This window comes from Candidatus Polarisedimenticolaceae bacterium, assembly GCA_036376135.1.
GTDB lineage: Bacteria > Acidobacteriota > Polarisedimenticolia > Polarisedimenticolales > DASRJG01 > DASVAW01.
Genome location: DASVAW010000119.1, coordinates 1 through 56,425, shown reverse-complemented (window position 1 = coordinate 56,425; position 56,425 = coordinate 1). Strand labels below are relative to the sequence as shown.

Annotated in this window: 52 protein-coding genes (1 of these 52 cut by a window edge); 34 read left to right on the top strand and 18 right to left on the bottom strand. The window is 70.8% G+C overall.

Annotation, left to right across the window (positions count from 1 at the left end; translation table 11 throughout):
* The 4 genes from VF139_12180 to VF139_12165 all read left to right on the top strand — a co-directional run.
* A protein-coding gene (locus tag VF139_12180) for an ABC transporter permease (GenBank protein ID HEX6852149.1) crosses the window boundary here: on the top strand, positions 1 to 855 show its 3' portion. Its footprint begins 270 nt before the window's first position; only the last 855 of its 1,125 coding nucleotides appear in the window; its start codon lies off the left edge, out of view; its stop codon occupies positions 853 to 855.
* 2 nt (positions 856 to 857) lie between these two features.
* Positions 858 to 1,958, top strand: a complete 1,101-nt coding sequence (locus VF139_12175; protein ID HEX6852148.1) for an ABC transporter permease — start codon at positions 858 to 860, stop codon at positions 1,956 to 1,958.
* A complete protein-coding gene (locus VF139_12170; GenBank protein ID HEX6852147.1) occupies positions 1,958 to 2,383 on the top strand; it encodes a hypothetical protein in 426 nt (141 codons plus the stop codon). Before VF139_12175 ends, VF139_12170 begins: the two co-directional genes overlap by 1 nt.
* Positions 2,384 to 2,447: 64 nt before the next feature.
* The gene (locus VF139_12165) at positions 2,448 to 3,872 is read left to right on the top strand and encodes a hypothetical protein (GenBank protein ID HEX6852146.1); all 1,425 of its coding nucleotides are present in this window, start codon (positions 2,448 to 2,450) and stop codon (positions 3,870 to 3,872) included.
* Positions 3,873 to 3,886: 14 nt separating this feature from the next.
* On the opposite strand, the gene VF139_12160 is transcribed toward VF139_12165, so the two are convergent.
* The 6 genes from VF139_12160 to VF139_12135 are packed head-to-tail and all read right to left on the bottom strand — an operon-like array spanning position 3,887 to position 10,519.
* Positions 3,887 to 5,191 (bottom strand): DUF58 domain-containing protein, encoded by a 1,305-nt coding sequence (locus VF139_12160; GenBank protein ID HEX6852145.1) that lies wholly within the window; start codon positions 5,189 to 5,191, stop codon positions 3,887 to 3,889.
* Positions 5,188 to 6,162, bottom strand: a complete 975-nt coding sequence (locus VF139_12155; protein ID HEX6852144.1) for a MoxR family ATPase — start codon at positions 6,160 to 6,162, stop codon at positions 5,188 to 5,190. The genes VF139_12160 and VF139_12155 overlap by 4 nt, the downstream gene beginning before the upstream one ends.
* Positions 6,159 to 7,424 carry a DUF4350 domain-containing protein gene (locus VF139_12150; GenBank protein HEX6852143.1) on the bottom strand — a complete coding sequence of 422 codons (1,266 nt, stop codon included), beginning with the start codon at positions 7,422 to 7,424 and terminating at the stop codon, positions 6,159 to 6,161. The genes VF139_12155 and VF139_12150 overlap by 4 nt, the downstream gene beginning before the upstream one ends.
* On the bottom strand, positions 7,421 to 8,860 hold the full coding sequence (locus VF139_12145) for a DUF4129 domain-containing protein (GenBank protein HEX6852142.1): 1,440 nt from the start codon (positions 8,858 to 8,860) through the stop codon (positions 7,421 to 7,423). The genes VF139_12150 and VF139_12145 overlap by 4 nt, the downstream gene beginning before the upstream one ends.
* Positions 8,850 to 9,824 carry a stage II sporulation protein M gene (locus VF139_12140; GenBank protein ID HEX6852141.1) on the bottom strand — a complete coding sequence of 325 codons (975 nt, stop codon included), beginning with the start codon at positions 9,822 to 9,824 and terminating at the stop codon, positions 8,850 to 8,852. The genes VF139_12145 and VF139_12140 overlap by 11 nt, the downstream gene beginning before the upstream one ends.
* A complete protein-coding gene (locus tag VF139_12135; GenBank protein HEX6852140.1) occupies positions 9,821 to 10,519 on the bottom strand; it encodes an RDD family protein in 699 nt (232 codons plus the stop codon). The genes VF139_12140 and VF139_12135 overlap by 4 nt, the downstream gene beginning before the upstream one ends.
* Positions 10,520 to 10,574: 55 nt before the next feature.
* On the opposite strand from VF139_12135, the gene VF139_12130 reads away from it, so the two are divergent.
* Genes VF139_12130 through VF139_12100 form a run of 7 tightly spaced genes read left to right on the top strand, consistent with a single transcriptional unit; the run spans position 10,575 to position 19,060 of the window.
* Complete coding sequence (locus VF139_12130) at positions 10,575 to 13,214, top strand: hypothetical protein (protein ID HEX6852139.1); 2,640 nt, start codon at positions 10,575 to 10,577, stop codon at positions 13,212 to 13,214.
* A gap of 10 nt (positions 13,215 to 13,224) precedes the next feature.
* Entirely contained in the window at positions 13,225 to 13,566 is a 342-nt protein-coding gene (locus VF139_12125) for an S-adenosylmethionine decarboxylase (protein HEX6852138.1), read from the top strand.
* A complete protein-coding gene (locus VF139_12120) occupies positions 13,563 to 15,497 on the top strand; it encodes a DUF4178 domain-containing protein (GenBank protein HEX6852137.1) in 1,935 nt (644 codons plus the stop codon). Before VF139_12125 ends, VF139_12120 begins: the two co-directional genes overlap by 4 nt.
* Positions 15,494 to 15,679, top strand: coding sequence for a hypothetical protein (locus VF139_12115; GenBank protein HEX6852136.1), 186 nt, complete (start codon positions 15,494 to 15,496; stop codon positions 15,677 to 15,679). Before VF139_12120 ends, VF139_12115 begins: the two co-directional genes overlap by 4 nt.
* Positions 15,679 to 15,921, top strand: a complete 243-nt coding sequence (locus VF139_12110) for a DUF350 domain-containing protein (protein ID HEX6852135.1) — start codon at positions 15,679 to 15,681, stop codon at positions 15,919 to 15,921. The genes VF139_12115 and VF139_12110 overlap by 1 nt, the downstream gene beginning before the upstream one ends.
* A 5-nt stretch (positions 15,922 to 15,926) precedes the next feature.
* Positions 15,927 to 17,432, top strand: a complete 1,506-nt coding sequence (locus VF139_12105; GenBank protein ID HEX6852134.1) for a polyamine aminopropyltransferase — start codon at positions 15,927 to 15,929, stop codon at positions 17,430 to 17,432.
* Positions 17,420 to 19,060 (top strand): FAD-dependent oxidoreductase, encoded by a 1,641-nt coding sequence (locus tag VF139_12100; protein ID HEX6852133.1) that lies wholly within the window; start codon positions 17,420 to 17,422, stop codon positions 19,058 to 19,060. Before VF139_12105 ends, VF139_12100 begins: the two co-directional genes overlap by 13 nt.
* On the opposite strand, the gene VF139_12095 is transcribed toward VF139_12100, so the two are convergent.
* The gene (locus VF139_12095) at positions 19,038 to 19,769 is read right to left on the bottom strand and encodes a transporter (protein ID HEX6852132.1); all 732 of its coding nucleotides are present in this window, start codon (positions 19,767 to 19,769) and stop codon (positions 19,038 to 19,040) included. The genes VF139_12100 and VF139_12095 overlap by 23 nt on opposite strands.
* A 94-nt stretch (positions 19,770 to 19,863) precedes the next feature.
* Here VF139_12095 and VF139_12090 point away from each other — a divergent pair, with 94 nt between their 5' ends.
* The 3 genes from VF139_12090 (at position 19,864) to VF139_12080 (ending at position 25,582) form a co-directional block, all read left to right on the top strand.
* Positions 19,864 to 24,330, top strand: a complete 4,467-nt coding sequence (locus VF139_12090) for a M36 family metallopeptidase (protein HEX6852131.1) — start codon at positions 19,864 to 19,866, stop codon at positions 24,328 to 24,330.
* A 317-nt stretch (positions 24,331 to 24,647) separates the two neighbouring features.
* Positions 24,648 to 25,106: a hypothetical protein gene (locus VF139_12085; GenBank protein ID HEX6852130.1), complete on the top strand. Its 459-nt coding sequence runs from the start codon at positions 24,648 to 24,650 to the stop codon at positions 25,104 to 25,106.
* A 104-nt stretch (positions 25,107 to 25,210) separates the two neighbouring features.
* Entirely contained in the window at positions 25,211 to 25,582 is a 372-nt protein-coding gene (locus VF139_12080) for a hypothetical protein (GenBank protein ID HEX6852129.1), read from the top strand.
* Here the strand turns inward: VF139_12080 and VF139_12075 are convergent.
* Positions 25,579 to 26,259 carry a gamma-glutamyl-gamma-aminobutyrate hydrolase family protein gene (locus VF139_12075; GenBank protein HEX6852128.1) on the bottom strand — a complete coding sequence of 227 codons (681 nt, stop codon included), beginning with the start codon at positions 26,257 to 26,259 and terminating at the stop codon, positions 25,579 to 25,581. The genes VF139_12080 and VF139_12075 overlap by 4 nt on opposite strands.
* A 78-nt stretch (positions 26,260 to 26,337) precedes the next feature.
* Between VF139_12075 and VF139_12070 the strand changes: the two genes are divergently transcribed.
* Positions 26,338 to 27,258 carry a DUF4097 family beta strand repeat-containing protein gene (locus VF139_12070; GenBank protein HEX6852127.1) on the top strand — a complete coding sequence of 307 codons (921 nt, stop codon included), beginning with the start codon at positions 26,338 to 26,340 and terminating at the stop codon, positions 27,256 to 27,258.
* Between the two features lie 18 nt (positions 27,259 to 27,276).
* On the opposite strand, the gene VF139_12065 is transcribed toward VF139_12070, so the two are convergent.
* Positions 27,277 to 29,802: a trypsin-like peptidase domain-containing protein gene (locus VF139_12065; GenBank protein ID HEX6852126.1), complete on the bottom strand. Its 2,526-nt coding sequence runs from the start codon at positions 29,800 to 29,802 to the stop codon at positions 27,277 to 27,279.
* Positions 29,803 to 29,861: 59 nt separating this feature from the next.
* Here VF139_12065 and hemF point away from each other — a divergent pair, with 59 nt between their 5' ends.
* Entirely contained in the window at positions 29,862 to 30,761 is a 900-nt protein-coding gene (gene hemF, locus VF139_12060) for an oxygen-dependent coproporphyrinogen oxidase (protein ID HEX6852125.1), read from the top strand.
* Positions 30,762 to 30,864: 103 nt separating this feature from the next.
* Complete coding sequence (locus VF139_12055; protein ID HEX6852124.1) at positions 30,865 to 32,424, top strand: hypothetical protein; 1,560 nt, start codon at positions 30,865 to 30,867, stop codon at positions 32,422 to 32,424.
* Between the two features lie 113 nt (positions 32,425 to 32,537).
* Here the strand turns inward: VF139_12055 and VF139_12050 are convergent, their stop codons facing one another.
* Entirely contained in the window at positions 32,538 to 33,584 is a 1,047-nt protein-coding gene (locus VF139_12050) for an L-threonylcarbamoyladenylate synthase (GenBank protein ID HEX6852123.1), read from the bottom strand.
* Positions 33,585 to 33,622: 38 nt separating this feature from the next.
* On the opposite strand from VF139_12050, the gene VF139_12045 reads away from it, so the two are divergent.
* On the top strand, positions 33,623 to 34,570 hold the full coding sequence (locus VF139_12045) for a metallophosphoesterase (protein HEX6852122.1): 948 nt from the start codon (positions 33,623 to 33,625) through the stop codon (positions 34,568 to 34,570).
* Here VF139_12045 and VF139_12040 read toward each other — a convergent pair.
* On the bottom strand, positions 34,548 to 35,711 hold the full coding sequence (locus VF139_12040; GenBank protein HEX6852121.1) for a sigma-70 family RNA polymerase sigma factor: 1,164 nt from the start codon (positions 35,709 to 35,711) through the stop codon (positions 34,548 to 34,550). The genes VF139_12045 and VF139_12040 overlap by 23 nt on opposite strands.
* A gap of 192 nt (positions 35,712 to 35,903) precedes the next feature.
* On the opposite strand from VF139_12040, the gene VF139_12035 reads away from it, so the two are divergent.
* Genes VF139_12035 through VF139_12020 form a run of 4 tightly spaced genes read left to right on the top strand, consistent with a single transcriptional unit; the run spans position 35,904 to position 38,509 of the window.
* The gene (locus VF139_12035) at positions 35,904 to 36,443 is read left to right on the top strand and encodes a type 1 glutamine amidotransferase domain-containing protein (GenBank protein ID HEX6852120.1); all 540 of its coding nucleotides are present in this window, start codon (positions 35,904 to 35,906) and stop codon (positions 36,441 to 36,443) included.
* Positions 36,440 to 37,615, top strand: a complete 1,176-nt coding sequence (locus VF139_12030; GenBank protein HEX6852119.1) for a glycosyltransferase family 2 protein — start codon at positions 36,440 to 36,442, stop codon at positions 37,613 to 37,615. The genes VF139_12035 and VF139_12030 overlap by 4 nt, the downstream gene beginning before the upstream one ends.
* Before the next feature lie 37 nt (positions 37,616 to 37,652).
* Positions 37,653 to 37,928, top strand: coding sequence for a hypothetical protein (locus VF139_12025; GenBank protein HEX6852118.1), 276 nt, complete (start codon positions 37,653 to 37,655; stop codon positions 37,926 to 37,928).
* Complete coding sequence (locus tag VF139_12020; GenBank protein ID HEX6852117.1) at positions 37,928 to 38,509, top strand: hypothetical protein; 582 nt, start codon at positions 37,928 to 37,930, stop codon at positions 38,507 to 38,509. Before VF139_12025 ends, VF139_12020 begins: the two co-directional genes overlap by 1 nt.
* 30 nt (positions 38,510 to 38,539) lie before the next feature.
* On the opposite strand, the gene VF139_12015 is transcribed toward VF139_12020, so the two are convergent.
* Both VF139_12015 and VF139_12010 read right to left on the bottom strand, forming a co-directional pair.
* Complete coding sequence (locus tag VF139_12015) at positions 38,540 to 40,012, bottom strand: TIM44-like domain-containing protein (protein HEX6852116.1); 1,473 nt, start codon at positions 40,010 to 40,012, stop codon at positions 38,540 to 38,542.
* Positions 40,009 to 40,611: a hypothetical protein gene (locus VF139_12010; GenBank protein ID HEX6852115.1), complete on the bottom strand. Its 603-nt coding sequence runs from the start codon at positions 40,609 to 40,611 to the stop codon at positions 40,009 to 40,011. The genes VF139_12015 and VF139_12010 overlap by 4 nt, the downstream gene beginning before the upstream one ends.
* 332 nt (positions 40,612 to 40,943) lie before the next feature.
* Between VF139_12010 and VF139_12005 the strand changes: the two genes are divergently transcribed.
* The 9 genes from VF139_12005 to VF139_11965 all read left to right on the top strand — a co-directional run bounded on the left by VF139_12005 (position 40,944) and on the right by VF139_11965 (position 49,346).
* Positions 40,944 to 41,390 carry a hypothetical protein gene (locus VF139_12005; GenBank protein ID HEX6852114.1) on the top strand — a complete coding sequence of 149 codons (447 nt, stop codon included), beginning with the start codon at positions 40,944 to 40,946 and terminating at the stop codon, positions 41,388 to 41,390.
* Between the two features lie 77 nt (positions 41,391 to 41,467).
* Positions 41,468 to 41,974 (top strand): histidine phosphatase family protein, encoded by a 507-nt coding sequence (locus VF139_12000; GenBank protein HEX6852113.1) that lies wholly within the window; start codon positions 41,468 to 41,470, stop codon positions 41,972 to 41,974.
* 31 nt (positions 41,975 to 42,005) lie between these two features.
* Positions 42,006 to 42,530 (top strand): 3-hydroxyanthranilate 3,4-dioxygenase, encoded by a 525-nt coding sequence (locus tag VF139_11995; GenBank protein HEX6852112.1) that lies wholly within the window; start codon positions 42,006 to 42,008, stop codon positions 42,528 to 42,530.
* 8 nt (positions 42,531 to 42,538) lie between these two features.
* On the top strand, positions 42,539 to 43,525 hold the full coding sequence (locus tag VF139_11990; protein ID HEX6852111.1) for an amidohydrolase family protein: 987 nt from the start codon (positions 42,539 to 42,541) through the stop codon (positions 43,523 to 43,525).
* A complete protein-coding gene (kynU, locus tag VF139_11985; GenBank protein HEX6852110.1) occupies positions 43,522 to 44,760 on the top strand; it encodes a kynureninase in 1,239 nt (412 codons plus the stop codon). Before VF139_11990 ends, kynU begins: the two co-directional genes overlap by 4 nt.
* A complete protein-coding gene (locus tag VF139_11980; GenBank protein HEX6852109.1) occupies positions 44,757 to 46,082 on the top strand; it encodes an NAD(P)/FAD-dependent oxidoreductase in 1,326 nt (441 codons plus the stop codon). The genes kynU and VF139_11980 overlap by 4 nt, the downstream gene beginning before the upstream one ends.
* Positions 46,079 to 46,816, top strand: a complete 738-nt coding sequence (locus VF139_11975) for a tryptophan 2,3-dioxygenase family protein (protein ID HEX6852108.1) — start codon at positions 46,079 to 46,081, stop codon at positions 46,814 to 46,816. Before VF139_11980 ends, VF139_11975 begins: the two co-directional genes overlap by 4 nt.
* Positions 46,816 to 48,735: a PAS domain S-box protein gene (locus VF139_11970; GenBank protein ID HEX6852107.1), complete on the top strand. Its 1,920-nt coding sequence runs from the start codon at positions 46,816 to 46,818 to the stop codon at positions 48,733 to 48,735. Before VF139_11975 ends, VF139_11970 begins: the two co-directional genes overlap by 1 nt.
* Complete coding sequence (locus VF139_11965; protein ID HEX6852106.1) at positions 48,732 to 49,346, top strand: cyclase family protein; 615 nt, start codon at positions 48,732 to 48,734, stop codon at positions 49,344 to 49,346. The genes VF139_11970 and VF139_11965 overlap by 4 nt, the downstream gene beginning before the upstream one ends.
* Before the next feature lie 141 nt (positions 49,347 to 49,487).
* On the opposite strand, the gene VF139_11960 is transcribed toward VF139_11965, so the two are convergent.
* Genes VF139_11960 through VF139_11945 form a run of 4 tightly spaced genes read right to left on the bottom strand, consistent with a single transcriptional unit; the run spans position 49,488 to position 52,863 of the window.
* Positions 49,488 to 49,868, bottom strand: coding sequence for a RidA family protein (locus VF139_11960; GenBank protein HEX6852105.1), 381 nt, complete (start codon positions 49,866 to 49,868; stop codon positions 49,488 to 49,490).
* Positions 49,865 to 51,322, bottom strand: coding sequence for an aldehyde dehydrogenase (locus VF139_11955; protein ID HEX6852104.1), 1,458 nt, complete (start codon positions 51,320 to 51,322; stop codon positions 49,865 to 49,867). Before VF139_11955 ends, VF139_11960 begins: the two co-directional genes overlap by 4 nt.
* Positions 51,319 to 52,098, bottom strand: coding sequence for an SDR family oxidoreductase (locus tag VF139_11950; protein HEX6852103.1), 780 nt, complete (start codon positions 52,096 to 52,098; stop codon positions 51,319 to 51,321). Before VF139_11950 ends, VF139_11955 begins: the two co-directional genes overlap by 4 nt.
* A gap of 9 nt (positions 52,099 to 52,107) precedes the next feature.
* Complete coding sequence (locus tag VF139_11945; GenBank protein ID HEX6852102.1) at positions 52,108 to 52,863, bottom strand: class I SAM-dependent methyltransferase; 756 nt, start codon at positions 52,861 to 52,863, stop codon at positions 52,108 to 52,110.
* A 42-nt stretch (positions 52,864 to 52,905) separates the two neighbouring features.
* On the opposite strand from VF139_11945, the gene VF139_11940 reads away from it, so the two are divergent.
* Positions 52,906 to 54,138 carry a hypothetical protein gene (locus VF139_11940; GenBank protein ID HEX6852101.1) on the top strand — a complete coding sequence of 411 codons (1,233 nt, stop codon included), beginning with the start codon at positions 52,906 to 52,908 and terminating at the stop codon, positions 54,136 to 54,138.
* On the opposite strand, the gene VF139_11935 is transcribed toward VF139_11940, so the two are convergent.
* Complete coding sequence (locus tag VF139_11935) at positions 54,135 to 55,010, bottom strand: hypothetical protein (GenBank protein ID HEX6852100.1); 876 nt, start codon at positions 55,008 to 55,010, stop codon at positions 54,135 to 54,137. The genes VF139_11940 and VF139_11935 overlap by 4 nt on opposite strands.
* A gap of 43 nt (positions 55,011 to 55,053) precedes the next feature.
* On the opposite strand from VF139_11935, the gene VF139_11930 reads away from it, so the two are divergent.
* Positions 55,054 to 55,665 carry a superoxide dismutase gene (locus tag VF139_11930; protein ID HEX6852099.1) on the top strand — a complete coding sequence of 204 codons (612 nt, stop codon included), beginning with the start codon at positions 55,054 to 55,056 and terminating at the stop codon, positions 55,663 to 55,665.
* A gap of 71 nt (positions 55,666 to 55,736) precedes the next feature.
* The coding region (locus VF139_11925; GenBank protein ID HEX6852098.1) for a sialidase family protein at positions 55,737 to 56,425 on the top strand (689 nt) is incomplete at its 3' end.

Genomic DNA, 56,425 nt, shown 5'->3' with positions numbered 1-56,425 from the left:
CGTCGCCGCGCCAAGGCGATCCTGGTGATTCCCGAGGGGTTCGGCGACGACCTCGAGAGCGGGCGGAACGCCCCCGTGCAGATGCTCGTGGACGGGACCGACTCCCAGACCGCGACGACCCTCCTCGGGTACGCGCAGGGGGTCGTCGAGTCGCGCAACCGCGCGATCCGGGTCGAGCGGTACGGCGAGGGCGCCCCCGGGACGCAGGTCCCGATCGAGTATCGGCCGCGCGTCTGGTACAACCCCGACCTCGAGTCGACGCAGTTCCTCGTGCCCGGCCTCATCGGCTTCATCCTGATGCTCACCGCCGTCGTCTCGATGGCCCTCTCCGTCGTTCGCGAGAAGGAGCGAGGCACGATGGAGCAGCTGCGGGTGACGGCGCTGCGCCCCGGCCAGCTGATCCTCGGGAAGGTCCTGCCGTTCCTCGGGATCTCCCTGCTCGCGACGATCGTGATCCTCGTGACCGCGCGCCTTCTCTTCGGGGTGGAGATCAAGGGACCGTACCTGCACCTGTTCGCCGTAACCCTCCTCTACCTGCTGGGCGCGCTCGGCTGGGGTCTTTTCGTGTCGAGCCTCGCCGACACGCAGGCGATGGCGTTCCAGGTCGGCACGATCTCCTCGATGCTTCCCGCGATTTTCCTCTCGGGGTTCATCTTCCCGATCCGCTCGATGCCCGAGCCGCTGCAGTGGGTGACCTACGCCGTCCCCGCTCGTTATTACCTGATCGCGCTGCGCGGGATCATCCTCAAGGGGGAGGGGCTCGGACCCTACCTCGAGGACGTCCTCTTCCTCGCCGCCTACGCGACGATCATCCTGACCCTCGCGTGGGTGCGCCTCGTCAAGCGGGGGAACTGAAGATGCAGGTCCTCTGGCGCGTCATCGTGAAGGAGTTCCAGCAGCTCCGCCGCGACAAGAAGATGATCCCGGCGATGATCGTCGGCCCGCTCGTGCAGCTGCTCGCCCTCGGCTTCGCCGCGAACCTCGACGTCCGCGACATCCCGTTCGTGCTGGTCGACCGCGACCAGAGCTCCGCGAGCCGCGAGCTCGTCGACCGCTTCACCGGGTCGGGGTACTTCGAGCTCGTCGGCGTCGAGCCCGAGATCGGCGGGGTGGACCGGTGGCTGTCGGAAGGGCGCGCGCAGATCGGCCTGGTGATCGGCGCGAACTTCGGCTCCGACCTCGCGACGGGGCGCACGGCGGACGTCCAGGTCCTCGCCGACGGCACCGACTCGATCTCCGGGGTGATCGGGATGGGATACGCCGGCCGGATCGTCGGGGAAGCGGGCGTCGCCGCGCAGGCGAGGACGTTGAAAGGGATCACGCTCGTCCCGCGGGTCTGGTACAACCCCGACCTGCTGAGCCGGTGGTTCTACGTCCCCGCGATCCTCGCGATGGTGCTGATGCTCGTGACCCTGATCCTCCCGTCGATGGCCGTCGTTCGCGAGAAGGAGATCGGCACGCTCGAGCAGCTGATCGTGACCCCCGTGCGCCCGTGGCAGCTCATCGTCGGGAAGCTCGTCCCGTTCTTCGTGATCGGACTCGTGGTCACGGTGCTCGTCACGACCCTGGCGCGTGTGCTGTTCGGCGTGCCGATGCGCGGGTCGCTGGGGACGCTGCTGCTGTTCACGGTCCTGTTCCTGCCGACGACGCTGGGCCTCGGGGTGTTCGTCTCGACCCTCGTCCGCACGCAGCAGCAGGCGATGATGACGGCGACCTTCCTGCTGATGGTCCCGATGATCTACCTGTCGGGGCTGATCTTCCCGATCGAGAACATGCCGAGGCCCATGCAGCTGGCGACGTACGGGATCCCGCTGCGTTACTTCAACAACGTGATCCGCGGGGTCTTCCTCAAGGGGTCGGGGTTCGACGTGTTGTGGCCGGAAGCGTTGGCCCTCGCCGGCTTCGGCGTCCTCGTCGTGTCGCTCGCCGCGCTGCGGTTCAAGAAGAGTCTCGACTGATGCGAATCCCGGAAGATCTCGGCACTCCCGTGAGGATCTGGCGTTACCCGTGGTGGCTTCGCATCGGGCTGTCCGTGCTCGGGGCGATCACGATCTGGGGGGCGTTCGCGGCGACGTGGCCGGGGGTCCTCAAGATCTACGGCTACGGCGCGCCGCTCCTTTGCATCTGGGCGCTCTTCGAGGCGTGGCGGCGGCGGCTCGTGTTGACGGAGACGCACGTGGCGTCGTGCGACCTCCTCGGCCGGGTGATCGCCGTGCGCCTCGACGATCTCACGCAGATCGCGATCGCCCTGCGGCCGGGGTTGACGCTTTCCATCTCCGAGGGGGTCGTGATCGAGGTGCCGCGCCTGCTCGGCAACCCCAGGAAGATCGCCGCCGTCTTGTCCGAGGCGATGCAGCGCCGCGGCGTCCGCATCGAAAAATAGGGACAGGCACCAATTAACGACTCGGCGCTACACTCCCGGGCAATCGGACGGGAGGGCGGTGCCCATGGATCTCGTAGAGACCCTCTACCCCGCGGCGGTCGGTATCGGTGTCGGGTACGTCCTCATCTGGATTCGACGCCGGGGAGATCGGGGAAAGCGGCTCGCCGATGCGTTGGGCGTCACGATGATCGTTGCCGCCGCGCTCACGCTGGCGATCCGGGGGCCGCGCTTCACCGGCTGGGTTCTGCTCGCGACCGGCGTGGCGATGGTCGTGGCGGCGGTGCTGCATCGTCTCGGTCGGCGCGCTGCCCGCAACGGGAACGTTCAGAACACGTTGGGGGCTGCTCTCACAGGCCTGCTGATCGGATGCTTCGCCACGGTCGTCCACGCGTCGCCAGGTCGCACGTGGACGGCGTCGGACGGTTGTCCGCAAGTTCCCTGCCCGCTGCGCATCCGATCGCTGGCGCTGACCGGCTCCGAGGGCACCGAGGGGATCGCGGTCGTCTTCGACTCAGGGAAAGAAGGGGCGTGGGACGCCTCGAAGGTAGCGCCCGGCACCTATTCCGTGCGCCCCACTCTGGTCGACAAGCAAGGCAACGAGCGCAACGGCGCAGCCTTCCGCATCACCGTCGGCGAGTCGGAGTCGCTCCGTCGCTTCCTAGTGGCCGATCCCGGTCGCGAACCCGTCGTCGTGGAATCGTGCAATACCGAGGAGGGCATTCGCGCGCGAATCGACGCGACGAGACGGCTGGTCCTGGTCAACGGGTCGGGAACGAGTCTGCGACGTTCCGATGAAACCGAGGCGATCGACCTTCGTCGCGCCGGCGACCGCTCCGGGGAGGTGTTCCTGTCGCTTCCGTGGCCTGGAGCCGACGAGTGGGTCGCGGGCGAAGAGCGGTCGGTCGAGCTTCCGCGCGACTACTGCGATCGGATCTGCTCCACCCTCGGTTGCGACGTCGACATCGACGTGTACGGCTTCGCGCAGAGTGGCAGTCCTTCGGAATGCGTTGACCGTCGCCTCGCGGAGGTCGAAACGAACCCTGCGCTCTGCGCCGGCGCAGCGGTGGACGGCTGCGCCTCGTTCGATGATGCGGATGTCGAACGAACGTACGCGGCGATCCGCCGGGCGGTTGTCACGGCCTCCGAGAAACTGCGCCGAGGCGATCGTTATCCCGACAGCGGGGGACGATTGGTTCCGTTCGAGCGGATCGCCACGGCCGTCGATCCTGCATCGAAGGACGCTGTCGGTCCCATCCTCGATGGGTGGGGGCGCTCCGTTCTCTATTTCTCAGATGGTCTCGGCGTCGTTCTGGTGAGCCCGGGATGCGATGGCGAGCTGGAACGGGACTACACCCCGCTGCTCCCGACCAGCCGCGAGCGTTGGGGTTCCGCCACGAAGGAGATCTGTCTCGGCGAAGGAGACTTGGCTTCGGACGTCGTCTCCTATGACCGCGAGGTCTGCCGATGGCCGACCGGAGGTCGGAAATAGGTTCCTGTCCCTATTTACAGCGTCCCAGCCCGCTTGATGTCGAGGTAGCGATTGACCAGCGCCGGCGGCAGCTCCGACGGCGGGCAATCGAGCACGTGGATGCCGCGCGACTGGAAGCCGCGGTGCGCGCGCTCGCGGGCCTCGAGGAAACGGTGGGTCGAGGCGATCCGCAGCGCCGCGTCGAACCCCGCCACCGGCGCCGCGAGCGCGCGATCGAGCGCCGCCTCGCGCAGCGAGCCCAGCACGACGAGGTGCTTGCGTCGCAGGGTCTGCAGGGGCGCCGCGACCTCGAACCCCTCCCCGTCGCCGAGGTTGGAGATCACGACGACGAGCGCGCGCCGGCGCTGCCGTGCGAGCAGGTCGGCGACCGCCACGGCGTAGTCCGACGCCTGCGGCGCCGTCTCGAGGTCGTAGACCGCCTCCAGGAGCGTCTTCATCCCGCCGGGGCCGCGCACCGGCTCGAGCCAGCGCGGGGTCGAGCCGAACGCGAGAAGGCCCACGGCGTCCCCCTGCCTCAGGGCGACGTAACCGAGCAGGAGGACCGCGTTGAGCGCATGATCGAAGTGCGCCGCGCCGTCGTCGACGGCACGCATCGTCCGGCCGCAGTCGAGGAGGAACACCACCTGCTGGTCGCGCTCCGCCTGGTACTCCCGCGAGATGGGCCGGCGCAGCCGTGAGGTCGCCTTCCAGTCGATCTGCCGGATCGCGTCGCCTTCGCGGTATTCCCGGAGCTCACGCAGCTCGGTTCCCTCGCCGCGACGCGGGCGCAGGCGCACTCCCAGCCGGCTCGCGTGGTTGTCGACCGCGTAGAGCGACCAGCGCGCCGCCTTCCGGAAGTTCGGGAAGACCCGGATCGTGTGCTCCGCGCCCGCGCGACGGCGGCACTCCCACAGCCCCAGAGGCGACGGGAATCGAACCCATGCCCGGTCGAAGCGCATCGAGCCGCGCGCGGTCGGGGTGACGCGGTAGCGGACTTCGGCCGGCGTTTCGGGACGGACCGTCACGTGCAGGGGAAGCCCGTCCGTGCTCAACGCTTCGGGCGGGTGATCGAACACCTCGACGGCGAGCGGGCGACTCCCCTCGTGCGCGAGGTGGAGCACGACCTCCGACGGATCGCCGAGCGGCAACGCGTCCTGCACCTTCCGCGTGAGCGTCGGCGTCCGCCGTCGGGAGCCGAGGATCGCATCGATCCCCAGAAGGCCGAAGATCGCGAGGCCCGCGTACGCCCACACCGGGAGCACGAAGGGACCGACCGGAAGGAGGAACCCGGCCGCGGCCCACGCCGCGAGGACCCACGCGAGGCGGCGCGACGGGGTCACGCGCGCGGGGCCTCGACCGACTCGAGGACGGCGCGCAGGACGTCGTCGGGGTGGCGCCCCTCGATCTCGAGGTCGGGAGCGAGGGTGATCCGGTGGCGAAGCGCCGGGAGCGCGATCGCCTTCACGTCGTCGGGGGTGACGAAGTCGCGCCCATCGAGGAGGGCCACGGCGCGGGCGGCGCGCACGAGGGAGATCGAGCCCCGCGGGCCGGCGCCCATCGCGACCCCCGGCCAGGTGCGCGTGGCGCGGGCGAGGCGGGTCGCGTACCCGAGGACGCGCGCGTCCACGAGCAGTCGCGCGGCGACACGCTGCGCCTCGACGACCTGGGCGGCGTCGGCGACGGTCTCGACCGTGGAGACGTCGAGGCGGTCTCCCACGTGGCCGCGCGTCGCCGCCTCGACGATGGCGATCTCCTCGGCCTCGCCCGGGTGCTGGATGCGGACCTTGAGCAGGAACCGGTCGAGCTGCGCCTCGGGGAGCGGGTAGGTCCCCTCGAGCTCGATCGGGTTCTGCGTCGCGAGCGTCATGAAGGGCGGGGCGAGGGGGAACGACTGCCCCTCGATCGTGATCTGCCGCTCCTGCATCACCTCGAGGAGCGCCGACTGCGTCTTCGCGGGGGCGCGGTTGATCTCGTCGGCGAGGAGGAGGTTCGTGAACGCCGGGCCCTGGCGCGTGCGGAACTGCCCGGTCTGGGGCTCGTAGATCGCGTGGCCGACGACGTCCGCGGGCATCAGGTCGGGGGTGAACTGGATGCGCGAGAACTTCCCGCCGAACGCCTTCGCCAGGGCGAGCACCGTCAGGGTCTTGCCGAGACCGGGGACCCCTTCGAGCAGGACGTGCCCCGAGGCGAGGAACCCCGCGAGCACCTCGTCGAGGAGCGTCGCCTGGCCGACGACGGCGCGGGAGACGGACTCGCGAAGGCGGCGGGCGACCTCCACGGCGTGGGTGATGGAGTCGTTCGGCTCGGTCACAGATGCCTCCGGATCGCTTCGAGGGTGCGGACGACGCGGGTGAAGGCGTCGGAACCGCCGGGGGACCCCGGCGTGAGGGCGTGTTCGACTTCGGCCGGGGAGTGCCCCGACAGCTCCGCGAGCGCGGCGACGCGCCGCTCGAGCGGCTGGTCGGCGAGGTGCGGGCGGCGACGCTGGAGCCTCGCCGCGATCGCACGGCGCGCGCCGCCGAGGAGGAGCTCGGCGTCGCCGCGACGCCAGTGGAACCTCCCCGTCGCCTCGACGTGCTCCATCAGGCGGCGGCGGACGAGCGGGGCTTCCGGCTCGGCGGGGCCGAAGCGCCGCCCCTCGCGCCACGCGAGGGCGCCGAGGAGGATCGCCGAGGCGAGCAGGCCCGGCCACACCGCCCCCGCGACCCTGGAGAAGAACCGGGGCTCGGAGGCGCCGTGCACGAACACGATCCCGCTCGGAGGGCCGTCCAGGGTGAGGAGGCGCCACGCGGCACGGGCGTGATCGAGGGCTCCGATCTCGGCGTTCGCGAGGAAGTCGGCGTCGCTGAGGACGACGGCCGAGCCCTTCCCGACGGTGACGCGCGCGATCGTGGCGAACTCGCCGACGTCGTCGTCCGCCGCGGGGGAAGGGCCCGCCGGGTACTCGGCGGGGTCGTCGTCGTCCTCGCCCTCCCGCTCCCGGCGAAGGCGATCGAGCAGCTCCTCGACTTTCGCCGCCTGCGCGTCCGACGCCCCTTCCGCCCGCCGGGGCTGAAGGACCTCCGCCTCGAAGAGCTCCGCCTCGTCGACGGGGAGGAGGCGCACGCGGCCGAAGTAACGCAGGAACAACGGAGTCGCGTCGCCGGGAAGCACCAGGCGCAGGTAGCCGAACCGTGTATCGTCGGGCTCGACGACCTCGAACCCGAGCGCGTTCAGGAGCGGGTCGACCGCCTCCCCGTCCACCGCCGCGAACGGCGCGACGACGATCGCGCGGCCGCCGAGCCCGATCCACTCCACGACCCGTCGCGCTTCGGAGCGGGTGCGCAGCCGCCGGTCGTCCGCGAAGACGACGACCTCTCCGACGGGGGGGACCTCCTCGAGGCGCACGACCGATCGCGCGGGGACGCCCAGGCGCACGGCGAGGCGCTCCGCCGCGAGGAGCGGGTTGCGACGCGCCTGGGGGCCGTACGGGCGATCGACGTTCTCCTCGACGAACTCGAAGCAGAGGAAGAAGACGACCGTCAGCAGCGCGACGACGCCGAACCCGATCCACGCCGCGCGCGCGCGCGTCACGACGCCGCCCCGAAGTGCGTGCCCCACTCGCCCAGGAGCGCGTCCGCTTCCGCGTCGTCCGGCGGCCGGTGGGCGTAGGCGGTGGCCTGCCACGCGCGCGTCAGGCGGCGGAAGAACCCCGCGAGCGCGGGGGGGAAACGACGCTCGACCAGCCTCACGCAGTCCCCTTCCGTCGCGGCGGGACCGAGGACGAACCCCTCGTCGACCGCGAGGCGCGAGAGCGACGCGCGGTACAGCAGGCTCAGCGCGGCGGCACGCTCGCCGCGCGCCCAGAGCGCCCGCGCCTCGGCGGCGGGGTCGTCGGGAAGGGACTCCGCGCGGATGTCGAGGCCGAACAGCGTCTCGGGGGGCGGCGGCGGCCTCGCCGCGCGCCGGAAGCTCGGCAGCCCCGCCGCGCGGGCGACCGCGACGACGAGGACGGCGATCAGCGCGGCGGCCGTGGACCACACGAGGATCTCGAGGACCTCCGCGAGCCAGGGAGCGAACCGGAAGTCGCGGGGTTCCGCCTCGCTCGGCTTCGGCTTCCACCGCGGGCGCAGCACCGTGACCTTCTCCGTTCCCCCGAATTCGGGGTCGGCGAGGACTTCGCGGATCGCCGTCTCCGGCTCGGGGAGGGGGGAGTGTTCGGCGGCTCCCGCCGCGGGGGCGAGCGCGGCGACGGCGAGCAGGACCGCGACGCCGGCCCGACCGAGGCGCGCGCCCAGTCGGCGGAACGCGATCTCGACGTCCCAGGCCTCCAGCCACGTCCGGCGGTTGAGGTAGAGCGCGAACCCCGCGGCGGCGTAGAACGGCTCGATCGCGATCGTCGCGAGGGTGAAGGAGGCAGCCGCCACCCAGGCGTAGGTGTTCCGCGAGGCGATCGAGGTCGGCTCCTCGAAGAAGCGGCTCCAGAAGCTGCCGTCGGCGTCGGGGATCATCAGGGTGAGAAAGCCCATCGCGCCCATCGCGACGACGAGCTCGAAGAGGGCGCACATCCCCATCAGCAGCATCGCGGTGCCGCGGCCGTCCTGGGCGAGGGTCTGGAATCGTTTCCAGCGCTCGCCGCCGCGCAGCTCCTCGAGCAGGGCGACGGGCATCGCGAACGAACGCGACGGCGCGAAACGCCGCCACAGGAGGCCGGGCAGGACGGTGCCCCGGAGGATCGACGGGATCGCGCGTCGCAGCGCCTCACCCCCCGGCGTCTCGCCGAAGAGCAGGCGCGACAACACGAACTGGATCGCGGCGTCGTACAGCGGCTTCAACCACCAGACGACGAGCCACGCCGCCCACGGGCGCTCGCGGAAGGCCGCGGCGGCCAGGAACGCGATCGGAAGGCACAACGCGAGCATCGCTCCCCAGACCGGCTTCCACGACGTGCGCGCCATCGTGAAGCCGAGGTCGACCGCCTCGGAGGGGGAGCGCGGGCGGAGGACGGCGGTGACGCGGTCAAGCCGCACGGCGACGTCCTCCGAGGGCGAAGTAGGCCAGAACCGCGGCCCACAACGAGCCCCCGACGCCGAACTTGACCCCGTTCGGGATCGCGAGCGAGGCCGACCAGAAAGCCTCGAGGACGGCGGCGAGGGCGAGCATCCCGGCGACGCCGCAGACGATCCGGCCGGCGTCGATCGCCCCGTCCCGCAGCGCCCGGGCCCGGCTCTTCCTGCCGGGGGCGATCACCGGCAGCCCCAGCCGCAGCCCCGCGGCCCCGGCGAGGGCGATCGCGGGGAGCTCGAGCGCGCCGTGGGTGATCGCGAAGCTCCAGAAGGTCGTGCCGAACCCGATCGCGGTGAGGTGTCCCGACACCGCTCCGATCACGACGCCGTTGAAGACGAGCACGAGGATCGAGCCGACCCCGAGCAACACTCCCCCGGCGAAGGTCCGGAAGGCGATGGAGACGTTGTTCCAGACGTAGAAGCCGAACATCTGGACGTCGCTGTCGGCGCCGCGGGGCTTGGCGAAGTGCCCGGCCGAGGGGTCGTACATCGACTCCATCTGCGCGACGGCGTCGGCCCCGAGGATCTCGTAGATCCGCTCGGGGTCGCCGGCGGTCCAGGCGGCGGTGGCGAGCATCGAGCCGAAGAACAGCAGACACGACGAGGCGACGAGCCATCCCTGCGCGCGCACGAGCCGGGGAAACCCCCGGGCCGAGAACTCGAGGAGCGCGCGCCAGTTGCCGGGACGGGCGCCGTAGAGGAGGCGATGGCCGCGCAGCGCGAGCGCCTGCAGCCGGTTCTCGAGGTCCGCGCCGTAGAGACGCTTGCGGGCGAGGGCGAGGTGGCGGCAGACCTCGCGATACGTCGCGTCGAACTCGGCGGGGTCGGCGCCGCCGGCGTCGCCGGTCCGGACCTCGAGCGCGGCGAGCGTCGACTCGAAGGCCGACCACGTGGGGGCGTGGCGCGCGACGAACGACTCGCGCGTCATCGTCGTCCCTCGATCCAGGCGGCCATCCCCGCGAGGCGCTCCACCGCGCGATCGCCGTTCCCGGCGAGGGGCTCGAGCAGGTCGGCGAGCTCGCGCGCGCGGTCCGCCGAGAGGGTCGCGCGCCGCTCCCCGAACTCGACGATCGCACGCTGCTCCGCCGCCGTCAGAGGGACCGGCGGGGGCGCGGGAGCGGCGGGGCGCGCGGCGGCCCTTCGCATCCCGGCCGACTCGTGGACGACGACCGTCCCGGCGGCGATGTCCCCGATCCGCTTGAAGTCGTGCCGGAGGAGGACGCACCCGAGGCCGATCCCGTAGCCGAAGGGGAGGAAGTCCGCCGCGCGCACGAGGTTGCGGACCGCCGACGCGAGGAACCCCACGGGGGTGCCGTCGTCGTGCACGACGCGAAGGCCGAACAGCCGTTTCCCCGGCGTCGCGCCCGCGAACAGGACCTCGAAGGCGACGGGGTACGCCCAGGTCAGGAGGAACATCACGATCAGCAGGATCCCCCCGCCGGTGCGGCCGAGGAGGGCGAGGGGGATGGAGACGAACGTCGAGATCATCCCGCGCAGGAGGGCGTCCACGATCCAGGCCTGCGCGCGGACGAAGGGGCCGGCGACCGCGAGCTCGAGAGTGACGCCCTCGGGAGTCTCGACGATTCGCCGCGTGTCGAGCGCATTCGGCGGATGGTTCGTCATCGTTGCCGGGATTGTAGCGTCCCGCCTTCTATACTCCGCGCCCCAGGAGGTTCCGATGTTCCTCGCATGCACCGTGGCGTCGATCGTCCTCGCCGCGCCCGCGGCGCCCGCCGCCCCCCCGAAACGCACCCTCGAGGCGGCCGACGTCTCCGGGCTCGCGTTCCGAAGCGTCGGCCCCGCGAACATGGGCGGCCGCGTCTCGTCCATCGCCTGGGTCCCCGGGAGCCGGACGAGCTTCTACGCCGGATTCGGCACCGGTGGCGTCTTCCGCACCGAGAACCTGGGCGTTTCGTGGACGCCGGTCTTCGACGATCAGCCGCTCCTGTCGATCGGCTCGATCGCGGTCGCCGGGGAGAAGGGCAAGCTCGTGTGGGTCGGGACCGGCGAGGGGAACAACCGCAACAGCTCGTCGTGGGGGAACGGCGTCTACCGTTCGACCGACGGGGGAGCGACCTTCCGGAACGTCGGCCTCCAGGCGACCCGGGACATCCCGGCGATCGCCCTCGACCCGCGCGATCCCGACGTCGCCTACGTCGCGGCGCTCGGACGACTCTGGGGCCCCAACCCCGAGCGCGGGGTCTTCAGGACCGCCGACGGCGGCTCGACCTGGCAACACGTGCTGAAGGTGGACGCCGACACGGGGGCGTGCGCGGTCGTGGTCGATCCGGCGAGCCCCGACACGGTCTACGCCGCGCTGTACGCGAGGCGGCGCACGCCGTGGAGCTACACGGGGGTCTCCGCGAAGGGAGGGCTCTTCCGCTCCGACGACGCGGGGAAGAGCTGGAAGAAGCTGACGCAGGGGCTGCCGGGACGCACCGGCCGCATCGGCCTCGCCGTGTTCCCCGCGGACCCGAAGATCGTCTACGCCGTCGTCGAGAGCGACGAAGGCGGGACCGGGCGCGACCCGTTCGACGACCGGTCGGTAAGCGGCGGCGTCTTCCGCACCGACGACCGCGGCGAGAGCTGGACGCGGGTGAGCGACATCAACTTCCGCCCGTTCTACTTCTCGAAGATCGCCGTCGACCCGAAGGACGCGAATCGCGTCTACCTCCCCGGCTGGGACGTCGCGATCTCGGACGACGGGGGGAAGGCGTTCCGCCGCTCCGGAAGCGAGTTCGTGCATGTCGACCACCACGCGTTCGTCGTGCACCCGGAGGACCCGAGCCTGATCCTCGACGGCAACGACGGCGGCGTCTACGTCTCCGTCGACCGTGCGAAGACGTGGGAGCACCGGGACAACCTCGCGGTCGGCCAGTTCTACCGCGTGGCGGTCGACGGCGCCGATCCCTACCGCATCGCGGGCGGCCTCCAGGACAACGGATCCTGGGTCGGCCCCTCGGAGACGATCTTCCGGACCGACGACGAGCCGAAAGACGGGATCCTCAACCGCGATTGGCGCGAGATCTTCGGCTGGGACGGGTTCACGGTGCAGTTCGATCCCGACGACCCCGACCAGTTCTACGCGACCGGGCAGGGGGCCGTGCTGCTGCGCGTGAACCTCCGGACGGGGGCGGTGAAGTTCCTGCAGCCCGCGCCGCGCGAGGGACAGGAACGGTTCCGCTTCAACTGGAACAGCCCCTACTTCGTCTCTCCGCACGACCCGACGGTGCTGTACCTCGGCGGCAACCGGGTGTTCCGGCTCACGCGGAAAGGGGAGGCGTGGGAGGCGATCAGCCCCGACCTCTCGCGCCGGGACGTCGACCGCATCCAGACGGTCGGCTCGGAGGCGGAGACGCACGGGACGGTGACCGCGCTGCGCGAGTCGACCGCGAAGAAGGGGCTGCTCTGGGCGGGGACCGACGACGGCCGGGTGCACGTCACCGAGGACGCGGGGGCGACGTGGCGCGAGGTGACTCCGAAGGAGGTCGGCGGGATGTACGTCTCGTCGGTCGTCCCCTCCGCGCACGACGCCGCGCGCGCGTACGTGTCGGTCGACGGACACCGCACCGACGTGGAGCGCCCGATCGTTCTCGCCACCGACGACCTGGGGAAGACGTGGCGCGCGATCGAGGCGGACCTCCCGAAGGACGCTCCGGTCAAGATGCTCCACGAGGATCCGCGCAACGCGCAGGCGCTCTACGCCGGGACGGAGTTCGGGGCCTACGCGACGGTCGACCGCGGCAAGCACTGGGTGCGCCTCAACGGAAGGTCGCTCCCGCCCGCGCCGGTCGACGACCTGCTCGTGCATCCGCGTGAAGGCGACCTCGTCGTCGCCACGCACGGCCGCAGCGTCTGGGTCCTCGACGACGCGTGGTTCTTCGGCCAGTTGACCCCCGAGCTGATGGCGAAGCCGCTCGCCGCCTTCGAGGGCCCCCCCGCGCGGCCGCGATGGTTCCTCGGTCGAGCGTACGGCTCGGGGCACGCGATCTTCCGTGCGAAGAACCCGCCCCCCGGCGCGGCGATCCAGTTCTGGGTCAACGACCGCGCCTCCGAGCCGGTGTCCATCGCGATCGCCGACGCGAGCGGGTTCGTCGTGCGCACGCTCACGGCGACGAGCCGCCGGGGCGTCAACCGCGTGGTGTGGGACCTCACCGCCGACCCCAAACACGTCGTCGGGACGGTCGACGCCGACAAGTTCGGCCAGACGCAGTTCGTCCCTCCCGGGGCGTACAAGGCGACGATCACGATGGGCGCGGAGAAGGCGGAAACGAAGGTGACCGTGCTCGCCGGCCCCGACGCCGGGCCGACGCGGTAGGCTTCGCGGCATGGACCGGGGCAGGGAGTGGATCGTCGACGCCTGGGGGTGCGACCCCGGGGCGCTCACCGACGCGGCTCGCCTGCGCGGGATCTGCGACGGCGTCGTCCGTGACGTCGGGCTTCGCGTGGTCGGGGAGCCGGCCTGGCACGTCTTCCCGGGACCGGGAGGCGTGACCGGGCTCTACCTCCTCGCGGAGTCCCACCTCGCCTGCCACACCTACCCGGAGTCCGGCTGGGCGTCGTTCAACCTCTACTGCTGCCGGCCGGCCCCGCGATGGCCGTGGGAAGATCGGCTCGCGAAGGGCCTGGGCGCGGCCCGCGTCGCCGTGCGCGAGGTGGAGCGGGGATGAGCCCGGCCGCCGCCTCCTGTCCGGCGTGCGCGGCGCCGGTCGAGTTCCGCACGGGCGACGCCGCGGTCAAGCGTTGCTCGTTCTGCGGCTCGGCGATCGCCCGCGCGGACCGCGGCCTCGAGGATCTCGGCAAGTACGGCGCGGTCGTCGAGACCGACTCTCCGCTCGCGCTCGGGTTGAAGGGGGTCTGGCAGGGGATCCCCTTCGAGCTCGTCGGCCGTGCGCAGCTCGCCCACCCGTCCGGAGCCGTCTGGGAGGAGTGGTTCGCCTGGCTTTCGGACGGGCGGTGGGGCTGGCTCGCCGAGGCGCAGGGACGGTTCACGTGGACGTTCCCCGAGCGCCGGATCGCGTCGAACGACCTTCCCGCGCTCGATTCCCTCGAGGCGGGAGCGTCCGTCGCGATCCCCGGCTTTCCCCCTCACGCACGCTGGGTCGTGGCCGAGGTCTCGACGGCGACGCTGACGGCGGCGGACGGCGAGATCCCCTACCGCGCCGCTCCGGGGGAAACCTACGACTTCGCCGACCTGTCCGGGCCCGGCGGTGCCTTCGCGACCCTCGATTACTCCGAGGACCAGCCGCTCCTGTTCGCCGGGCGCGTCACGACCCTCGAGGCGCTCGGATTCGCCCCGGACGTCGTGGCACGTGGGCGCGAGGCTCGCGCGATCGGCGCCCTCAAGCTGTCCTGCCCGAAGTGCGCGGGGGCGCTCGAGCTGCGCGCCCCCGACGCGACCCAGCGCGTGACCTGCCCCTCGTGCGGCGCGCTGCTCGACGCCGACCGCGGGCAGCTGAAGCTGCTGCGCGTCCTCGAGCGGCCGCGGCGCAAGCCGTTCGTGCCGATCGGCGCCCGGGCCGCCTTCGACGGCACGACCTGGACGGTCATCGGGTACCTCGTGCGCTCCGCGAAGATCGGCGGGATCGACTACCCGTGGGAGGAATACCTCCTCTGGGAGCGCGTGGTGGGATTCCGCTGGCTCGTCCGCAGCGACGGTCACTTCAGCCTCGTGGAGCAGGTCCCCGTCGGAGAGGTCGTCGACTCCGGGGCGGCCGCCTACCACGACGCGCGCGCGTACCGGATGTTCCAGGACGCCCCGGCGCGGGTGGACGAGGTCGCCGGCGAGTTCCCGTGGAAGGTCGCCGTCGGCGAGCGCGTGCGCGCGGTCGACTTCGTCTCGCCCCCGTTCGTGCTCTCGCGCGAGTCGACGAAAGGGGGGAAGGAGCGCGACGCCGAGGTCACCTGGTCGCACGGGCGCTACGTGCCCGTCGGCGAGGTCGAGAGGGCGTTCGGCGTGGAAGGACTCGATCGACCGGTCGGGATCGCGCCGAACCAGCCCTACCCGCACGACGGATTCTTCCGGTTCGCCGCCTGGGCGGCGGCCGGCTGGCTCGTGCTCCTGCTCGCCGTCACGACGATCGTCCGCCCGACGTCCGTGCTCACCGACTCCGTCGACATCACCCCGGCGACCGGGTCGGGAGTCTCGACGGTCTGGTTCTCCCCGCCGATGCGGCTCTCCGGCGGGAAGAACCTCGTGGTCGACCTCTGGGCCGGGGTCGACAACGCGTGGGTTTGGGTCGAGGGGGATTTCTTCGAGACCGCGACGGGGCGCGTGATTCCCTTCTCGACGGGGGTCGACTACTGGTACGGGAGCGACGGCGGCGAGCGGTGGAGCGAAGGCACCCGGAAGCGGCGCATCTACCTCTCGGCTCCGGCGTCCGGTGAATACACGCTGCGCCTGGAGACCGAACGCGGCGGCGCGCAGCCGCCCGACCGCCTGGGGGTGAAAGTCGCCCAGGGGGTCGCGCGGTTCACGCACGCGCTCGCGGCGCTCGCCCTGCTGCTCGTCGTCCCGATCGGGGTGCTGTTTCACCGGAGTGCGTTCGAGCGGCGGCGCTGGGAGGAGAGCAACGTCGCCCCCGAGGAGGACGACGCATGAGCCGCCTGGCAAGGGGTTACCTGATCTTCGCCTCGATCGTCCTCGCCGGATGGGCGGCCGTGGCGTTCACCGGACGGGAGTTCTTCAACGCCCCGGAGCAGCGCCTCCCCGCGGAGGCCCGGGCACCGGGAGGGCCGCGCACCTTCCATTTCTGGCACTCCGGCTACCGAGGAGGCAAATGATGACGTCCGTTCTCGGAATCCTGCTCCCCTGGCGCGACCTCGCCACGCTGCTCGCGCAGACGGCGATGTGGTCGCTGCTCGGGATCGTCCTGTTCGCGTTCGCGATCTGGGTGATGGGGAAGCTCTCGCCCTTCTCCCTGCGCAAGGAGATCGAGCAGGACCACAACGTCGCGATGGGGATCGTGATGGGCGCCGCGCTGCTCGGGCTCGCGATCATCGTCGCCGCCGCGATCTCCGGCTGATCCCGGTGCCGCGCCCGTCGCTGCTCTTCGCGAACGTGTTCGTGGTGGCGGTGTGCGGGCTCGTCTACGAGCTGCTCGCGGGGACCCTCGCGTCGTACGTGCTCGGGGACTCCGTCACCCAGTTCTCCCTCGTGATCGGGATCTACCTCTCGGCGATGGGGGTCGGGGCCTGGCTCTCGCGTTTCGTCGACAAGGGGCTCGCCCGTCGCTTCGTCGAGGTCGAGTCGGCGGTCGCGCTGCTCGGCGGGCTCTCGGCGCCGATCCTCTACCTGGGGTTCGGCCGCCTCACCTGGTTCTCGCTGCTCCTCTACGGCGTCGTCTTCGCGATCGGCGTGCTCGTCGGACTCGAGATCCCGCTGCTGATGCGGATCCTGAAGGAGTCCCTCGAGTTCAAGGAAGTGGTCTCCAAGGTCCTCGCCTTCGATTACGTCGGCGCGCTCGTCGCGTCGCTGCTCTTCCCGCTGTTCCTCGTGCCCCGCCTGGGGCTGACGCGCACCTCGCTGCTCATGGGGATCCTCAACGGGCTCGTCGCGTTCTGGGGGACGTGGCTCCTGCGGTCGGAGCTCGGCCGCGGCGTGCGCCTCCTGCGGCTCCAGGCCGGGGGCGTCGTCCTCCTGCTGGGGGCGGGATTCGCCGGCGCCGACCGGCTCGCGACCTACGCCGAGGCCGACCTCTTCCCCGACGAGATCGTGCGGGCCGTCACCACGCCCTACCAGCGCATCGTCGTCACCCAGGGACGCAGCGGCTTCTCGCTGTACCTCAACGGCAACCTCCAGTTCCACTCCGTCGACGAGTACCGCTACCACGAGGCGCTCGCCCATCCCGCGATGGCCGCGGTGGAGCGGCCGCGACGGGTGCTGATCCTGGGCGGGGGGGACGGGCTGGCGCTGCGCGAGGTGCTGCGGTACCCGGAGGTCGCGTCGGTGACCCTCGTCGATCTCGACCCGGGGATGACCGACCTGTCGCGACGCTTCCCTCCGCTGGTCGAGCTCAACGCGCGCGCCTTCGAGGACCCGCGGGTGACCGTCGTGAACCGCGACGCCATGTTGTGGATCGAGGAGCACGACGCGCGCTTCGACGTCGTGATCGCGGACTTCCCGGACCCGAACAGCTTCGCCCTCGGCAAGCTGTACACCCGGCGCTTCTACCGGCTGCTCGCGGCCCGCCTGGCGCCGGGGGGCGCGATCGCGGTGCAGGCGGGCTCGCCGCTGTTCGCGCGGCGGTCGTTCTGGTGCATCGTGCGCACCCTCGAGTCCGCGGGGTGGCACGTCGCGCCGTACCAGGTCGCGGTCCCGTCGTTCGGCGTCTGGGGGTTCGTGCTCGCGCGGCCGATGCCGTTCGATCCTCCCGAGCGCGCGCCCGAGGGCCTGCGGTTCCTCGACGACGCGACGCTTCGCGCGATGTTCACCCTGCCCCCCGATCTCGGGCCGGTCGAGGTCGAGGTGAACCGCCTCGACAACCAGGCGCTCGTCCGTTACTACGAGGACGAGTGGCGCCGATGGGAGCGATGAGGCGGCGCGACTTCCTGCGCGCCGCCCTCGGGGCGAGCGCGGGGGCGGCGGCGTGCCGGCTCGCGCCGATCCAGGCGCCGCTCCCGGAAGGGGAGGTCGTCGGCGCCGCGGCCTCGCTGGGACACCGGGTCCGGGAGGCTCGCGTCGAGCGTCCCGGCCCCGATCGGTGGGAGCACGTCGAGGTCGCGATCGTCGGCGCGGGGATTGCCGGACTCGCCGCCGCGCGGCGGCTGCGCCGCGCGGGCGTGGAGGACTTCGTGCTCCTCGACGTCGAGCCGGCGGTCGGCGGCACCTCGCGATCGGGGCGGACCGGGGGACTCGCGCATCCGTGGGGGGCGCACTACCTCCCCGCTCCCGCGGCCTCCAATCCGGACCTCGTCGAGCTGCTCGACGAGATGGGCGTCGTCGAGGGGCGCGACGTCGAGGGCGAGCCGGTCTTCGCCGAGGAGGTGCTCGTCCGGGACCCGGAGGAACGGGTCTTCTACCGCGGGCGGTGGTACGAGGGGCTCTACCTGACCGCCGGCGCCGGGCCGGCCGACCTCGAGGAACTGCGTCGGTTCCAGTCGATCCTCGACGATTGGTCGGGGCGCGTGGACGGACGCGGTCGCCGCGCGTTCGCGGTCCCGTCGGACGCGGGTTCCGACGACGCCGACCTCGCCGCGCTCGACGCGATCACGATGGCGTCGTGGATGGACGAGAGGGGGTTCGGCTCGCCGCGCCTGCGGTGGCTCGTCGATTACGCCTGCCGCGACGACTACGGGCTGCGCGCGGAAGGGACCAGCGCCTGGGCGGGGCTGTACTACTTCGCGGCCCGGATTCCGAAGCCCGGTCGCGAATCCGAGCCGCTGCTCACGTGGCCCGAGGGGAACGGGCGCATCGTTTCGCACCTCGCCCGTTTCGCCCGCGGCGCGATCCGAACCGGGGTGGTCGCGATCGACGTCGAGCCGGTCGCCGAGGGGGTGGAGATCGTCGCCGCCGCGGCGTCGGGGGAGGTCCGCGGCTTGCGCGCCCGGCACGCGATCTTCGCGGCGCCCCAGTTCGTCGCGCGCCACGTCGTCGGCCCGTGGCGCCGCGAGCCCCCCGATCACCTCGACGCCTTCACCTACGCCCCCTGGCTCGTCGCGAACCTGCACCTTCGCGACCGCCCCGTGGATCGCGGATTCCCCGCCGCCTGGGACAACGTCCTCTACGAGAGCGACGCGCTCGGCTATGTCGTCGCCACCCACCAGGCGGGGATCGACCGAGGCGAGACGGTGTGGACCTGGTACGAGGCGCTCGCCGGTCGCGACCCGCGCGACGCCCGCGACCGGCTGGAGAAGGCCACGCAGCCCCAGCTCGCCGAGCGGGTCCTGTCCGACCTCGACCGCGCCCATCCCGACCTTCGGTCCCGCGTCGCGCGGCTGGACGTCATGAAATGGGGGCACGCGATGGTGCGGGCGGTGCCGGGGTTCCGCTTCGGACGGGATCGCGTGGCGGCGTCCCGTCCGCTCGGCCGCCTTCACTTCGCGAACGCCGACCTGGCGGGCCTGCCGCTGATCGAGGAGGCGTTCTTCCACGGGAACCGCGCGGCGGACGCGATCCTGGAGTCGCGACGCGCCCCGGACCTCAGTAGGGGTGCTCGAAGCTGACGTAGAGGAAGATCGAGCGGGCGCCGCTGCTCGCGCCGACCCCGATCGGCGCGGCGATTCCGGGGACGATCTGAAGCCCGCTCTTCAGGTCGTGCGACCACCGGACCCCGGGGCTGACGAGGAAGATCGCGTCCTCGTCCCCCTCCACGTAGGACGACTCGAGCATCACGTTGAATCGCGGGCGTGCGAGCCAGATCAGCGACGCCCCCGCGTTCCACGTGTCGAGGTCGGCGACGATCGTCGCCCCCGCATTGAGGTGCGAGACGAACCTCTTTCCCAGGGTGACGCTGAGCGGGAGGTTCACCTGCGCGCCGAGCTCGCCGGAGCCGCGCCCGCGGTCGTCGTCTCCGGTCGGCAGGAGGAGCGAGAGGCGCGGCGCGAACGCCACCGGCGTCTCGCCGCTTCCCACCGCCTGGTAGCGCCAGTTGACGAACAGATCGCCGACGCCGTTGCGATCCTCGAGGTGGACGTAGGGGAGCGTGAAGCCGAGCTGGTGCTTCTGGCTCCTCACCGGCCACTCCTGCGTGAAGGTGTAGGCCCAGTCGCCGCTGTCGTCGTCGCGCGTCCAGTTGCTGATGTGCTGCACGACCCTCGTTTCCTGGTTGTACGCCTCTTCCACGAGGAACGAGTTGTCCTGGATGGGGCCGTCGCCGGCCGCGGCGATCGGGGCGAAAAACGCGAGAATCAGAAGCGCTCGGGTCGGGAACACGGAGATCCTCCTGGGTCGGGGTGGCGGCGCGAGCGGTCTCCTCGTATCACATCTCCGGCCCGCCGGGGCCGTTTCCGAGCAGCTGGGGGTATGGATGCGCCGAGTCCTGGGAATCGTCTGCCTCGCGGTCGGGGCCTCCGCCGCGTACGCCGTCACCGATCCACACGATCACGGGGCGCAGGATCCGCGGATCCGGCCCCTTCGCCCGCCGGTGACGTCGACCGAGTCGTCGAGCGAGGGCGAACGGGAGTTCGTGCGCGACCGCCGGACCGGACGGATGGTGATGGTCCAGGGACGCGGGATCCCGATCGTGCCGGGGCGGGGGAACACCCTCGACGCTCGCGCGCTCGCGGGCCTGCCGCTGCGCGATGGGGAGGTGGGGATCGAGACCCTGGCTCCCCTCGTCGAGTCCTTCCTGCTCGAGAACGCCGCGCTCGTCGGCCCCGTTCGGGGTCGGCTCGAGCTCGACCCGAAGGCGAGCGTGTCCAGCGCCGACGGACGCCTGCACACTCTCCAGTACCGATGGTCGATCGACGGCGTCCCCGTCGAGGGGGCGTACGCGTTCGTCCGGATCAACTCGGGGAACATCACCCAGTTCGGCGCTCCGTTCGTCGGCGACAGCGCGGTGTCGACCCGCCCCGCGATCGAGGGGGAGGCGGCGCGACGCATCCTCGCCCGCTGGTCGGGGGACGAGGAGGTCGCGCGGTTCCGCGGACAGCCCGCGCTCGTGATCCAGCTCGAGGACGACGGCCGGGAAGGGATCGCCCATCGTCTCGTCTGGATCGTCGAATACAAGGTTCCTGGGCGCGTCGAGACGTGGCAGGGTCGCGTCGACGCCCGCACCGGCGAGGTCGTCGCCTTCCGCGACGTGAACCAGTACGGCCGGGTGACCGGCGGCGTCTACCCGCGCACGGTCGTGGACCAGGAGATCCGGGTCCCGTTCCCCTTCACGAGTGTCCAGGCGCCGGCGGCGGTCGTCGCCGACGCCGCCGGGTCGTTCACCTACGCCGGCGGGAGCGCCTCCTCGGCGCTCGGCGGGCGGTGGTTCGACGTGAACTGCGTCGACGGCTGCACGAACCCGGCGTCTCCCCTCGTCGCGTCGTCGGTCGGAACGGGGCGGCTGGACTTCGGTCTGGGGGGCGCGGACGCCGTCGGGAACGGATTCTCGACGCGGGCGGACCGCAACGCGTTTTTCCACCTGAACCAGGTCCGACGTCTCGGGAAGAAGTGGCTCCCGTCGCTCGGCTGGCTCGACACGACGATCGTCACCAACGTGAACATCCTCTCCACGTGCAACGCCTTCTGGGACGGGAGCGCGAACTTCTATCGCTCGGGAGGAGGGTGCAACAACACCGGCGAGATCTCCGACGTCATGCAGCACGAGTGGGGGCACGGCCTCGACGGAAACACCCTCGGCGGCGACGGCGCCACCGGCGAGGCGACCGCCGACGCGGTGGCCGTTCACATGACGCAGACCTCGGCGATCGGGCCGTGGTTCCGCACGAACGGCTCCCCCGTGCGCGAGCTCGACAAGACGAAGTCGTCCAAGGGGCTCATGACCCGCACGAACGTCGGCACCAAGTGCGGCGCGGGAACCGGCGCGCAGGGATTCCAGGTCCACTGCGAAGGGGAAATCTACGGGCAGACCACGTGGGACCTCTCCCAGGCGCTCGTCGCCAAGCACGGTTATCACACGGGATGGCGGACCTCGGAGCGGATCTTCTTCACGTCGCTCCCCAACGCGAGCTCGTATCTGCCCAGCGGGCCCTCCCCCGTCTACGACGCGTACCTCCAGGCGGACGACGACGACGGCAATCTCGTGAACGGGACGCCGAACGCGACCGAGATCTACCAGGCTTTCAACGCCCACGAGATCGCGGGGACGCAGCGTCCCGCCTCGACCCCGTGCGCGCGCCCGGCGCAGCCGGCGCTCACCGCGACGCCGTCGTGCAGCACCATCGCCCTGTCGTGGGCGCCGGTCGCCGGCGCCGTGCGCTACGAGGTCCTGCGCAACGAGATCCTCGAGAACGCACCGTTCTTCCCCGTCGCGACCGTGAACGCCCCCACGACCGCGTACACCGACGTCCATGTCGCCCCCGGGACCGACTACGGCTACGTCGTGATGGCCGTGACGTCGTCCGGGTGCGAGTCGCCGATCAACCTCAGGACGCCGGCGCGTCTCACCCCGCAGCCGATCCTGACCGCCGTTTCGGCGGTCGCGGACGACCTTCCTCGCGGCAATCGTTCCGGTTTCCCCGATCCGGGGGAGGAAGTCGACCTTCGGGTCGCGTTCGGGAACTTCGGCGAGATCCCCTCGGGGAACCCCTCGGCCACGCTCGTCCCCGTCACTCCGGGAGTGACGGTGCTCAACGCGACCGACTTCTGGCCGTCGCTGGAGCCGGGGGCCGCCGCCGACAACACCGGGATCCTCCGTTTCTCGACCGCGTCGGCCCAGGTCGCGTGCGGCGACGCCGTGCGGTTCCGGCTCGATCCGACCGACGGGAGCGGGTGCGTTCCCGAGACGTCCTACCTCGAGGTGGTGATGGGAACGCGCGAGACGATCCGCCGCGACGCCTTCGAGGTCGCCTCGGGGTGGACGCGCGACGCCGCGAGCTCCACGGCCACCGCCGGGGGATGGACGCTCGGCGATCCCGACCCGACCGCGTGGCAGCCCGGGGACGACGTCTCCGAGGACGGCACGTTCTGCTGGTTCACGGCGCCCAACGCCGGGGGCGAAGGGACCGACGACGTCGACGGCGGCGTGACGACCTTGCTCTCCCCCGTGATCGACCTCACCGGCCGGACCGGGGCCCGACTGAGCTTCTGGCGCTGGTTCGCGAACCGCGACCTCGGCGAGGACAGCGGCGACTTCTTCCGCGTCGAGGTTTCGTCCAACGGCGGTTCGAGCTGGGTCACGGTCGAGAACCTCGACACGAACCAGTCGGCGACGGCGTGGACGCGCCGCGAGTTCCGCATCGAGGACTTCGTCGCCCTCACCTCCCAGTTCCGGATCCGTTTCCAGGTCGCCGACGGCACGGCAACCGGGAACCTGATCGAAGCGGCCGTGGACGAGGTGCGGATCGAGCGGCCGACGTGCGACGCGACCCCCGCGTGCTACACGGCGCCGACGTTCGCGGGCCTCGCTTCCGCGACCCCCGGTGCGTCGTGCGCCGAGGTGGCGTTGTCCTGGAGCGCCGCCTCCACGAACTGCCAGAACGCCGCGATTCGCTACAACGTCTATCGGTCCACCGATCCCGCGTTCGTCCCGTCGGCCGCGAACCGCATCGCGACGGGACTCGCGGGCACCACCTTCCAGGACTCCCTTCTCGCTCCCGGAGCCTCGTACCACTACCTCGTCCGCGCGGACGACTCCCGCTCCGGGGAGGACGCCAACCTCGTCCGCCGCACGGTCGTCGCGCCCTCGGCCCCCGACCTCGTGCCCCCCGGGTTCGCGGGGTTGAGCGGCGTCTCGAGCGGCACCGCGTGCGGGGAGACGGTGCTGACCTGGTCGGCGGCGAGCGAGACCTGCTCGGTCCCGGTGTCGTACGAGGTCTACCGTTCGACCGACCCGGGGTTCGTTCCCTCGCCCGCGACGCGCGTGGCGTCCACGTTCGCCACGACGTTCACCGATGCGGCGCTGGCCCCCGGGGCCAGCTACACCTACGTCGTCCGCGCGCGCGACGGCCTCGGGAACGAAGACGCCAACCTCGTGCGATTCACGGGCGGCGCTCGCGTGCTCGACAAACCCCTGATCTCGGAGGCGTTCGAGGGCGGCCCCGCCGGCTGGACGGCGAGCGCCCCGAACGATGCCGTCACCGGGCGCTGGGAGTGGGGCGATCCCGCGCCGACGGGAGCGCAGCCGGGGGACGACACGACCGCCGATCCCGGTGTGAACGCCTGGGTCACGGGGCTTGCCGCCGGGGCGGGCGACGGCGACTTCGACGTCGACACGGGCACCACGACGCTGCTTTCGTCGCGCTACGACCTGACCGGGGCGGTCGATCCCGTCGTCCGTTACGCGCGCTGGTTCACCAACGATCGGGGCGGCAATCCCGGGGAGGATCCGTTCGACGTCGACGTCTCCAACAACGACGGCGCGTCGTGGGTCCGTCTGGAGCAGGTCGGCGCGGGGACGCCTCTCGCGTGGGTCGTCCCCGACCTTCCGCTCGCGGGCGTGTCGACGCCATCGGCGCTCATGCGCTTCCGATTCACCGCCCGCGACGGGGGTGTCGGCGGCTCGCTCGTGGAGGCGGCGATCGACGACTTCCGCATCGTCGACCGCAACCAGGGCTGCGGCGGATGCGCCTCCCCCTCGACCGTCGGCACGATTCTCGTCTCGCGCGTCGGCAGCGACGTCGTTCTCGATTGGACGGCGGATCCGGTCGCGGGGACCCGGTTCGTGGTCTACCGGCTCGGCGGTCCGGCGCTCGAGGAGGCGGTTCGCATCGGAACCACCCAGACGCGCACCTTCGTGCACCCCGGCGCCGCGTCGGCTCCCGAGTCGTTCTACTACCGCGTGAGCGCGGTGAACGCCTGCGGAGTCGAGGGCGCCCTCGAGTAGTCACCGCTCACCGGCGCGATCGTGCCGCCGGCCGCGTGCGGCGCACCGCTCCGACGTGAGCGGTCGCCGCGCGCGGGCCGGCGGCCGCGATGCGCGGCGAGTGGTCGCGCCGACCCCGCGAGCGGTTCCGTCGCCTCGAAAAAAGCGCGTATTCGCGATGTAAAGAATCGTAAAAGGTGATCCGACCCAGCCTTCCGGAAGGAACCCCCCGGAGCGTTCACGCGTAGTACAGGCGCGATCGAGAGAGTGACTCGAGATCGCAACCGGGGAATTCGAAACGACGGGGCGACGCCCCGAGGACATCCGAGGAGGCCACGATGAAGATCACGTTCCGCACGCTGTCGATCGCCGCTCTCGCTCTCGCCGCCCTTCCCGCCCTCGCCGGCGGCAAGATCGAGAAGGAAATGACCATCACCCCGGGCGGCAAGTTCCTGCTCGAGACCGACGCCGGCTCCGTCACCGTGGTCGCCACCGGTGACGCGGCCGCGTCCGTCACGATCAGCTCCGACCGGGACGACATCGCCCAGCTTCTCAACGTCCGCACCGACGTCAAGCCCGGGCTCACCAAGTTCACCGCCCGCAAGAACGACTCGCAGGCCTGGCGCGAGGGGATCCGCGTCCGCTACGAGATTCGCGTCCCCGCCGGCTCCGCGCTCGACCTCCGCACCCCCTCGGGCGACCTTCGGGTTCCCCGCCTCGACGCGAACGCCCAGGTCGTGACCACGGGCGGCCGGCTGACCCTCCAGAGCGCCGGCGACGTCCGCGCGTCGAACTGAATCAGGCCTCCTGGGCCCGGTGCCGTGCCCCCCGGGGCGCCGGGCCCTATATTCCCTCTCGGCGCCGGCCCCCCTTACCGCAGGCCGGCGCCGGCGAGGGGACGATGAGCCAGAGGCACGACGAACGCCGCCGCAACGACCGCTTCCGGTTCGACGCCGAGGAGGCGGCCCGCTTCCGGTTCCGGTTTCCCGACGAAGACGGCGCGTTGTTCGAGTCGAAGGTGCGCGACATCAGCGGCTCGGGCCTGTCGTTCCTGGTGGTGCCTGGCCTTCCCACCCTCGAGGCCGGCGACCTGCTCCGCGAGGTCGAGGTGCAGATCGGAGGTTCGCCCATCCGCGGGGAGATGGTGATCCTCCACATCACGCCGGAGTTCGAGCCCGGCGCGACCTGCGGCGGGCTGTTCTACCCCAGAAGCGACGACGACCTTCTGGCCGTGCGACATCTGCTCGCGGAGCTCGCGCAGGCCCGCGCCTAGGTTCGCTTCTCCGCGATCGCCGCGCGGCGGAAGGCGGCGAGGAATCGCGCCTGCTCCTCGAACGCGAGCTCGTCCTGCGGCCCCGGCGGCATACCGCGCCTGGCCAGGAATTCCGCGCGCGCCTCCGGATGGAACTGCACCGAGAAGACCGGGAGCGTGTCGTGCTCGAGCGCGTCGATCGCCACACGCTCGCGCGATGCGGTCACGCGGAACCCCCGCGGCCGCGACCGCACCACCTCGCCGTGACTCGCCACGATCCGCATCGGCCCGTCCGGGGCGAGCCGGCTTCCCGAAAATCGCGTGGTCTGGACCCCCCGCTCCTCGGCACCGTCCTCGTGCAGCCGCCCGACGGGGGCGCCCGCCCGAGCCGCGACGAGTTGATGACCGAAGCAGATGCCGAGCAACGGCCGGCGCAACGCCCCCGAGATCAGCGGGTCGAGCCAGGCTCCGAGGTCCGCCAGCCACGGGTGGGGGTCGTGGACGGAAGCCCGCGACCCCATGACGACCACCGCGTCGGCGTCGTAGGGATCGCCGGGCCGCAGCGCGGTCGCCGGCTCGAGCGCGGGGCGGATCACCCGGTGGGTTCCGGGCCAGTCCGCGACGATCTCGGCGACGCCCGCATCCTCGGGCCACACGATCGAAGGGTCGATCACGAGCAGTCGGAGCGTGTGCTGCATGCGCGAAGTGTAGCGGCAGGCGGAAGCGCGGGAACCCCGGCGCGCGGGCCTGCGTAGACCCGGGCGAGGAGGTTTCCCATGCGTTCCGTCTTCCGCACGTTCGTCCTCGTCGCCGCGGCCGTCACGGCCGCCACCGTCGTCCATGCCGACTCGCGGATCGAGAAGACCCTGAAGCTCGCCCCCGGCGGGAAGTTCTTTCTCGATTCGCAGGCCGGCAGCGTCGAGGTCCAAGGCGTCGCCCGCGACGGCGTCCGCGTGGTGATCACCGCCACCTCGGACGATCTGGCGGAGCAGTGGACCTTCGAGATTCAAGAGCTCCAGGGCGAAGCGCGCCTGATCGCTAGGCGCAAGGGAAGCGACGGCAAGTCGTCCTGGTTCGGAGGCTGGTTCAACTCGGAGCGCGCTCCGAAGTTCGTCGTCGAGGTTCCCTCCAAGGCCGACGTGGAGGTCGACACCGGCGGCGGCTCGGTCTCCGTCCGCGACCTCGAGGGCGCCGTGGCGGTCGATACCTCCGGCGGGGCGATCCTCGTCGAGAAGGTCCGCGGGAACGCGCGGCTCGACACCGCCGGCGGCTCCATCAAGGTCTCCGGCCTCGACGGTTCCGTCCTCGCCGACACCTCGGGGGGCTCCATCCGGATCGCGGGAGTGACCGGCGACATCAAGGCCGACACGTCCGGCGGCTCGATCTCGCTCGACGCCATCGCGGGGCTCGTCGACGCGGACACCTCGGGGGGCTCGATCTCGGCGACGTTCGCGAAGGGGAACAACCGCGGCGGGCGCCTGGAGACTTCCGGCGGCTCCATCCGCGTCGCACTCGACCCGACGATCGACCTGCGGATCGACGCCGAAGCGTCGGGCGGAGGCGTCTCGAGCGAGCTCGAGCTCACCTCGACGACGACCAAGTCGCGCTCCCACCTGAGCGGCACCTTCGGGAAGGGCGGCCAGGTCCTCCGCGTCGAGACCTCCGGCGGGTCGATCTCGATCGAGCCCATTCCCTGACGCGCCGCGACGAAGGGGTCAGGGACAGGGGGCCGATGCCGGTGACCGCTCGACGCCGGCGGAGTCGGACCCGTAGGAGCCTTCGCCGGCGGCGTTGCGCGCGACCACGAGGAAGCCGCGGTCGTCGGTGAGGGTCGCGAGCAGGGCGGTCGTCGCGTTCCCGAGGTCGGCTTCGCACTGCGCCGAGACGGGCGCGCCCAACGTCGTGCGGTAGAGCCCGTACGACGCCGGGGAGCCGCCGGAAGCCGGTGCGGCCCAGTCGAGGCGGAACGATCCCGCTTCCTTCGCCATCGTGAAGGCCTGCGCCTCCCCGGGACGCACGAGCGCGGGGGCGCAGCCGTAGGACGTCGAGGAGATCACGACGTCGTCCACATACCATCCTTCGTCCCCGATGCTCGCGTCGGCCGCGAACCGCCAGCGGAACTGCACGTTCTGACCCGCGAGGGAATCGAGGTCGGCGTGCACCTCGAGCCATCCCCCCGAGTCGCCGGCCCAGGCGGAACGTCCCGCGAGGGCGGATCCCGAGTTCAACGTCGCCACGTAGCCGTTGCTCGTGAGCAGCGGGGCCGCGTCGATCCAGTTCGTGCCGCCGTTGGTCGTGTACTCGAGCACGCCGCCGTCGTAGTTGGCCTCCGTGTTGTAGCGGTGCTTGAAGCGGAGGACCGAGTTCGCGGGAAGCGCCGCGAGCGAGGGCATGAGCAGGCGCGCCTCCTGGGCGGTCGTCGGGTCGGCCACGAACCAGGAGTGCGTGGGGCTCGTTGCGTCGGCGGTCGTCTGGGTCCAGGCGATCGTCCCGGAGACGGTCTGGTTCGTCCATCCGTTGACCCCGGACTCCATGGCGTCCTGGAAGGTCGTCGCGACGGAGGCGGTCCCGGTGGGGATCGAGAACGACGAGGTCCAGGCCCCCGGCGTCTCGGTCGCGGTGAAGTCGAGCTTCAGCGGAATCGAGTCGCCGCAGGAGAAGGACGGGTCGAGCCGGAGCGTGAAGTGCGGGGCGTTCGACGGGCGCGACTGGGAGGACGGGATGTCGGGCCACGAGGACGATCCGTCGTCGACCGCGACGAGGGCCTGCGTCGTCGTGAGGGTCCCCGCGACCGCGGAGGCCCCGAGGGTGCCCGAGTTCTCCGCGGTGACCTGGAGGACGACGGTTTCGCCGGGCTCGACGACGCCGTTCCCGTTCCCCTGGGCGTCGTCGACGACGTGTGACTGGTAGCCGAGCTTGGGCTGCGGGATGCGGCACGCGGCGGCGTCGATCCCGTCCTCGGCCACGACGCCGGTGCCGGCGGGGTCGAGCCAGTCGCGCAGTCGCGAGGCCGCCGTGCCGCCGCCGTTCCACGAGACGTCGAGCTTGCCGAACTCGTCGTAGGTGAGGCTGCTGCACGACGCGGTACCGCCGTGCAGCTGCCCGACGATCCGGGAGCTCTGGTCGAACAGAGGCGAGCCGGAGGAGCCGGGCTCGGTCGTGCCCTGCTCCCACTGGGAGATGCGCCAGTGGTCGGGTCCCCAGTTCTGGCCGTCGATCAGGGGATCGTCGTTGTAGGTGATCGCCTTCTCGTCGTTGTTCGGGTGGTGGATGCACCACGACTCGGTCGGCGCGGTCGTCGAGCGCGACCAGCCGTTGTAGTACGCGCCGTACGCCTCGGGAATCTCCTCGTCGATCTCGAGGAGGGTCATGTCGCTCGCGGAATAGGTCGCCCGCAGGAACGCGCCGGAGACCTGCTGGTTCGTCGGCGCGACCCCGGAGCCGCATTGCGGGCGCTCGTAGTTGAACTGGAAGATCGTCCCGGCGGCGGAGCTCTGGCTCGACAGACAGTGGTTCGCGGTGAGCACGTAGTTCCGACAGTCGCGGGCGGTGTTGGTGATGAGGGAGCCGCTGCAGTACCCGCCGCCGGAGTCGAGGAGGTTCACGACGCCGCGTTTCTCGTCCTGCCAGTTCGCGCCGAGGGGGCAGTTCGGGTCGACGTTGCAGGCCCCCGAGTCGGGCTCGATCGGGTCGGTCGGGTCGCCGATGCCGAACACGCTGCGATAGCCGTGGAGGACCGTGCCCAGGTGGAGGTTCGGCTGGATCGCGTCCTTGGGCGGGTGCGGCCACCGGACCTCGACCACGGCGGTGTCCCCCGGAACCGGAGGCACCCAAAGCTGTCCGTGAGACCGCTGGTCCGACGCGTCGTACGGGCCGTGGATCGTGCGGAGTCCCGGATCGTGGACGGTCAGTCGGGCCCCCGGCTGGAGCCGGAAGGTCCCGAACCCCAGGACGAGCCACATCGCGCCGTCCGAGCGGACCCGGAACCGCCAGAGGCGCTCGCCGTTCTCGAGAATCTCGAGCTTGGCGGCGCGGGTCGGCTCGAGGTCGGTCTTCATCGGGAATCCCGCGCGCGGCGGCACGTCCTTCCCCGACCGCGCGGCGTCCTCCGCCAGCAGCGTCGCGACGTCCACCGGAGGCAGGCGATGGATCGGCGTGGACTCGAGCGGGGAGGGGCCGCCCCAGGCCGAAAGCGAGACGACGGCGAGCCCCGTCCACACCAGCAAGCGGCGGAATCTCATCATGGCGCCCTTATACCGCGAGAGTTCCCCTCGGGGGGGCGTCTAGAATGCCCGGCGGCATGGATCGCACCGCCGTCCTCGACTGGCTCCGGGAGCTCCAGGAGCGACTTTGCGCCGCGTTCGAGGACGAGGACGGATCGGGCCGCTTTCGCGAGGACACCTGGCGGCGCGCCGAAGGGGGCGGGGGCCGGACCCGGGTCCTCCGGGGGGGATTCGTCTTCGAGCAGGCCGGCGTGGGGTTCTCCCACGTCCGCGGCGCGCGGCTCCCTTCGTCGGCGACCGAGCAGCGCGCCGAGCTCGCCGGCCGGTCGTTCGAGGCGATGGGCGTTTCGGTCGTCGTGCACCCCCGCAACCCCTACGTCCCGACCTCGCACTGCAACGTCCGTTTCCTCGTTGCGGAAAAGCCGGGGAGCGATCCGGTCTGGTGGTTCGGCGGCGGCTTCGACCTGACCCCGTATTACCCCTTCGAGGAGGACGTGAAGGCGTGGCACCGGGCCGCCAAGGAGGCGTGCGCGCCGTTCGGCGACGAGGTGCACCCGCGATTCAAGCGGTGGTGCGACGCATACTTCTTCCTGAGGCACCGCAATGAGGCGCGCGGGGTCGGCGGGTTGTTCTTCGACGACCTCAACGACTGGGGTTTCGACCGCTGCTTCGCCTTCGCGCGCGCCGTCGGCGACACCTACCTCGCCGCGTACCTCCCGATCGTGCGTCGCCGGCGCGAGACCCCGTGGGGGGATCGCGAGCGCGACTTCCAGCTGTATCGCCGCGGGCGGTACGTCGAGTTCAACCTCGTCTACGACCGCGGCACGTTGTTCGGGCTCCAGACCGGAGGGCGGACCGAGTCGATCCTGATGTCGCTGCCGCCGCTCGTGATGTGGCGTTACGACTGGGCTCCGGAGCCCGGTTCCCCCGAAGCGGAGCTCTCCGAGAAGTTCCTCCCCGCGCGGGAGTGGGTCTGAGGTGACGATGCGTACGATCGTGTCCTTGACGTTGATGCTGGTCCTCGCGGGATGCGCGGGGGCGCCGGAACCCGAGCCCGCGGCTCCCGCTGGAGGAGAGAAGGTGACGCCCCGACGTGCTTCCTACGCCGAGGTCACGCTGACGACCGACCTCGGCGCGTTGACCGACAACGAGCGGCGGATGCTCCCGCTGCTGATCGAAGCCTGCCGGGAGATGGACGCGATCTTCTGGCTGCAGGCGTACGGCGACCGGCAGCCGCTGCTCGCGTCGATCTCCGACCCGGAACTCCGTCGGTACGTCGAGATCAACTACGGCCCGTGGGACCGCCTCGACGCCAACAAGCCGTTCCTCGAGGGCGTGGGCGCGAAACCCGCGGGTGCGGGGTTCTATCCGACGGACATGACCGACGCCCAGTTCCAGGAGGCGGTGAAGGCGGCCCCCGACGGCGGAGCCGCGCTCAAGAGCCTGTACACCGTCGTGCGCCGGGATCCCGCCGGAAAGCTCGTCACCGTGCCTTACCGCGAGGCGTACGCGCCGCAGGTCGCCCGCGCCTCGTCGCTCCTGCTCGAGGCCGCCAAGCTCGCCGACGATCCCGGCCTGAAGCGGTACCTCGAGCTGCGGGCCAGGGCCCTGCTCACCGACGACTACCGTCCGTCCGACTTCGCGTGGATGGAGATGAAGAACAACGTCGTCGACGTCGTGATCGGGCCGATCGAGACGTACGAGGATCAGCTTTACGGGATCCGCGCGGCGCACGAGGGGTACGTCCTCGTCAAGGACCGGGCGTGGAGTCGCAAGCTCGAGCGTTATGCGCAGCTGCTCCCCGCCCTGCAGCGCGGCCTTCCCGTCCCCGACGACTACAAGAAGGAGACGCCCGGCACCGAGTCCGACCTGAACGCCTACGATGCGGTCTTCTACGCGGGGGACTGCAACGCCGGGTCGAAGACGATCGCCATCAACCTCCCGAACGACGAGGAAGTCCAGCTCAAGAAGGGGACGCGCCGGCTGCAGCTCAAGAACGCCATGCAGGCGAAGTTCGAGAAGATCCTCGTCCCGATCTCCGAGCGGGTGATCGTCGCCGACCAGCGCAAGCACGTCACCTTCGACGCGTTCTTCTCGAACGTGATGTTCCACGAGGTCGCGCACGGCCTCGGAATCAAACAGACGGTGGGGGGCTCGGGGTTCGTCCGCGAGGTGCTCAAGGAACAGTACGGCGCCCTCGAGGAGGGGAAAGCGGACGTCCTCGGCCTCTACATGGTCAAGAAGTTGCGCGAGATGGGCGAGCTGCAGGGCGGGGAGCTCGCGGACAACTACGTCACCTTCGTCGCGGGGTTGTTCCGCTCCGTCCGTTTCGGCGCGTCGAGCGCGCACGGGCGCGCGAACCTCGCGCAATTCGAGTTCCTCGAGAAGGAAGGGGCGTTCACGCGCGGCGCCGACGGGGCCTACCGCGTCGACTTCGAGAAGATGGGCGCGGCGGTCGACCGCCTCGCCGAGAAGATCCTCAGGCTGCAGGGGGACGGCGACTACGAAGGATCGCTCGCGTTCCTCCCGAAGGGCGCGCAGCCGACCGGCTCGCTCAAGGCCACGCTCGACGCCGTGAACGCCTCGGACGTCCCCACCGACGTCGTCTTCCGCCAGGGCATGGACGTCCTCAACAAATAGGGACAGCAACCTATTCGCTAAATAGGGACAGTCCCTCTTTTCCAGCTCCGAAGACACACGTCGCGGAGCTGGAAAAGAGGGACTGTCCCTATTTAGCGAATAGGTTGCTGTCCCTATTTGACGGCGGTGGCGCGGCGCAGGCGGTCGGCGATCGCGTAGCCGAGCCCCTCCTCGCCGGGCCACGGCTCGGTGACGAGGGTCGTCGCCTCGGAAGCGTCGAGGGCGCGCAACGCCGCAAAGAGGTTCCGTGCCGCCTCCTCCGCGTCGCCGGAGGGACTGAGCACGCGGAGAATCGTGGGCGGCCCGGCGCAGGCGGCGGCGATCGCCTCGGCATCCCCCGACGCGGCGAGGATTCCGGCGCCGGCGGGGAGCAGCTCGCGACGTTCCACGTCGTTCAACGCGAGGATCGCGCGCGGGAGCAGGTGCAGGGGTTTCACGGGCGCATAGTGGCTTTCGAGCATCCCCGGGGAGCGCGCGGGGGCGCCCGGGCCCACCACGCGCGGCACGACGGCGACGGGTGCGCCGGTGACCGCGATGAGCGACTCCCGAGAGATCCCGCCCGGCCGCAGCAGCCGAAGCCCTCCCTCCGGATCGATCGCGACGACGGTGGACTCGACGCCGACGGCGCAGGGCCCCCCGTCGATCACCATCGAGACCCGTCCCCACAACTCCTGGACGACGTCGGAGGCGGTCGTCGGGCTGATCCGGCCGAATCGGTTCGCGCTCGGCGCGGCGAGCGGAACGCCGGCCGCGGCGATCAGGGCGCGCGCCACCGGATGCGAAGGCGCCCGAAGGGCGATCGTCGCCAGGCCGCTCGTGGCGAGGTCGGGGACCATCGGGGTCTTCGGCAGGACCAGGGTCAGCGGCCCCGGCCAGAACGCGTCGACGAGCGCGCGAAGGCGGTCGCGGGCGCACGCGCCGAACGCCGAGAGGTCCACGAGCCCCGTCGCGTCGATCGCGCCGCCGATGTGGACGATGAGCGGGTCGAACGAAGGGCGCTCCTTCGCGGCGAAGATCGACGCGAGGGCGTGCGCGTCGAGGGCGTTCCCCGCGAGGCCGTAGACGGTCTCGGTCGGGATCCCGACGAGATCCCCATGCCGCAGTGCGGCTGCGGCTTGCGCGATCGTCTCGGGCGTCGGCGGCAGAACCCGTGTTTCCACGCTGGCGATTATGGCGCGTGGCGTCCACATTGGGGCGAATGCGTCGCCGATCGATGTCCCCGCCGCGTCACGTCGCCTTCCCGCCCGCGCTTCCGGCTCGCCCGCGGCCGCGTCGCTTCCTGGATCCGGTCGGCGGCTGGTTCCGCTCGCTCGAACGGCGCGCGAGCTACGCGTTGAGCCGCTGGGTCTTCCCCCGCGTGCCCGGGATGACGCGCCCCTACGGGGCGATCCTCTCCCGCGCGCTCTCGGTGGAGGAGGCCGACCTCCCGTTGCGCGCCCTGCACCCGGACCTCGACGGCGCGCGGGTGCTCTTCGTCTCCGACGTCCACGCGGGGCCGTTCCTCGCGCCCGACGATCTCGCCGAGGCGTTCGATCGGCTGCTCACCCTCGCGCCGGACGTCGTCGTCCACGGGGGCGATCTCGCCACCACCCGAATCGACGAGATCGAGCCCCACGCGTCCGCGCTGCGACGCCTGAAGGGTCCGCTCGGCGCGTTCGCCGTCCTCGGAAACCACGACCACTACACCGGACGGCCCGAGCGCGTGCTGGCCTTCCTGAGAACCTGCGGAGTGCACACGCTCCACAACGAGGCGGCGGTCGTGCGCCGCGGCGACGGAACGCTGCTGCTCGCCGGGATCGACGACTGGAACATCGGAAAACCCAGGCTCGCCCACACGCTGGCCGCAGCCCGTGCGCTCGATGCGCGGGCGCCGATCGTCGTCGTGTCGCACAACCCGGACGCCTTCTTCGAGGCCTCGACCGCGGGCGCTTCCGCCGTTCTCAGCGGGCACACCCACGGCGGGCAGGTGCGTTTCCCCGGCTTGCCGGTGCTCGTCAGGATGAGCCGCTACCGGCTCGACGAAGGGCTCTACCTCCACGGCGGCGCCACGCTCGTGGTCAGCCGTGGACTGGGCGTCTCAGGGATTCCGCTCCGCCTCGGGGTCGCCCCCGAGGCGGCGCTGCTCACGCTTCGTAGAGTTCCTTGAGGTCCTTGCAGACGGTCGAGCTCTGGATCTTGCCGAGCGCGACCGCCTCGATCTGGCGCACCCGCTCGCGGGACAGCTTGAGCACGCGGCCGATCTCCTCGAGGGTGAGCGCCTGCTCGCGGCCGATGCCGAAGCGCAGGCGGAGGATCTCCTCCTCGCGCGGGGCGAGCGCGCGGAGCGACGCCTCCACCTTCGCACGGAGCTCGCGCTCGCCCGTGAGCTCCATCGGCGAGCGCAGGCTCGTGTCCGGGACCGTCTTCGAGAGGTCGTAGCCGCGGTCGTCGGGGCCGCGATCCTCGAGGGGCTGCGGGTCCTGAACGACCGCGAGGACCTCGTCGATCACCGAGACCGGAAGGTCGAGGACCTTCGCGATCTCCTCCGGCGTCGGCTTCCTCCCGAGGGTCTCCGCCATCTCGCGCGAGGTCCGGCGCACCTTCTTCATCTTCTCGTTCACGTGGACGGGGATCCGGATCACCTTCGCCTTGTCGGCGATCGCCCGCTCGACCCCCTGCTTGATCCACCAGAACGCGTACGTCGAGAACTTGTTTCCGCGCTCGTGCTCGAACTTCTCCACGGCGCGCATGAGCCCGATGTTCCCTTCCTGGATCAGATCCATGAACGGGAGGCCGTGGTTCAGGTACTTCTTCGCGATGTGCACCACCAGGCGCAGGTTCGCGAGGATCATCGCGCGGCGCGCCTCGTCGAGGCGGGCCTTGTGGGTCTTCGCGTCCTTGGCGATCTTCACGACCCGCGGCTCGGGGAACTCCGCCGCGTACCGCTGCAGCCGCGTGCAGAAGACCTCGACGCGGTCGATCGGCCACGTCGCGCCGGCGCGGGGGCCCTTCGCGTCCCCTTCGAGGATGTAGTCGCGGCACGACGCGGGGAGCCGGATCGCGAGTTTCGCGAGGGCGAGGCGAGCCTCCTTCAACTGGCTCGCGAGGCGCACCTCCATCTTGTCGTCGATGAGCGGGGTCGCCCCCATCTCGCGGAGGTAGAGCGGCAGCAACGTCTGCGGGCTCGGGTCGTCCGCCGACCGCGGCTCGCGCTTGCGCTCCTCGGGCTCCGGCAGGAAACCGCCGTAGTCCTCGTCGTCCTCGATCCGGGGGTAGATCGATTCGGAACGCATTTCCCAACTCGCCATGGCGAACTCCTTCCGAGGCGTGAGGCCAATCCTACCCGGAGGTGATCGTCTGTCAACATTTTGTCCAGTTTTACTTGGCACTCGTCCTGGACAATTAATACGAGCGCTGCCGAAACTTGGATTCGTGTTCGTTTCAGACTTCTAAGTTGTCTGTCTTCAATCGTTTAGAATCTGACGGCTTACGGAGGCGTCATGGCGGACCTGCGCGGGCGACGGGTTCTGGTCCTGGTCGGGGACGAATACGAGGATCTGGAGCTCTGGTATCCAAAGCTCCGCGTCCAGGAGGCCGGGGGGGCGGTCGTCGTCGCCGGTCCCGAGGCCGGCCGACGATACTCGGGGAAACACGGATATCCCTGCGTCGCCGATGCCGCCGTCGGCTCCCTCGATGCGGCGGATTTCGACGCGGTGATCTGTCCGGGCGGTTGGATGCCGGACAAGCTCCGACGCGACCCGGCCGTGCTGGCGATCGTGCGCGCCCTCGCCGGCTCGAACCGCTGCGTCGCCGCGATCTGCCATGGAGGTTGGATACCGATCAGCGCCGGGGTGTATCGCGACGTTCGCGTGACGGGCTCACCGGGGATCAAGGACGACCTCGTGAACGCCGGGGCCCTCTGGATCGACGCCCCGGTCGTCGTCGACCGCTGGTCGGTGTCGAGCCGCAAGCCCGACGACCTCCCGGCGTTCTGCAGGGGGCTGATCGAGGTCGTCGCGGCGCAGCCCGAGCTCGCGTGACGGCGTTCGCGATCTGGGGCGGCGTCACGGGCCTGTTGTGGCTCGGCGTGTCGATCTTCGGCCTCTACACCGCGCTGCGCTTCGTGCGGTTCAAGGACCTCGCGCCGCCCGAGCCCGCGCGGTACCCGCGCCTGTCCGTCGTGATCGCGGCGTGCAACGAGGAGGAGCACCTCGAGTCGGCCCTCTCGAGCCTGCTCGCGCAGGACTACCCCGACCTCGAGATCGTCCTCGTGAACGATCGATCGACCGACGGCACCGGCCGCGTCGTGGACGCCCTCGCCGCACGCGACGCGCGGATCCTGCCGATCCACGTGGCCGAGCTCCCGGCGCACTGGCTCGGGAAGGTCCACGCGGTCCATCGCGGGACGCTGAAGGCGACGGGGGAGTTTCTCCTCTTCACCGACGCCGACGTCCACTTCAAGCAGGGCGCGTTGAGAAAGGCCGTCGCCCACGTCGTCGAGCGCAACCTCGACCACTTCGTCGTCGCTCCGGAGCTCGTCGCGCGGAACTTCTGGCAGGAGGTCGCCTACAACGCCTTCGCGACCGGGTTCATGGTCGGCACGCGCGCGGTGGACGTGGGGCGCGAGGGCTCCGACGCGTACGTGGGCGTCGGGGCGTTCAACCTCGTGCGGCGCTCGGCGTTCGACCGCACTCCCGGATTCGAGTGGTTGAAGATGGAGGTCCTCGACGACGTCGGCCTCGGGCTGATGCTGCAGCGCGCGGGAGCGAAGGGGGGATTCACCATCGGCCTCGGGGAGGTCGAGGTCGAGTGGTACGCCTCGCTCCGGCAGATGGTCCGCGGCCTGGAGAAGAACGCCTTCGGGGCGTACGCGATGTACCAGTACCCGCGATTGTTCGCGTTTCTCGCGTTCATCGCGGTGGTGCTGCCGGGGCCTGTCGTCGCGCTCGCGCAACCGTACTGGCCCGTCCGCGCGATCGGCATCGCCGTCGTGCTCGTGATGCTCGCGGCGGGGCTCGTCCTCAAGCAGCGGACCGGGCGCAAGATCGTGCCGCTGCTCCTCGGCCCGCTGGGCTTCCTCGTGATCGCGTGGACCCTGATCCGGTCGGCCTATTTCTGCTGGAAACGCGGCGGCATCGTCTGGCGCGGGACGCTCTATCCGATCGCGGCGCTTCGGGCTGGGTTGAGGGTGAGGCTGGGCGGGAGGGGATGAGCCGAACCCCACGGACCCGTGCGAAACTGACGGCACCATGAAGGACATCCGGCACGGGCTCGATCTCGACACTTCGCCGGAGGCGGCGCGGATCCAGATCGAGTTGATCCGCCGGAAGTCGACGGAGGAACGGGCCGAGTTGTTGACCGGGATCTGCCAAATGGTCGACACGTTCGCCGCCGCCGGAATTCGCCATCGATTCCCGAACGCTTCGGACCGCGAGGTGTTCCTGCGGCTGGCCGTGCTGCGGCTCGGAGGTGACCTCGCCCGCCGCGCTTACCCCGAGGTCGGATCGCACCTCGACGCGCCGTGATGAGCCCCGATCCGATCGAGGTCGCCTTGCGCATCAGCGCGATCCTGGAAGGAGCGGGGGTCGAGTACCTCGTCGGCGGATCGGTCGCTGCCTCGCTGAGCGGGGTCCCGCGATCGACGATGGACGTCGACATGGTCGTCCGGCTCGACGAGGGGAAGATCGAAGCGCTGGTGTGGCTGCTAGGGGAAGGCTTCTATGTCGACCGCGAAGCTCTGGTTCGCGCGGTCCGCGAACGATCGAGCGCGAACCTGATCCACCTCGAGTCCGGGATGAAGGTCGACCTGTTCGTGCTCCGCGATCACGCCGTGGACCAAGAGCAGATGCGGCGGCGACGGAAGGTTCGCGTCGCGGTCGATCCCGATCGCTTTCTGTTCGTCTATCAGCCTGAGGACATCGTCCTCCAGAAACTGCGTTGGTATCGGCTCGGGAACGAATCGTCGGACCGCCAATGGGGGGACGTGTTGTCGGTCCTGAGGGTCACCGGTGAGCACATCGATCGGCCGTACCTCGTCGCCGCAGCGGAACGCATGGACCTGTCGGAGCTGCTGGAACGGGCGCTCGCGCAGGCCGACGGACGCTGAGCCGGCGAAGGAGTTGGTGCCTGTCCCTAATTAACCCCCGTACGCGTCGTCCTGCTCGATCCGCGACACGACCCAGTCGAACTCCCCGGTCGTGAGCTTCGAGCCGCAGTACTCGCAGACGCCGGCCATGTTGATCCTGTCGAGCGGCGCGCCGCACGAGGGGCAGCTCTCGGCACCGCCCGGCACCTTGCGGGTCGCGCCGACCGCGCGCAGGAACGTCCAGTACTCGGAAAACGTGCGCGGCAGCGTCTTGCTCCCGCCGACGACCTTCCCCGACGCGTCCTCGGTCCAGTCGCGCATCGTCGCGAAGATCCGCACCGTGATCGACTCGTAGAAGGCGTCGAAGCCGACCTTTGCGACGTCCACGCGCGAGATCGTCGTCCCCTCGAGGTGATTCACGAGGCCGAACCGCTTGTACCGCTCGACCCAGAATCGGTGCGACTGGAACAACGCGTCGGTTTCGTACGGCCGGGCGAGCTCCCAGCTTCCCTTCGACCACGCGTCCTGCAGCCGAAGGAACGTCTCGCGGGCGCGCGCGTCGAAGACCTCCCACGAGAACTCGGGATGGCGCGACTCGAAGTCGCGACGCATCGCGCCCAGGCGTGGGTCGAAGCGCGTCGGGAGGTTCGTCCCCGGCTCGACGCCGCCCCCGAGCATGAGCGACGGGGGCTCGACCGTCCGTCGATCCAGGGGGAGGATCTTGGCGACCTCCCACTGCAGGAGGCCTCGCGTGCGCGGTGCGCCGCAGCTAGGGCACGAGCCGTCGGGCTTGGGCTCGAGGGTCGAGCCGCACCCGGCGCAGCCGAGAGCGCGCATCCGTTCGGGGACGGGGGAGAGCGCGCCCGCTTTCCGGCGGAACGTCCAGCGGTCCTTGAGCAGGAGCTGGCGTTCGTGTCCCTGGCGGACCTCGGTGAGATTCGTCTCGAAGTCCACGTCGAGGAGGTCGAACCCCTCCTCTCTCCGATAGCCGGACGGCGCCGTCTTCCCGAAGATGACGTCCCGGACCTGCTCGAGCCCCTCGGGGCGCGCGAAGAGGATCGGCAGCGCCTCCTCGGCGATCCACGGCTGGGCGATCTCGGCACGGCTCCCCGGTCGCGCTCCCTGCGCACGGACATACACGAGCTGCGCGAAGTCGAGGAAGACCGGCTCGGAGAAGTTCCTGTCGGCCTGACGGAGCGTGTCCAGCTGCGCCGGGGCGGGGCGCGACGGCGGGGCCGTGCGCAGGACGACCGGCTCGTAGGCGACCTGGAAGTTCCCCGCCGCCTTCATCTTCACGAAGACGACGATCGCGAGGATCACGAGGGGGATCCCGATCAGCGGGTGCCGGAAGACGAGCCAGAGCAGCAGACGCACGATCGCGTAGACCGCGAAGCCGTCGTCGCCACCGCCCCCTCCTCCGCCCGAGGATCCGCCGCCCGAGTACCCCTCGCCGCCGCCCAGACGAGCGAGCGCTTCGCTCGCCGCGAGAATCGCGAGGAGCAGGAGCGGCCAGCGCCGTCTCATCCGCGGATCCGTGGGGCGTCGGGGAGCTCGTCGGGGTTGGCACCGGTCGGCGGGACCTTCTGCGCGAGGACCTCGCCGATCCGCTTCAGCTCGCGCAGGACGTCGTCGCCCGTGCGGACGTCGACGGGGCTCCACGTTCCGGGTGCGACGCGTCCGTCGATCCCCGCGTCGGGGAGGATCTCGATGCGCCGTTCGAGTAGGGAGACGTAGACGAGGATTCCCGTGCGCTCGCGGGTGCGATCGACGCGTTCCTCGACGAACGCCGCCTGGGCCGCCTGGGCGACCTGGGCCTCGCGGCGCTTCGTCGACGTCAGCAGGCGCGCGAGCGCGGGGGTTCGATGGACGAGCCACGCCGCGGCGGCGAAGAGCGCTGCCATCTCGACGGGGACCCAGAGCGGCGAGTACGTGGCCGGACTGAAGATGAAGAAGAGCAGCGTCGCCCACGCGACGGCGGCACCGGTGGCATACGCGACGTCGCGGTACGACCCCGAGCGCACGGCGAGGACGACGACGACCTCGGCGGCGGTTGTCTTTTCGAGCTCGCGGACGGCCTGCGTGACCGAGTTCCGGAAGGGAGCGTCCGCGTGGAGGACGTGCATGGCGCGAGGAGTATAGACTTGCCGAACCGAACGCCGCGCGGTTGGAGAGAACCATGAGGGACGACTCGGGTCGCAGGGCTGCCGTCATCCTCGCCTGTCTTGCACCGGTCTCGTCTGCATGCTCACCCGAGCGGAGGCCCTCGAGTCGACGCCCTCACAAGTCACTCCGGAGTGACGCTCGCGAAAGGAATGATCCGATGGACAAGCCAAACGCCCTCGGAATGCACCGGGTGTTCATGTGCGGACTCGTGGTGGTTTGTATTCTCGCCCGCCTATCGAGCCCGTCGTGGGGCGCGCCAGTATCAAAGGACGAAGGACCGAGTCGGCCCGAGTTGCGCGTCATCCTGAGCGCCAGCGAGGTAGAGGTGTCTTACGACGGTGACGTGGCGCTCCTCGTGCTGCTTCGTAACGACTCAATCTACCCGCTCAGAGTGTTTGGGCAGGTCGGCTTTGGTCTTTCGGCTGGCCTGGTGTTGCACATCGTCGACGAGAGTGGGGCGCCAGTTCAGTCGCCGTTTCTTCTAGACGCCCAGGTGCGGCCCCCGAAACGTGATGACCCGCATTCGCTGGTCCACTTGGAGGGGGGTTTGTCACTCGGCGTGAACCTGACAGGCCCGGCGAAGGATCTCTTCCCGTCCCGAGGACGATACAGGCTGCATGTGACCTATCTCTGCCCGGTGCGCCAGGGGTACCTGCGAGCGGTTGACTCCGAAGTGACAACGGTCTGGCGTGAGTCCGGCGTGTGGGAGTCTGAGGAGATCGCGATCACCGTCAAGTAGTCGGAACGTGTCGAAGATGGTGAGCCGCCTCGATGACCGGCCGCTCCGACCGTCGCGACAGCGTGTACGATTCCCCCGTGAAGACCCTCCTCCTCATGCGCCACGCGAAGTCCGACTGGGGCGAGGCCGGCCTCGAGGACTTCGAGCGCCCCCTGACCTCGCGCGGGCTCGAGGACGCCCCACGAATCGGGCGCGCCCTCGCCGCGGCCGGCGTCGTTCCCGATCGGATCCTCGCGTCGCCCGCGCGGCGCGCGAAGGAGACCGCGGAGCGCGTCGCGAAGGGGTGCGGCTTCGCGGGTTCGATCCACTGGGAGGACTCGCTCTACGACGCTCCCGGGTCCGCCTGGCTCGAGGCGGCGCGGGGGATCGCCGCCAAGGCCGAGGTCGCGCTGATCGTCGCGCACAGCCCCGGGATCGCCGAGGCGGCCGCGACGATCCTCGGCGGGAAGGCGCGGCTGCGGTTCCCGACCGGAAGCGTCGCCTGCCTCGACCTCGACCTCGAGAAGTGGAGCGATCTGCTGGGGGGCGCCGGGGAGCTCCGATGGCTCCTGATCCCGCGTCTGGTGAAGGCCCTCGGGGTGTAGAATCCCGGCGTTTTCCCGGGAGGAAATCGCCATGGCCCTCAGCGTCTTCAACCTCAGGAAGTGGGTCGACGAGAACCGCCACCTGCTCAAGCCGCCGGTCGGCAACAAGATGATGTGGGGCGACGGGGAGTTCCTCGTCATGGTCGTCGGCGGGCCGAACGCGCGGAAGGACTACCACGTCGAGGACGGTGAGGAGCTCTTCTACCAGATCGAAGGGGACATCACCGTCAAGGTGATCGAGAACGGCACCCCGCGGGACATCGTGATCCGCGAGGGGGACCTCTTCCTCCTTCCCGCCGGGATCCCGCACTCGCCGCAGCGCCCCGCCGGGACGATCGGCCTCGTCGTCGAGCGGATGCGCGCGACGAGCGAGATCGACCACCTCAAGTGGTACTGCGAGAAGTGCGGCGAGTTGTTGTACGACGCCTCGTTCCACTGCAAGGACCTCGGCACGCAGCTCAAGCCGGTCATCGAAGGGTTCTTCGCCGACGAGGCGAAGCGCACCTGCCGCAAGTGCGGGACCGTGATGCAGCCGCCGGCGGCAGCCAGGGCGTGACGGGGGCGATGCCCCGCAAGGTCGACCTCCACACGCACGTCCTGCCCAAGGAGTGGCCGGACCTCGAGGCGCGTTACGGGTACCCCGGGTTCGTGAGGCTCGAGCATCATCGCGCCGGGTGCGCGCGGATGATCGTCGGCGGAAGCGTCTTCCGCGAGATCGGCGACAACTGCTGGGATCCGGTCAAGCGCCTCGCGGAATGCGACGCGGCGGGCATCGATCTCCAGGTGCTCTCCACGGTCCCCGTCATGTTCAGCTACTGGGCGAAGGCCGCCGACGGCCTCGACCTGTCCCGCCTGCTCAACGACCACCTCGCGGAGATCGTCGGGCGGTGGCCGACGCGGTTCGCCGGGCTCGGCACGATCCCGCTGCAGGATCCCGGGCTCGCGATCGGCGAGCTCGAGCGGTGCGTGGGCGAGCTCGGCCTCGACGGCGTGCAGATCGGCTCGAACGTGAACGGGAGAAACCTCGACGACCCCGAGCTGTTCCCCGTCTTCGAGCGCGCGGCCGACCTCGACGCGGCGGTGTTCGTGCACCCCTGGGAGATGCTCGGCCGCGACCGGATGTCGAAGTACTGGCTCCCGTGGCTCGTCGGCATGCCTGCGGAAACCGCCGTCGCGGTCTGCTCGGTGATCTTCGGCGGCGTGCTCGAGAGGTTGCCGTCGCTCCGGATCGGGTTCGCGCACGGAGGAGGGTCGTTCCCCGGGACCTTCGGCCGGATCCAGCACGGAGCCGAGGCGCGACCGGACCTCGTCCCCTGCGCGCCGAGCGGCTACCTCGGCCGGTTCTTCGTCGATTCGCTGGTGCACGACGCCGACGCGCTGCGGTTCCTCATCCGGCTGGTGGGCGCGGAGCGGATCGCGCTCGGGTCGGACTATCCGTTCCCGCTCGGCGAAGAGGTCCCCGGGGCGATGATCGAGTCGATGAGCGACCTCGACGCCGAGACGCGCACGCGCCTCCTGTCGGGGACGGCGATGGAGTTTCTCGGGCGATGAGGCTCGGAGAGCAGGAGGCGATCGCGCTCGACGCCGCCGACCCGCTCGCGCGGTTCCGCGACCGGTTCGAGCTCCCGACGGGGCCGGACGGCCGCTCGCTCGTCTACCTCGCCGGGAACTCGCTCGGGCTGATGCCGCGCGCCGCGCGGGCCTACGTCGCCCAGGAGCTCGACGACTGGGCCCGCCTGGGTGTGGAAGGGCACTTCCACGCGAAGACGCCGTGGTACGGCTACCACGAAACGCTCCGCGATCCGCTGGCGCGACTGGTCGGGGCGCTCCCCGGCGAAGTCGTCGCGATGAACTCCCTCACCGTGAACCTCCACCTGATGCTGGCGACGTTCTACCGCCCGACGCCCTCGCGCCACGCGATCCTGATCGAGGAGAAGGCGTTCCCCTCCGACATCTACGCCGCGCAGTCGCAGGCGACGCTTCGCGGCCTCGATCCGGCGTCCTCGGTGCTGGTCGTTCCCGAGACGGAGGTCCTCGAGACGCTGGAGCGCAGGGGAGGAGAGATCGCGGTCGTGCTGCTGTCGGGAGTCCAGTACTACGGCGGCCGGCTCTTCGACATCCCCGCGATCACGCGCGCCGCGCGGTCGAAGGGGTGCGTCGTGGGGTGGGACCTCGCGCACGCCGCGGGGAACGTGCCCCTCGAGCTCCACGACTGGAACGTCGATTTCGCGGCGTGGTGCTCCTACAAGTACCTGAACGCCGGCCCCGGGGCGATCGCCGGGTGCTTCGTGCACGAGCGGCACGCGTCGAACGTCGCGCTTCCGCGGATGGGGGGCTGGTGGGGGAACGACCCCGAGACCCGGTTCCGGATGCACCTCAACGAGACCTTCGTGCCGCGCGCCACGGCGGACGGGTGGCAGCTGTCCAACCCCCCGATCCTCGCGATGGCGCCGCTGCGTGCGTCGCTCGAGATCTTCGACGAAGCCGGGATCGGCCCGCTGCGCTCGAAGTCGCTGAGGCTGACCGCGTTCCTCGAGGCGCTGCTCGAGGCGGTGCCGGGTTCCCCGTTCGAGATCCTGACGCCGCGCGATCCGGAGGCGCGGGGGTGCCAACTCTCGCTCCGGGTCAAGGACCGGCCGCGCGAGCGTTTCGCCGCGCTCGAGGCGGCGGGGGTCGTCGCCGACTTCCGGCCGCCCGAGGTGATCCGCGTGGCCCCGGTTCCGCTGTACAACTCGTTCCATGACGTCTGGCGGGCGGCCGAGGCGATCGCGGAGGTGGGAGCGTGAGGCGCAAGGTCACCGTCGTCGGCGCCGGGCTCGGGGGCTCCCTCGCCGCCCTGTTCCTGGCGCGGCAGGGGCACGAGGTCGCGATCCACGAGCGGCGCCCCGATCCGAGGAAGGGGCCGGCGACGCGCGGGCGGTCGATCAACCTCGCGATCTCGACGCGGGGCCTGGCCGCCCTCGAGGCGGTCGGCCTGGACGCCGCGGTGCGCGAGATGTCGGTCCCGATGCGCGGGCGGATGATCCATCCCGTCGAGGGCGCGCTCGCCTATCAGCCGTACGGTTCGGAGGCGCACCACGTGTTGCACTCCGTGTCGCGCGCGGGGCTGAACCGGCTGCTGGTGGAGGCGGTCGAGCGGCTCCCGAACGCCCGCGTCGTCTTCGGGAGACGCTGCACCGGCGTCGACCTCGACCGTGCCGCCTGCACCTTCGAGGACGTGGCCACGGGCGCGCACGACGAGGTCGTCGCGGACGTCGTCGTGAGCGCCGACGGCGCCTACTCGGAGATCCGCGGCGCGCTGCAGCGCACGGACCGTTTCGAGTACTCGCAGTCCTATCTCGGGCACGGTTACCGCGAGCTCGCCATCCCGCCCGCGCCGGGAGGAAAACACCGCCTGGAGCCGAACGCGCTGCACATCTGGCCGCGCGGCGGCTTCATGATGATCGCGCTCCCGAACGCCGACGGCTCGTTCACCTGCACCTGCTTCTGGCCGTTCGACGGTCCCAACGGCCTCTCCACACCGAAGACCGAGCGCGACGTCCTCGACTACTTCGGGCGCGTCTTCCCCGACGCCGTGCCGCTGATCCCGACCCTGGGCTCCGACTTCCTCCTCAACCCGATCGGCTCGCTCGTCACCGTGCGCTGCGCGCCCTGGTTCTGGAAGGACAAGGCGGTCCTCCTCGGCGACGCGGCGCACGCGATCGTCCCGTTCTACGGACAGGGCGCGAACGCCGCCTTCGAGGACTGCCTGGTCCTCGACCGGTGCTGGCGCGAGAGCGCGGAGGATCTCTCCGCCGCGTTCGAACGCTACTTCCGCGAGCGGAAGGTCCACGCCGACACCGTCGCCGACCTGGCGATCGCGAACTTCGTCGAGATGCGGGACAAGACGGCGTCCCCCTGGTTCCGACTCGGCAAGCGCTTCGAAAAGCTCCTGCACCGCCTGTTCCCGGGGTCGTTCGTGCCCCTCTATTACCTCGTGTCGTTCAGCCGGACTCCCTACGCGGACGCGGTCCGGAGGGCGGCCGACCAGTGGCGCGTCGTGCGCTGGGTGGGCGCGGGGATCGTTTTCGCGGCGGCGGCCGCCGCTGCTATCCTCGCGCAGCGATGAGCGAGCTGACCTACGCGAGTTACCTGAAGCTCACGGAGCTCCTCCGGCTCCAGACGCCGCGCTCGGACCCCCCTGAACACGACGAGATGCTCTTCATCGTCATTCACCAGGTCTACGAGCTGTGGTTCCTGGAGATCCTCCACGAGATCGAGAAGGTGAAGCGCGACTTCACCGCGGGCGACCTCTGGGGGGCGGTGCACACCCTCAAACGCGTCCGGATGATCCTGAAGACCGCTGTGGCGCAGCTCGACATCCTCGAGACGATGACCCCGATGTCGTTCGCCTCGTTCCGAAGCCGCCTCGAGACCGCCTCGGGGTTCCAGTCGTACCAGTTCCGCGAGCTGGAGTACGTACTCGGCTACCGGCGTCCGGAGCTGCTGAAGTACCACCCCGAGGGCTCCGAGGCGCGCCGCCGCCTCGAGGCCCGTCTCGCCGAGCGCTCGCTGCTCGATCATTTCGACGACTTCCTCGCCCACCACGGCGTCGAGCCGGCCGCCCGCCGGGAGGGGCTGCTCCGGCTCTACCGGACGCGCCCCGACCTCGCGATCCTCTTCGAATTGATGACGGACATCGACGAGGGGATGCAGGAGTGGCGGTACCGGCACGTGAAGCTCGTGGAGCGGACGATCGGCGCCAAGAAGGGGACGGGAGGCTCGCCGGGGGTGGCCTTCCTGAAGGAATCGCTCTTCAAGCCGTTCTTCCCCGATCTGTGGGCGATCCGGCACGAGCTCTGATGGGCGGCGGCGGTCCCGAACCGGAAGTCGACTTCTACCGGTTGATGGTGGAGGGTGCGGAGGGGCTCTTCTTCTACATCCACGACGCCGAACACCGCTTCACCTGGCTCTCCCCTTCCGTCCGCTCGGTGCTCGGGTTCGAACCGGAGGAGCTGCTCGGGCGCCCCTACGACGATCTGCTCGATCCGGGGCGCCCCGCGAACGGGGTGCACGCGAGCACCGACGGGGCGCTGGCCGACGGCGTGCGCCGCGAGCCGTACGAGGCGTTCGTGCGCCGCAAGGACGGGACCGGCATCGTGCTCGAGCTCATCGAGGAGCCCTTTCCAGCGCCCGACGGCCCGACGCGCATGCGAGGATTCGCGCGCGACATCACGCGGCGCAAGGAGGAGCAGGACGCCCTGCGGCGGAGCGAACGTCGCTTCCGCTCCCTCGTCGAGGCCACCAGCGACTGGATCTGGGAAGTCGACCGCAACGGGCGGTACACCTACGTGAGCCCCAAGGTGGTCGATCTGCTCGGTTATTCGGTCGAGGAGATCCTCGGCCGCTCGCCGTTCGATCTGATCGTCCCCGAGGAGCGCGACGCGGTGCGCGCCGCGTTCGAGCGTTGCGTGCGCGAGAAGCGGCCGATCGCCCGCCTGGAGAACACGAATCTGCGCTCGGACGGCGGGCGCGTGGTCCTCGAGACCAGCGGCGTTCCGCTGTTCTCCGAAACGGGGCAACTGACGGGATTCCACGGCGTCGATCGCGACGTCACGGACCGCAAGCGACTGGAGCTGCAATTCCTCCAGGCCCAGAGGCTCGAGGCCGTGGGGCGGCTCGCCGGCGGGATCGCGCACGACTTCAACAACCTGCTCACCGTGATCCTCGGGTTCAACGAGCTCGCCTCGACGAGCGCGGCGGCGGAAGCCAGCCCCGAGCTGCGTCAGCGCCTCGGGGAGATCCGCAAGGCGAGCGAGCGCGCGGCGTCCCTCGTGCGGAAGATCCTCGCGTTCTCCCGGCGCCAGGTCGTGGAGCTGCGGGTCGTCGACCTGCACGCGGGGCTGAACGAGCTGGCGCCGATGCTGCGGCGCCTGCTCGGCGAGGACGTGACCCTCGCGCTGCGGTTCACCTCGCGTCCGGCCCTCGTGAAGGCCGACCCGACCCAGATCGAGCAGGTCGTCGTGAATCTCGCCGTGAACGCCCGCGACGCGATGCCGGAGGGAGGCACCCTCTCGATCGAGACCGAGATCGTCGACCTGGACGGCGGAGCGGGGAGCTCGGAATGCGTTCGGCTCACCGTCGCCGACACCGGGACCGGAATGCCCCCCGAAGTGCTGGGGAAGATCTTCGAGCCGTTCTTCACGACCAAGCCGCTCGGCGTCGGCACCGGCCTCGGGTTGTCCACGGTTTACGGTCTCGTGCGGCAGCTCGAGGGAGACATCCTGGTCGAGAGCCGGCCGGGTGCCGGGACGACGTTCACGATCCACCTCCCGACCTCGCGCGAGCGCCGCTCCGCGGAGCGGCCGCGCACCTCGGAGGGGGAGATCCCCCTGGGGACGGAGTCGGTGATGGTCGTCGAGGACGAGCCGGCGATCCGCCGGGTGGTCGAGGACGCGCTGCGCGCCTGCGGATACGAGGTGCACGCCCCGGCGACCGCGGAGGAGGCGCTCGAGATCCTGACGCGGCGCCCCGATCGCTTCGCGCTCCTCCTGACCGACGTGGTGATGCCCGGTCTCAGCGGCCCGGCGCTCGCGGAGCGCGTGCGCGCGGTCGCGCCGAAGGTCCGCCTGGTCTTCATGTCCGGCTACGCGGAGGAGGTGATCGCGCGCCACGGCGGCGAGGCGAGCGGAACGCCTTTCCTCCCCAAGCCGTTCACGATCGCGCAGCTGGCCAGGAAGGTCCGCGAGGTGCTCGACGCCGGGGAGACGGAGGTCCGGTGATCCTCGACATCTCTCCCCTCGTGTCGCCGCGTCTGGCGGTCTGGCCCGGCGACACGCCGCCCTCCCGCGAGGTGTTGTGCGACATGAAGGCCGGGGCGAACCTCACGTTGTCGACGCTGCGTGCCACCGTCCACCTCGGCGCACACGCCGACGCGCCGAGCCACTACGGCCGCGACGCCGCGTCGATCGACGCGGTTTCGCTCGACGCCTACGTCGGGCCGTGCCGGGTGATCCGCGTCGCGGTCGCGAGAGGGGCTCGGATTCCGGCGTCGGCGGTCCCCCAAGGGCCGCTTCCGCCGCGCCTCCTGCTGCGCACCGACACCTATCCGGACCCGGAGCGTTTCGACGAGGACTTCGCGGCCCTCGACCCGGCGCTCGTCGACGTCCTGCACGCGAGGGGAGTCATCCTCGTCGGGATCGACACCCCCAGCGTGGACCTCTTCTCCTCGAAGGACCTGCCGGCGCACGGCCGGTTCCTCGCGCACGGCATGGCGATCCTGGAGGGGCTCGTGCTGCGCGACGTTCCCGAGGGTGACTACGATCTGATCGCGCTGCCCCTCAAGCTCGAGGGGTTCGACGCGAGCCCGGTGCGCGCCGTCCTGAGAAAATAGGGACAGCAACCTTTAATTGGGGACAGTCACCGTATTTCTGCAGGGAACCGACCCGCGGGCGTGCGGCGACCGATACCGACAGAGCGCGGGTCGGTTCCCTGCAGAAATACGGTGACTGTCCCCAATTAAAGGTTGCTGTCCCTATTTCTTCAGGTACGCGACGACCTTCAGCTCGACGTCGATCGGCGTCGGCAACGCCCCGACTTCCACCGTCGTGCGCGTCGGGCGGTTCGTCGCGAAATGTTCCGCGTACAGGCGATTGAACGACGGGAAGTCGCGCTTCATGTTCGTGAGAAACACCGTCACGTCCACGATGTCCTCCCACGACGCCCCCGCGTCCTCGAGGACGGTGCGCACGTTGCGGAACACGGCGAGCGCCTGCTCCTCGAACGTGGTCGGGATCGCGTTCGTCCCCGGGGTCCGCGGGCCGATTCCGGAGAGGAACAGGAAGTCGCCGACCCGCTTGGCGTGGGGGAAGGCGCCGACCGGCTCGGGGGCGCGCGAGCTGACGTAGTCGCTCATTCGGGCACCTGCACGCAGACGTTCTTGGGCTCGGTGAAGAAGCGCAGCGCCTCCTCGCCGCCTTCGCGCCCGACGCCGCTCGACTTCATGCCGCCGAACGGAACGCGCAGGTCGCGCACCATCCAGCAGTTGACCCAGACCGTCCCGGCGTCGAGGCGGTCGGCGACGCGATGGGCGCGAGAGACGTTCTCGGTCCACAACGACGCCGCGAGCCCGTACTCGGTGCCGTTGGCGAGGGCGATCGCGTGGTCCTCGTCGTCGAAGGGCAGGACGGTCACGAACGGCCCGAAGACCTCCTCGCGGTTGGTGCGGCATTCCTGCGGGAGGTCGATCACCACCGTCGGCATCACGAACCAGCCGTCGCGGCAGCGGTCGTTGACCGGCCCAGCCGGGCCGCCGCCGGCCACGATCGAGCCCCCCTCGCGTCGTGCGAGGTCGATGTACCCGAGGACCTTCTCGAAGTGCGCCTTCGAGACGACCGCGCCTTGCTCCGTTCCCGGCTCGAGCGGATCGCCCACGCGGAGCGTCCTCGCGGAGGTCGCGAAGCGCTCGAGGAACTCGGCGTAGACGGGCCGCTCCACGAGGATGCGCGAGCCGCAGAGACAGATCTGACCCTGGTTCGAGAAGGCCGCCCGCAGCGCGCCGCGCACGGCCCGGCCGAGGTCGGCGTCCGCGAAGACGAGCGTCGGGTTCTTCCCGCCGAGCTCGAGGGAGATCTTCTTGAATCGCGGCGAGGCGTTGCGCGCGATGTCGGCGCCGGTCGCGGTGCCGCCGGTGAAGGAGACGGCGCGGATCCCCGAGTGGGAGACGAGCGCGGGACCGGTCTTCGCGCCGAGGCCGTGCACGATGTTGAGGACCCCCGGCGGAAGCCCCGCGTCGCGGGCGATCTCCGCGAGGCGGAACGCCGTCATCGGCGTCACTTCGGAGGGTTTCGCGACGACCGTGTTCCCGGCGGCGAGGGCGGGGGCGACCTTCCAGGTCAGCAGGTACAGCGGCAGGTTCCAGGGCGAGATGCACGCGACCGGGCCCAGCGGCCGGCGCAGGGTGTAGTTCAGCGCCGCGTGGTCGGTCGCGTGGAGCTCCGACGAGGTGTGGAGGATCGCCGTCGCGAAGAAGCGGAAGTTCGCGACGGCGCGGGGAATGTCGACGGTCCGGGCGACCTCGAGGGGCTTCCCGGTGTCGATGCACTCCTCCATCGCGAGGCGGTACGCGTCGGCCTCGATCCGGTCGGCGATGGCGAGGAGCAGCTTCGACCGCTCCTGCGCGGTCGTGCGCGACCACCCGGGGAACGCCCGCGTCGCGGCATCGACCGCCGCGTCGACGTCGGACGCGTCGGAGTCGGGGGCGAGGGCCCAGGGGTGGCCGACCGCCGGGTCGAAGACCTCGAAGTAGCGGTTCGAGGCGGGCGGAAGGCATTCCCCGCCGACGAAGTTGAGGATGCGCGCGAGGCTCATAACGCCAGCGTCCTTCCGCCGTCCACCGGGATGCTGACGCCGTTGACGTAACCCGCCTCGGGGCCGGCGAGGAACGCGGCGAGCGCGGCGAGCTCCGAGGGGTCGCCGAACCGTCCCGCGGGGACCTCGCTCTCGAACCCCGCGAGAATCGTCTCCTGGGGGACCCCTGCGGCCCCGGCCCGGGCGGCGGCGATCGAGGTCAGCCGCTGCGTGCGCGTGTATCCCGGAAGGAGGTTGTTCACGGTGATGCCGTGCGCGCCGACCTCGAGGGAGAGGGTCTTCGCCCACGACGCGACCGCCGCGCGCACGGTGTTCGACACGCCGAGGCCCGGGATGGGCTGCTTCACCGAGGTCGAGATCACGTTGAGGATCCGCCCGTAACGCGCCTCCTTCATCCCGGGAAGGAACGCCTGCACGAGGACGTGGCTCGCGAGCAGGTGCGACCGGAACGCCTCGAGGAACTCCTCGGGGGTGGCGTCGACGATCGCGCCGCCGGGTGGGCCCCCGGTGTTGTTCACCAGGACGTGGACCGGCCCGAGCGCGGCTTCCTCCCGGCCGGCCCGGCGCACCGCGTCGGTGTCTCGCGAGTCCGCCACGCGGACGCGGTGCCCCTCTCCGGGAAGCGAGGCGAGCGCCCCCTCGAGCCGCTCGCGGTCCCGGGAGAACAACGTGACCGCGGCGCCGCGCCCGGCGATCGCGATCGCGCACGCGAGGCCGATTCCCTGCGTGCTGCCGCAGACGACGGCGCGACGACCTTCCAACGCTCGATCGGGCATGCCGGAAGACTACCCCATCCACAGCGACCGCGCGGTGAGCTCTCGATGGTCGAGCCCCGCCGCCCGATCGAACTTGGCGAGGAGCTCGGGGAGGTCGAGCCGGAATCGCCAGGAGTCGTCTCGGCCGCCGGAGGCGAGGAACGCCTCGGACCAGCCCCCCCACCACGGCACCGGTCGCCTGGCGATCGGCTCGACGACGAGCACCGACGAGCCGGCCCGGGCCGCGCCGAGCAGCTTCTCGCGCAGGCGGTCCCGCGCGGGGCCGTCGAGCTCGTTCACACAGAACGCCGCGACGATCCCGACCCCCGCTCCCTCCAGCGGCACCTCCACGGCGTCGCCGCGGCGAAAGGTGGCGTCGAGGCCGAGGTCGTGCGCGGTCCGGCGCGCCTCCTCGAGCGCCCAGCCGTTCCTGTCGATCCCGACCACGCGCGCCCTGCCGCCGGATTCGAGGGCCCACGCCGCGCCGGCCGCCGCGGTCCCGCATCCCAGGTCGACGATCGTCCGCGGCGTCCCCCTCGCCGCCCCGAGCACGCGCACGATCTCCCGCACGAGCAGGAAGTGGAGCGGCCCGTAGTAGAGGGCGAAGGCCGCGCGTTTCCCGGCGCCGTCGAAGGCGGCCCCTTGGGAGAGCTTCCCCCGCCGCTCGACGTAGAGGGACGAGAGCGCCTGCAGTGCGCGCCGGACTTCCGGGAAGGTGAGGTCCGCGAGATGGCGCGCCTCGAGCGCCCGCAGCCAGGGAAGCAGGGGATCGGCCGCGTCGCGCATCGCCGTGTAGGATACGTGGGGCTCGCTTTCACGGGAGGTCCCATGCGTCCCACGTCGATCGCGCTTCTCCTCGCGCTGGCCGGTGCGGCCTCGGTCGTCCGGTCCCAGACCATCGACGCCGCCGCCGCGAAGGCGGCGGTCGAGGACGTCTCGGCGCAGCTCGCGCAGATTCGCGGCCTCTCCTACAAGTCCTCCGTCCCGGTGAGGGTCGTGGACGACGCGTTCGCGCGTGGGCACGTCACCGCCCGCTTCAAGAAGTTCATGCCCGAGGCCGAGCTCGCCGCGACGGCGAAGGCCTGGGAGCTCCTCGGCGTCGTGCCTGCGGGGACGGACATCCTGAAGTCGTTCCTCGACGCCCTCGAGGAACAGGCGGGGGGCTTCTACGACCCGGAGACGAAGTCGTTCTTCCTGCTCGACGACATGCCCAGGGGAATGGCCGCGCTCCTTGCCGCGCACGAGCTGACGCACGCCCTGGAGGACCAGCACTACGACCTCGACGCCCGGATCGCCGCCGCCAAGGGGGACGACGACCGGATGTTCGCGATCGGCGCCGTGCACGAGGGAAGCGCCATGGCGGCGATGAGCGTCTACATGTCCCGCGCGATGAGCTCCGGGAAGCTCACGCAGGACGCGCTCCAGGAGTTCGCGAAGAGCGAGGCGGGAAAGGCGGAGAAGCTCAACCGGATGCCGGCGGCGCTGCGGCGTCAGATGATCGGGCCGTACCTGCTCGGCGTCGGATTCGTCGCCCGTGGGGACCTCGTGTCGGTGATGCAGAAGGGGTACCCCACGGCGGACGCGGAGCGCTTCTACAAGTCCGGCCCGGTCTCCTCGGAGCAGATCCTGCACCCCGAGAAGTACTGGGATGACGCCAGACGCGACCTCCCCAAACCGGTGTCCGTGGGTGACGCCGGCCGGTCGCTCGGCCGGGGCTGGAAGCGGTCCCTCGCCGGGAATCTCGGCGAGCTCATGGTCGGGGTGATGGTCGGCGCGACGACGCCCGACACGAACGACCCGGCGGCGCAGGCGCCGTCGGCGTGGACCCACGTGGCCGCGGCGGGATGGGGCGGCGACCGCTGGGAGCTCTGGCAGAACGGAGATCGCGCCGTCGCGCTCCTCGCGACCGTCTGGGACAGCGAGAAGGACGCGCAGGAGTTCGCGGACGCGCTCGCCGGGAAGCCCGGACTGCGCGTCGCTCGCGCGGGGTCGCGGGTGGGGGTGCTCGCCGGCGACGCGGGGGAGGGGGCGGAGAGAACGCTCGCGGCGCTTCTGCGCTAGGGCGTTCCCCGGAGCCGATTGAACGGTCCCCGGCCCGCGGGTTGTTTCGACGTCGAGGCCCCGTCCCGGTCGAATCGCCGGGCTCCTGCGGGAAGCTCGACGACCAGCGCGCCGTCCGCGTCGATCGACCAGGACCTGGGCTCCTCGTCCGATCCGTAGGACCAGCCGTAGGTCCACCGCGTCCCGTGGGTCAGGTCGAAGACGACGATGGCGCGGTCGGGGGTTCCCGCCCGGGCGGGGTAGGCGATGTCGACCGCCAGGACCGGGGCGTCCGCCGCCGCGGCGGCGTCCACCGCCTCCCCCTCGGGGGGGGCGATCCGGGCGGTTTCCTTCCCATCCGGCCCGAAGACGCGGATCTCTCCGCCGAGCCCCGCGGAGTCGGTGAGGATGACCGCGGCCCCCGATCCCAGAGGCGCGACGATCCCCTCCTTGACGAATCGTCCCGCCGGAAGGTCGACGCTCCAGCGACCGCCGGGACGATCGGGATCGATCCAGGTGAGTCGCTCGTTCCCCGTGAGCGTTCCCGACTCGCCCGGCTCGCGCAGGGAACGCCGGTCGTGGTAGCGGGTCTGCCGGACGACGGCGGCGCTCCCGTCGGAGGCGAGGATCACTTCCTCGACCAGTCCCCGCTCCTCGACCATGCCCGGAACGGCGGTCTTCGCCGCATCCCGCTGCTGCAGGAGCCCGCGGTCGAGGATCGGGACGCCGTCGCGAAACACGACGAGACGGGCCCCGGAGTCCGGGTTCGTCCGCACGGAAGCCGGGATCGGCAGGTCCCGGTAGACGGCGTCGTCCACGGCGTAGAGCGCGACGCGGTTCACGGCCGTCTCGGTGGCGGCGAGGGTGGCGGCGAGGGCAAGCGCGGCGAACATCCCGGGGATTGTAGAATGATCCGGCTTTTCCCACGGAGGAACCATGGCTCACGTACTCGACCCGCTGCCCTACGCCTACGACGCACTCGAGCCGCACATCGATGCGCGCACGATGGAAATCCACCACGGCAAACACCACAACGCCTACGTCACCAACCTCAACAAGGCCCTCGAGGCGCACGCCGGCCTCCAGTCGCTGTCGATCGAGGCGTTGATCGGCAACCTCGGCCAGGTCCCCGATGCGGTCCGCACCGTCGTCCGCAACAACGGCGGCGGCCACTTCAACCACACGCTCTTCTGGAAACTGATGAAGAAGGGGGGCGGCGGCGAGCCCGTCGGCACGCTGAAGGGCGCGATCGCGTCCTCCTTCGGCTCGTTCGACGAGTTCAAGACGAAGTTCGCCGCGGCCGCCGTCGGCCGATTCGGCTCCGGCTGGGCGTGGCTTTCCGTCCGCGAAGGCAAACTCGTCGTCGAGTCCACCGCGAACCAGGACACCCCGCTGATGGACGGAGGCAAGGCGGTCCTCGGCCTCGACGTCTGGGAGCACGCCTATTACCTCCACTACCAGAACCGCCGCCCCGACTACGTCGCCGCGTGGTGGAACGTCGTCAACTGGGCCCAGGCCGAGGAGAACTACCTCGCCGCGATGAAGTAAAAGGGGCCAGACCCCTTTTCCTCCCCCCGGAAGATGTCGTATAGGTAGCCGCCGCCTTCCGGGGGGAATCCGTGACCAAGTACCCGCACGCCGCCGTTCTCGCCCTCGCCCTGCTCGCGTCCTGCGCCCACCGGGCCCAGCCGGCGCGCGATCCGGGCGACCCGCTCCTCGAACCGCTTCCCACCCCCGAGCAGCTGCGCGCCCTGGCCCTCGAGCACCGCGGGCTCCCGTCCGACTTCGAGGGGGCGATCCCCCCGAAGGAAAGCTGGATCGGCGTGAGGCGCGAGCCCGCGTCCGAGCCCACGACGGTGACCGCGAGCGCGAACGTCCGCGTGAACCAGGACGCCTCGGGGTTCGACCAGAACGAGTTCGACCTCTCCTCGAGCCCGACGAACCCGCTCAACCTGATCGGCGGCGGCAACGACTACCGCACCGGCAGCGTCAAGTGCGGCTGGTACGCGAGCCAGGACGGCGGACTCACCTGGACCGACGGCGTCCTCCCGGAGAACACGTTCCCGTACCAGGGGGACCCCACGGTCGCCCATTGCGCCGACGGCTCCGCGATCTACGTCTGCCTCTCGTTCACCGGAGCCTACCAGCCGCACGGCCTGTTCTCGTACCGGACGACGGACGGCGGGCAAACCTGGTCGAATCCCTCGACGATCCTCAGTCGCCAGAACGGTTTCCCGTTCGCCGACAAGGAGTGGGTCTGGTGCGACCCGACGCCGGGAAGCCCGAACGCGAACCGCGCCTACGTCAG

What these genes read in the sequence shown, in the direction of transcription:
- VF139_12140 (HEX6852141.1), bottom strand. Translation starts at nt 9,824, where the DNA reads ATGACGCGCGAGTCGTTCGTCGCGCGCCACGCCCCCACGTGGTCGGCC.
- VF139_11930 (HEX6852099.1), top strand. Translation starts at nt 55,054, where the DNA reads ATGGCTCACGTACTCGACCCGCTGCCCTACGCCTACGACGCACTCGAG.
- VF139_11955 (HEX6852104.1), bottom strand. Translation starts at nt 51,322, where the DNA reads ATGAGCCTCGCGCGCATCCTCAACTTCGTCGGCGGGGAATGCCTTCCG.
- VF139_11960 (HEX6852105.1), bottom strand. Translation starts at nt 49,868, where the DNA reads ATGAGCGACTACGTCAGCTCGCGCGCCCCCGAGCCGGTCGGCGCCTTC.
- VF139_12015 (HEX6852116.1), bottom strand. Translation starts at nt 40,012, where the DNA reads ATGAGACGGCGCTGGCCGCTCCTGCTCCTCGCGATTCTCGCGGCGAGC.
- VF139_12170 (HEX6852147.1), top strand. Translation starts at nt 1,958, where the DNA reads ATGCGAATCCCGGAAGATCTCGGCACTCCCGTGAGGATCTGGCGTTAC.
- VF139_12175 (HEX6852148.1), top strand. Translation starts at nt 858, where the DNA reads ATGCAGGTCCTCTGGCGCGTCATCGTGAAGGAGTTCCAGCAGCTCCGC.
- VF139_12085 (HEX6852130.1), top strand. Translation starts at nt 24,648, where the DNA reads ATGAAGATCACGTTCCGCACGCTGTCGATCGCCGCTCTCGCTCTCGCC.
- VF139_12110 (HEX6852135.1), top strand. Translation starts at nt 15,679, where the DNA reads ATGACGTCCGTTCTCGGAATCCTGCTCCCCTGGCGCGACCTCGCCACG.
- VF139_12070 (HEX6852127.1), top strand. Translation starts at nt 26,338, where the DNA reads ATGCGTTCCGTCTTCCGCACGTTCGTCCTCGTCGCCGCGGCCGTCACG.
- VF139_12075 (HEX6852128.1), bottom strand. Translation starts at nt 26,259, where the DNA reads ATGCAGCACACGCTCCGACTGCTCGTGATCGACCCTTCGATCGTGTGG.
- VF139_12120 (HEX6852137.1), top strand. Translation starts at nt 13,563, where the DNA reads ATGAGCCCGGCCGCCGCCTCCTGTCCGGCGTGCGCGGCGCCGGTCGAG.
- VF139_12130 (HEX6852139.1), top strand. Translation starts at nt 10,575, where the DNA reads ATGTTCCTCGCATGCACCGTGGCGTCGATCGTCCTCGCCGCGCCCGCG.
- VF139_12135 (HEX6852140.1), bottom strand. Translation starts at nt 10,519, where the DNA reads ATGACGAACCATCCGCCGAATGCGCTCGACACGCGGCGAATCGTCGAG.
- VF139_12090 (HEX6852131.1), top strand. Translation starts at nt 19,864, where the DNA reads ATGCGCCGAGTCCTGGGAATCGTCTGCCTCGCGGTCGGGGCCTCCGCC.
- VF139_12115 (HEX6852136.1), top strand. Translation starts at nt 15,494, where the DNA reads ATGAGCCGCCTGGCAAGGGGTTACCTGATCTTCGCCTCGATCGTCCTC.
- kynU (HEX6852110.1), top strand. Translation starts at nt 43,522, where the DNA reads ATGAGGCTCGGAGAGCAGGAGGCGATCGCGCTCGACGCCGCCGACCCG.
- VF139_12035 (HEX6852120.1), top strand. Translation starts at nt 35,904, where the DNA reads ATGGCGGACCTGCGCGGGCGACGGGTTCTGGTCCTGGTCGGGGACGAA.
- hemF (HEX6852125.1), top strand. Translation starts at nt 29,862, where the DNA reads ATGGATCGCACCGCCGTCCTCGACTGGCTCCGGGAGCTCCAGGAGCGA.
- VF139_11990 (HEX6852111.1), top strand. Translation starts at nt 42,539, where the DNA reads ATGCCCCGCAAGGTCGACCTCCACACGCACGTCCTGCCCAAGGAGTGG.
- VF139_11945 (HEX6852102.1), bottom strand. Translation starts at nt 52,863, where the DNA reads ATGCGCGACGCGGCCGATCCCCTGCTTCCCTGGCTGCGGGCGCTCGAG.
- VF139_12125 (HEX6852138.1), top strand. Translation starts at nt 13,225, where the DNA reads ATGGACCGGGGCAGGGAGTGGATCGTCGACGCCTGGGGGTGCGACCCC.
- VF139_11935 (HEX6852100.1), bottom strand. Translation starts at nt 55,010, where the DNA reads ATGTTCGCCGCGCTTGCCCTCGCCGCCACCCTCGCCGCCACCGAGACG.
- VF139_12025 (HEX6852118.1), top strand. Translation starts at nt 37,653, where the DNA reads ATGAAGGACATCCGGCACGGGCTCGATCTCGACACTTCGCCGGAGGCG.
- VF139_12020 (HEX6852117.1), top strand. Translation starts at nt 37,928, where the DNA reads ATGAGCCCCGATCCGATCGAGGTCGCCTTGCGCATCAGCGCGATCCTG.
- VF139_11995 (HEX6852112.1), top strand. Translation starts at nt 42,006, where the DNA reads ATGGCCCTCAGCGTCTTCAACCTCAGGAAGTGGGTCGACGAGAACCGC.
- VF139_12045 (HEX6852122.1), top strand. Translation starts at nt 33,623, where the DNA reads ATGCGTCGCCGATCGATGTCCCCGCCGCGTCACGTCGCCTTCCCGCCC.
- VF139_12010 (HEX6852115.1), bottom strand. Translation starts at nt 40,611, where the DNA reads ATGCACGTCCTCCACGCGGACGCTCCCTTCCGGAACTCGGTCACGCAG.
- VF139_11950 (HEX6852103.1), bottom strand. Translation starts at nt 52,098, where the DNA reads ATGCCCGATCGAGCGTTGGAAGGTCGTCGCGCCGTCGTCTGCGGCAGC.
- VF139_12165 (HEX6852146.1), top strand. Translation starts at nt 2,448, where the DNA reads ATGGATCTCGTAGAGACCCTCTACCCCGCGGCGGTCGGTATCGGTGTC.
- VF139_12040 (HEX6852121.1), bottom strand. Translation starts at nt 35,711, where the DNA reads ATGGCGAGTTGGGAAATGCGTTCCGAATCGATCTACCCCCGGATCGAG.
- VF139_11970 (HEX6852107.1), top strand. Translation starts at nt 46,816, where the DNA reads ATGGGCGGCGGCGGTCCCGAACCGGAAGTCGACTTCTACCGGTTGATG.
- VF139_12100 (HEX6852133.1), top strand. Translation starts at nt 17,420, where the DNA reads ATGGGAGCGATGAGGCGGCGCGACTTCCTGCGCGCCGCCCTCGGGGCG.
- VF139_11940 (HEX6852101.1), top strand. Translation starts at nt 52,906, where the DNA reads ATGCGTCCCACGTCGATCGCGCTTCTCCTCGCGCTGGCCGGTGCGGCC.
- VF139_11975 (HEX6852108.1), top strand. Translation starts at nt 46,079, where the DNA reads ATGAGCGAGCTGACCTACGCGAGTTACCTGAAGCTCACGGAGCTCCTC.
- VF139_12065 (HEX6852126.1), bottom strand. Translation starts at nt 29,802, where the DNA reads ATGAGATTCCGCCGCTTGCTGGTGTGGACGGGGCTCGCCGTCGTCTCG.
- VF139_12080 (HEX6852129.1), top strand. Translation starts at nt 25,211, where the DNA reads ATGAGCCAGAGGCACGACGAACGCCGCCGCAACGACCGCTTCCGGTTC.